The organism is Shewanella putrefaciens (assembly GCF_016406325.1).
GTDB lineage: Bacteria > Pseudomonadota > Gammaproteobacteria > Enterobacterales > Shewanellaceae > Shewanella > Shewanella putrefaciens.
The window spans coordinates 3,746,927-3,804,597 of the sequence record NZ_CP066370.1 but is presented as its reverse complement, the minus strand read 5'-3'; the positions used below and the strand labels follow the sequence as shown (position 1 = coordinate 3,804,597).

Genomic DNA, 57,671 nt, shown 5'->3' with positions numbered 1-57,671 from the left:
TAGCGCTGTAAACGCGGCTCATTTGGCCAGCGCCGACACCGATAGTCATGCCGTCTTTGGCATAAACGATGGCGTTAGATTTAACGAACTTCGCCACTTTCCAGCAGAACATTAAGTCTTTCAGTTCACTCTCTGTGGGTTGACGCTTAGTCACGACTTTAATGTCGTCTAAGCCAACCATGCCTTGGTCGCGATCTTGCACTAACAAGCCGCCGTTAACGCGTTTGTAGTCTAAGGTTTGGGTCTTAGTGTTCCACTGACCACATTCCAATAAACGCACGTTGGTCTTTTTCGCAATCACATCGCGCGCCGCTTGGCTGACGCTTGGGGCGATAATCACTTCAACGAATTGACGCTCAACGATAGCGCTGGCCGTCTCGGCATCTAATTCGCCGTTGAAGGCGATAATGCCGCCAAAAGCAGATGTTGGGTCAGTTTGATAGGCGCGGTTGTAGGCGTCCAGCAGGTCTTTACCGAGTGCGACACCACAAGGGTTAGCGTGTTTAACGATAACGCAGGCGGGCTCACTGAACTCTTTTACACACTCAAGGGCCGCATCAGTATCGGCAATGTTGTTGTAAGACAAGGCTTTGCCTTGCAACTGAATCGCGGTAGCCACAGAAGCTTCATCAATTTTAGTGTCAACATAGAAAGCCGCTTTTTGATGGCTGTTTTCGCCATAGCGTAAATCTTGTTTCTTCACTAATTGAGTGTTGAAGGTGCGTGGGAACTTTGAGCCATCAACGGATAGGGAGTCTTCGAAACATTCGTCCGTGCTGTGGGCTGGAACCCTATGCATTGGAACCATAGTGCCGAAGTAGTTGGCGATCATACCATCGTAACCCGCAGTGTGCTCAAAGGCGGCAATCGCTAAATCAAAACGCGTCGCATGGGTGGTGCTGCCATTGTTAGTCGTCATTTCAGCCAGAACGCGTGAGTAATCGGCCGCATTCACCACGATAGTCACATCTTTATGGTTTTTCGCCGCCGCGCGCACCATAGTTGGACCGCCAATATCGATATTTTCGATAGCGTCTTCTAAGGTACAACCAGCTTTAGCGACCGTTTCAGCGAAGGGATAAAGGTTAACCGCAACCAGATCGATGGCATTGATATTGTTGTCGGCCATCACGCTTTCATCAAGACCGCGGCGCGCTAAAATGCCGCCGTGCACTTTAGGGTGCAGCGTCTTAACGCGACCGTCCATGATCTCAGGGTGTCCTGTGTAATCAGATACTTCGATAACAGGCACGCCGTTATCCGCTAACAGGCGAGCGGTGCCGCCAGTCGATAACAATTCTACACCTTGGGCGTGAAGTGCTTTGGCGAACTCGAGAATTCCGGTTTTATCTGAAACGCTTAACAGCGCGCGACGAATGGGTCTGGCATTATTTGCAGCAGTCATTTGGGTACAGGGTCCAGTTATTTTAGTTTCAAGGATCTTTCGGAAAACAGAACAGCCTTAGTGCTGTACCGCTTTCCAAAAGCCCCTTGGTCCTATTTGCGTTATTCGCTAACTTTTTATCCCTTCATCACGGCGCGCGTATTCTACCGTAAAACGGCATTTACGGGTGTTTTTTCTGCGTGATTTCACAATATTCATATCAGAACAAAGTGGAGTGGTTTCTGAGTGCGGTATAAATTAAAAATACCCCTTGACCTTGGAGTAGGCTCCAAGGTTTATACTCCGCCTATTGAGTTGAGATTGTTAACTTAAGGTCAACTTTGCAAAGGATAAAGCTATGTATCGAATTGGTGAGCTGGCCGATTTATGTGAGGTTAAGGCCGATACGCTGAGGTTTTACGAGAAGCACGGCCTACTCGCGCCTTCGAGCCGCACTGAGTCTGGTTATCGCGTGTATACCGAGGCAGATGCTGCGCGGCTGCGTTTTATCCTGCGGGCGAAGGCTGTGGGTTTTACCTTGAGTGAAATTAGCGAGCTGTTGTCTATCGATCTTGACAAGTCCAACTGGGCTTGTGCCGATGTAAAAGGCATGGTCGACCTCAAGTTGGCGCAGGTGCAGGTTAAGATTGCCGAGTTACTGCATTTTCAAACCAGTTTGCAGAGCCTGTCGGATGCCTGCTGTGGCGGGCCGCGTAGCGCCGAACACTGTTCGATTTTAGAAGCGCTGGAGTCGAGTACCGAGCGAGTACGCGTTGAGCATGATCATGGTGCAGATTGCACCACAACCCTAGAAAAGTCAGGGAATTAATTATGTTACTGAAGAATTTTATCGATCTGTTTTTAGACTCTGCGCCTTGGTTGTTACTGGGCTTGATTTTGGCGGGGTTATTAAAAGTATTTGTGCCTATGGCGTGGATGCAAAAACAGCTCGGCGGACATGGTTTTAAAACCGTGGTAAAGGCAGCGTTATTGGGCGCGCCTTTACCTCTGTGTTCCTGCGGCGTTATCCCCGCGGCTGTCGGGCTGCGCCGCTCAGGGGCATCTAAGGCGGCAACGACTTCCTTTTTAGTCTCCACCCCTGAAACGGGCGTCGATTCGGTGACCGTTTCCTACGTGTTACTCGGCCCTTTTATGGCGATAGTGCGCCCAATTGCGGCGATCACTAGCGCCATTGTCGCGGGTTTATTGGTTGGCCGTGATGATGACGATAGCAAGTCAGTGGTTAAGGTAGAAACTCAATCAGATAAGCCATTAGAGGGTGTGGCGTCTTGCTGCGCCTCAAAATCAGTGGCTCAGCCAGAGATGGTACAAGCCGAAGCGGTTAAAAGCTGCTGCTCATCGACTACGCCTGCGATAACGCCCGTAAAGTCTTCCTGCTGTGGTAATGACGGTGTTGATGCACCTGCAGCCGAGCCAAAGCCGAAGATCAAAATGACGCCTATGGCGGCACCGAGCTTAATGGCGGGGTCTTCAAGTGTTATGGCTGTTGGCGGTCAAACCATGGGATCTGTTCAGACTATGGGTTCTGTGGTCAAGGTTAACGCTGCTAAAGCAAAAAGCGCGGGTTCATGCTGTGGCAGCCAAACCACAGAGTCTGAACAAATAGTCGTAGTGAAAAAAGGCGCCTGCTGCGGCAGTGCAAGCGCGCAAACGAATGACAAGCCTGATGGCGAAAGCTGCTGCGCATCAACCCAAGATATGGCGACTGAGTTGAAGTCTGAATCGGTATTAAGCCGTGTCGGTATTGGCCTTAAATATGCGGCAACGGATTTAGTGCGTGATACCACATTATGGTTATTAGTGGGCTTATTCTTTGCGGCCTTAGTACAAACCTATGTGCCCGCTGACTTTTTGGCGAAATGGGGCGATGGTATCCTGGCGATGCTGGTGATGGTGTTGGTTTCAGTGCCTATGTACATTTGTGCCACTGCATCGACACCGATTGCTGCTGGATTATTACTGGCTGGCGTGTCACCGGGCGCAGTTTTAGTGTTTATGATGGCGGGCCCCGCAACCAATATTGCGACTTTGGGGGTGGTTGGTAAAGAGCTTGGTAAACGTGCGCTGTGGGGATATCTTGGCGGCGTACTTGGCGTGGCTCTAGTTGCGGGTATGTTAGTCAATTATCTGGTTGATACTTTTGGCTTTGTGGTGATGCCGCAAATTGGTGAAGAACATCAGATGTTGCCTGAGTGGTTGGTTGCCATATCGGGAATAGTCCTTGCATTGTTAATGGCTAAAGTCGTATTTGAGAAAATTCCCCGTAGTTGGCTACGTCGCAGCGATTGCTGTTCTTAATCTGAATCATATTATCCTTTAACATCAGCGCTTAATTTTCCGCTGATAATAAAAAATCCCCAGTGTTATTGCTAACACAGGGGATTTTTTATGGGTTTGATTTGCCAACTTACTGGTATTAGTTGGCTTTCTTGGCGTCGATAAACGGCAGTGTACCGGTCGGCAGCATAGTGGTTGGCAACTTACCGTCCCACTTTTCCGCCTTGGTCAGTTCAACTAAGTTTTGATTCTGTGCCAGTGCTTCGGCGCGGCTCTTAATGGCAGAGGCTTCGGCATCACCTTTTATGCGGATACTTTCCGCTTCGGCTTTAGCGCGAGCTAATTGTGAGTCGGCTTCGGCCTGTGCTTGAGTCACAGCAATTTGCGCGCTCACGCGCTCTTTTTCAAGATTCTGTAGCTGAGTTTGTACTTCTACTTCAGCGCGCATCCTGTCTTCAACGGATTTTTCATAGGCATTTGAAAAATCGATATTCTCAATCTGTACTGAGGTGATTTCTACTGGGCCTTTGACCGAATTAGTGATGGCATTGGTGACATCAATACCAAACTTTATCCGTTCCTGTACCACGGAGATTGCGGTGTATTTACCAAAAATATTTTCCACTTGGGTAGGTACTTGGCGATCAAGCAAACGTGCAACCATGGCATCGATACTTTTGAAGTTAGCGTACACTTCTTCTACTTTGTCTGGTGGGACGCTAAAGGTCACGGATGCATTCAGTGTCGCAGGTTGTTGATCGCGACTATAGGCCTGTAGTGAGGTATAGCTAGTGGTATGGGTTTGAGTCGATATTTTGACCACAGTATCAATGAGTGGAATTTTAAATCCTAGTCCAGGCTCTGCGGTACCAATAATTTTACCGTTGCGAAGCACCACACCTCGTTCACCCTGATCGACTGTGTACCAACTCCCGAATAATGAGATAAATAGGATTAACAGAATAAGGATAGGAATTATTTTGGTGAGATTTATAGTACTAGGTAAGTTCAGTTCATTTTTAATCATTTAGCTTCCTTTGCTTGTAAGTGATGTATTTAGCTTAATATTCCAATGAATTTGTTCCAATGGGTATTTATTGGCGCAAACTAAGGTTTTTTTGATATTTTCGAATGATTATGCTTTTGCAAGAAAATGTAACTTAAAGGTGTATTTGTAGCAATAATCTCATTACAAAACGGTTTAATGTGATGGCAATTACAGAGTCATCTCTTAAAGTGTAAATGGTATTGCGAATTGTTATCAATAAAGTTAGTATCGCGCGGATTAAATAGATTTACCCATGAATTTCATCATGTTAGTACTTACTTATCTAAGCCAATGGCTGTCTATCTAGTCAATCACATTGGTTTATTTGACAGTGGTCTAATGTGGGTTGTCAGTCGCAAGTTTTTTAAGGAATTAATCGCGTGTTGCAGCTTATTTTAGTGTTGGCTAGTGTGCTTGCCTGTTTACTGTTTTATCTGAGTAATAAGCAACAAGCACTTCTAAATCAATCTCTCCCGAAGCGCCCTTGGCGTTATTTGGCCTATGCTGTATCGCTTAGCTGTCTTGTGGGGTGGTTGAGTTTGTTTACCTTAAGTTCTGCAATTTTCACTTGGTTGGCTCTGTTTATATTACTGATGGGTTTAGTGCCATTTTTATCATTGATTTTGAATAGGAAATAGGAAATGGCCCGCTTAAGTGACTCGGAAAAATTACAGCCTGATTGGTGGACTAAAACCCTAGCAGGATTGATCTTAGGATTTACCTTAGCGTTAGGTTTAGTCGGTCTGTTTGCATGGTTTGGCCCTGGTGGTATCGATGCCGCCGTGAAAGTGCAATTCAATATGTGGCTGATCTCTCCTATATGGTTATTGATTGTTAGTTTTAGCTTTTTATTTAGAACCGGTTGGCGGGCTGTTGGGTATTTAGGCCTATTTAACATTCTGGTTTATGTAACTTTGTATAGTTTTAGGTGATCAGGATGAAAGTACGTAGTGATGTGTTACGGATCTATCAATCCATCCATACTTGGACAGGGATTATTGCTGGAATAGTGTTGTTTATCGGTTTTTATGCTGGTGCTCTCACTATGTTTAAGGGGGCGATTGAGGCTTGGTCTACGCCTCCAGCATTGACTTTACCTCAGGTTCCCACTGAAAAACTGGATGATTTAGTCACTCAAGTGCTAGCCCGGGATGATAAGGCTAAGACAGGGTTCCGCCTGAGTTTACATGATGAACATCAATCGCCTATGACGTGGTATCAGCAAGGCTCTGAACGTGAGCTAAGTATGAGTAACCAAATTTGGCATGCCAGTTTAGATGAACAAGGGCAATTGTTGACCCAATTGAGTACCCCAAGCGAGTTAGCGGAACTTGTTGACCAATTGCACCGTACAGCAGGCATTGCGGGTGAGGTTGGTCATGACCAGGCGGGTGTCTATGTACTTGGTGTCGCCGCATTTTTGTATTTCTTGGCATTAGTTTCTGGTGTGATCTTTCTTTTACCTAGCCTGACTAAAACCTTTTTTGCGCTGCGTAAAAACAAGGGCGAAAACCGCTTTTGGCTTGATGTGCATAATCTTATCGGTATCACGAGCTTACCTTTTCACTTAGTGATCAGTTTAACTGTGATTGTGTTTGCTTTTCACGATCAGCTTTATGATGGTTTAAAACACCTCGTCTATGGAGATAAGCCCCTATTTGCGATACCTGCACCTGATCGTACTCTCTATTCTTTGACCGAGTTACCGCGTATTGAAACTGTGCTAACGAAAGTTAAGCAACTCGCACCCGAATACCAAGTCAATGAAATGACCTATATGAATCTGGATAATCCCCGTGCCACTTTACGCTTAGGTTTGTACAACCCTAACGGCTTTATGCGTGGACCAGTGACTGATTACCTCTATATGCATCCTTATACCCTGACAGTATCCAATAGTACTTTTGATCCGAGCGAAGAGGGGATTTGGTCGCGGACTGTGGCAGTCTTTTTTGGATTACATTTTGGTAGTTTTGGTGGTGATCTTGGGCGCTGGGTATATTTCTTTTTAGGCTTAAGTGGGGCATTTTTGTTTTATAGCGGTAATTTACTTTGGCTTGAAAAACGCCGTAAAAAACAAGCCGCTGAGCAGTCCCATGCGAGTCGGTTGATGGCAAGTGCTACCGTTGGGATTTGTTTAGGATCGGTCGCTGCGCTCGCGGTCAGCATGCTGCTGGGTAAATGGGTTTATTCCTATTTTAGTAATATCAATTATGTTTATTTATCAGCCTATTATTCGGTTTTTGTGCTTTTAGTGGCCTACGCTTTTTGGCGGGGTGCTGCACGGGCTGCGCTACTTATTTTGCCGCTCTGTGCTATTGCTACATTCGCGATGCCATTCACTTCGTTATTGGCATTTGTATTTCCACAACTGGGTCTATGGGCGCCTTATTCCATGGCAACGCTAGGTGTTGATTTAGTCGCTTTAGCCTTTAGTGCTGTGTTCTTTTATGGTTATCGATTAACTCGTCAACGTGCGCTGCATGGCCCTCAGGATAGTGTTTGGGCATTACCTGTTAAGCAATCTTTAGTTGAAAATGAGCTTAGTCAACAAGCACAGTAATTAAATCGGTATAGGAGAGGGGCTCGCTATGGTGCGAGCCCCAAGCAACATTATATTCGTAAGGAAGTTAAAAACATTATAGGGAGGAAAAACGGGGTTTAGTGTTTATGACCAATTGAGCAAAAAGGTAACTACTGGTTAGAACGCAACATATGCCCAAATAAATGAGTAAACCATACTCCATTTGTCCAAAGCCGCTGGCAGCTAATGGGCCTATCACAGAACCTATTGAATAACTCAGCAGCATCACTTGAGTCGCTGAAACGATCTGGCTTGCTGGCAAGTCATCACAAGCTAAACTGATCGCAATAGGGTAAAGGGCAAATGCACTGGCACCAAGCAGTAGAAACCCAATGATTAAACTCATATTTGAATACTGAGTCAGCAGAAATAATGCGGCGGTGCCCAGCAGACAAAAGCCCATTATCAAGCCACTTTTATTGACTCGAGGCGATAAATAACTCACTAAGGGTTGTACTAGCATCCCGCCTAGGATGATGAGGGCCATAAATAGCCCTGTTTGTCGATCAAGTGCCATATCTATTGCTACATAGATAGGTAGTAAACCATAGATAGGGCCGAGTAATAATCCGGAAACTAAACATCCCACAATGGCAGGTTGGCTTAAATTTCTTAGTCCAGACAGTGACATCGACTGTTGCTCACTTGCGATAGGTTGCCCTCGTTTGACCAGTAATGCGGGTAAACTGGCTGCCGCTAATAATCCCATGATGACTAAATAGGGGAGATTCCCTGCCGTACCTAAATAATCTATAGCTAATTGTCCTATGGCTGTGCCGCCATAGAGTGCCGTCATATAAAGTCCGAGCCGTTTAGCGCGTTGCTTTTGGGTATCAGCCATTAAGAGCCATGATTCAACAACGACAAACACCCCCGCTACGGCAAACCCAGCCACGAGTCGAGAGGCTAACCAGACGCCACTTTGAGGGATTAAGATCATAGCGACAACGCTGCAAAGCAGGATATTCAAAAAAAGGATAAAGGCTTTACTGTGGCCGATACGGGCGACAATGGGAGCAATGCAAGGTGCACCCAACAACAAACCCAAATAAAAAATACTGGCAAGTAATGGGGCAAGTGAAGTATTGAGCTCAAAAAAGGTGAGCGACAATGGGATCAAACTCATCAAATACCCAGATGCCAATGCAAACAAACTTAAACCTGCCACAGGGACAAATAAGCTGTTCTTTTGGGTTGATTGGTTTAAAACAATATTTTCCACTAAATGCACCAAAGACAACTGACAGTGTTTAAGGTCGCGACTTTAGGATTTATTCTTATCAGGGTAAAGTGAGTTAGATTAACTGTGTTGGTCAATAATATTTGTGTTTACTATTCATATAGATATTGAGGGTTTGATGTTATTTTTTTGAAATAATGCTGTATTGATAGTCCGTTTTTTCAACTGAGAAGCCGTTTTTAGTGCATGATCAGCAGTATTCCCATTCAATTTAACGCCAAACTTGGTTTAGTGGACAATAACTCCCCTACAACTTGTAAGTTGCCAGAAGGGATAATTAATTTCGTTGGTTATCACCTTGCTAAAAAATCAAAGTGTGATTAGTGTCACAGTTTAAAATATTTATTCAATTACAACACCCATAAGCATTTGCTCGATATTTATGCGTTTGAAAATTAAAAACACAACTTCAGATCAGTATTTGGTGATTTTTGTCGCGTAAATGGCTTTTTTGCGATTTTTATCGACAAAGTTTGTTGTTTTGATGTGATAAAGCTACAAAATAAAGCGCTTTGTCGTGTGTGATCTATGCCATAAATTTACACCCAAATGTAATGGTATTAAGGTTGTAACCATGTCTTTAACGCAATCAACTACAGTTCCACCAAATAAGACACCTGCAACAGCGGGGCTAGATAAGAAAAAAATGCTGATTTTAGCGATTGATATCATCCTATTATTTGCACTCTACTATGGTTTACCCTTCGAGCAAGGAGTCAATACTGGGCTAGCCATTCTGGTATTTGCGGCAGTTCTGTGGCTAACAGAAGCTATTCATATCAGCATTACAGCGATTTTAGTCCCTATACTTGCTGTGTTTTTTGGGGTATTTCAAACCCAAGAGGCCATGAGTAATTTTGCTAACCCTATTATTTATTTATTTTTTGGTGGTTTCGTGTTGGCCGCGGCTTTGCATCATCAAAAAATTGATACCTTAATCGCACAAAAGCTGTTGCTAGCCTCAAAGGGGAAACTCAGCATAGCTTGTTTGATGTTATTTGGTGTGACAGCATTATTATCTATGTGGATAAGTAACACTGCGACAGCAGCGATGATGTTACCGCTAGCCTTAGGGATTTTGCAGCAGTTAGATCGCGACAAATACCACAACACTTACGTATTTTTACTGCTTGGTATCGCTTACTCGGCCAACATCGGTGGAATTGGCACTTTGGTTGGTAGCCCTCCGAATGCGATTGCAGCCGCTCAGGCAGGGTTGAGTTTTAGTGATTGGTTAAAGTTTGGTATTCCAACCGTGATTCTGATGATGCCGATGATGTTGATTGCTTTGTACTGGTACTTTAAGCCAGATCTATCGGTGAAATGCGATCTTAATCTTGAAGATCAACAGCTCACTTTCCAAGGTAAATTTACCCTTCTTATCTTCCTTGCGACTGTATGTTGCTGGATTTTCAGTGTGCCTTTAGCCAAGGCGTTAGGGGGCATCTCTCAGTTTGATACCATAGTCGCCTTGGGAGCCGTTGTTTTACTCTCAGGCTTAGGATTGGTTGGTTGGAAGAAGATTGAATCGACAACCGATTGGGGTGTATTAATTCTCTTTGGTGGCGGTTTAACCTTAAGTGCCGTGCTTAAAACCACGGGAACGAGTGTCTTTTTAGCGCACTGGATGACGGATATTTTTGGCAGCACCCATATGTCATTATTCGTTTTTGCGGTAATCGCTTTCGTGGTGATGTTAACGGAATTTGCCAGTAATACGGCGAGTGCTGCACTGTTAGTGCCTGTTTTTGCCGCTATTGCAGAGGCGTTAGGTGTATCCCCTGTGATGTTATCTGTCTTGATTGGTATCGCTGCTTCCTGTGCTTTTATGCTGCCTGTTGCGACGCCACCCAATGCTATCGTGTATGGCTCTGGTCATATTAAGCAATCAGAAATGGTGCGGGTGGGTATGATAATTAACTTTATCAGTATGATTGTATTAGGGATTATCGCCCATACCTTCTGGGATGTATAACGTCGTTATCTAGTCTTATATGTACAATAAAATACCCAGCGCTTAGCTGGGTATTTTTATGGACGATATTTATGGATATTAGCGATAACTTGTTAACCATTGATCGAAAGCCGATTTTGGCAAAGCCCCAGCTTGTTGGGCGAGTATATGCCCCTGCTTGAAAATCATTAAGGTTGGAATAGAGCGAATATTAAACTGAGCCGCGAGGGATTGTTGCTGTTCAGTATTAATTTTTCCGAACCGAAATTGAGGTTCCCACGTTTTAGCTGCCTCAGAAAATATGGGAGCAAAACTTTTACAGGGCCCACACCAGCTTGCCCAAAAATCGACAACAAGGGGAAGTTCAGATTTAGTGACATGATTGGTAAAGTTTGCGCTAGTGAGTTCAATTGGTGCTGCTGTAAAGACACTGAGCTTACATTTACCGCAAGTCGGATGCTGGTTTAAGCGCTCACTGGGAACGCGGTTTAACGTATCGCAATGGGGGCAAGCAATAATCATGGCAAAGCTCCAAAATAAAACGTCTGTATGTTTCATATATTGGGCTAATGGGCGGATATTTAAAGGGGGTGTTGATGTAATCACCAACCGTGTCCTTGTGATGAAGGATGGCATGAGTGTGCATTTTCAGCCAAAATGCTGCAATAGCGCCGACAAGCGTGAGCGTCGATGATAAAATCCGGTGCCAAGTGACTATCGCGTAATCAGTGAAGTACGCAAAAGAAAAGAGAGCGAAAAAATGACGGAATTAGAAGTAATAGATCTAGTCGTTGGTGAGGGTAAAGAGGCAGTAAAAGGTGCACTGATCACCACCCAATACCGCGGCTTTTTAGAAGATGGCACTCAATTTGATTCGTCCTATGATCGTGGACAAGCATTTCAGTGTGTTATTGGTACTGGCCGTGTTATTAAAGGTTGGGATCAAGGTATTATGGGCATGAAAATTGGGGGAAAACGTAAGTTGTTAGTACCTGCCCACCTTGCCTATGGTGAGCGTCAAGTGGGGGCACATATCAAACCTCATTCAAATCTTATTTTTGAAATCGAATTGCTTGAGGTGCTAACGCGCGACTAAAAGACACTTGATTCGTTAGTGTGGCAACGCTGAGGGAAATTGCTACTTTTGTTGTACTCGCTTTCGATGTATTACTACAAAGAGTGTTTTACACTGAAATAGCATTTATCTCATCAGTGGATTTCCGCCTTCGCGGGAATGACGAATTAAGGAAAATATTCTCGTGGATTCGGATACCACAGCGTTAATTCAGCAACTTCAAGCAGAAATTGCTCAGCTAAAAAGCGAAAATGCCCATTTATCGGCATTGAATTATCGTGCAGAAGAAAAGCTATTTGCAGCGCTTGATGGTAATGGTTTGTGTCTCTGGGAGCAGCATATTCCAAGTGGAAATTTAACTATATTCAATATGCGCTGGGGGGAAATGCTCGGGTTTAGTCCAGAAGAGTTGGCTGCCCATGTTGATATCTGGAAAAGTAAATTACACCCAGAAGATAAAGCGTGGGTTATACAAGTCTTCGAAGATCACGTCAGCGGCAAGTCTGATTATTATCAGGCAGTGTACCGAATGTTGCATAAAGATGGCAGCGTCACTTGGGTCTCTGATCGTGGTCGAATTGTTGAGCGCTTAGCCGATGGAACACCACTGCGAATGATGGGCAGCCATATCGATATCACCCAAGAGAAACGTTATGAAATGGGGTTAGCGCAACTGGCCCACAGTGATCCATTAACCAATTTGTTGAATCGCCAAGCCATTACTAAAGCCTTTGATGAATTGTTATTGTCTGATGCTGGTGGAGCATTACTATTTATCGATCTTGATGGATTTAAAGCATTAAATGATCGCCATGGACATAAGTTTGGCGATAGCTTACTGATACATGTAGCGAATACCTTAGTGTTGCATGCAGGGGAGTATGCACAGATAGCAAGATTTGGTGGTGATGAGTTTGTGATCTTGCATCCTTCATCGGAGATTGCTTCTTTGACTCAACTTGCCCAATCATTGCTTGATGTTTATCGACAGCGTTTTTTGTTAGATGGGCTTGAAGTAGAGATCGGTCTGAGTATTGGTATCGATATTTTTGGAGATGGCGACAGTTTTACTGACAGTTGTGAGCGTGCAGATATGGCAATGTATGATGTTAAACGTCAAGGTAAGAATGGGTACTGTTTCTATAGGAAGATTATTTAGTAGAAATATTTTCTGGCTCGATTTTTTGTCAAGTTAAATTATTAGATGCACTTTTTATATAATATTCTGTAATGTTATTAATATTATATTTTCGTATTGTTAATCCATCACTAAATCACCTAATAAAATGTTGTGACAATACATTATGCTTGGTGTAATTCCATGAGATAAAAATATTTTTAATGAACAGTGCCGATCTCAGTGTGGTTTTTTTATGATTATGGTAAAATAAAATATTCACAGTATATGGCGATAAGTTTCACTTATTTACATTGTAAGGCAGTAATACCCTATTTTAGTATTCCTAAGGAATGTCGTTAACATGTCTGGTAAAAATTTAAAAGCACTGATTATAAGCGATGATGTTATTCGTAATGGAATTGGTGTTGAGTTTTATATTGATGATAAGCTTATAGTCGAAATTTTTCGTGATGATAACGAGCACACTAAGATGTTGAGTGTGTTTGAACAACCTGTGTCGCTTGAACTTATTGAAGAATGTGTCACTTTATTTAAGAAGTTGGTGCCAATATATTAGCGGTTAATATAGCGGGTAGTCATTTGTGACAATAATAGTTTAATAATATTTTATAAATGACTATGGTTTTTAACTCTTAGATGTTGTCTTTCTCTTTGTTTTTCAAATACTATTCTATCCATACACCTCTCGATATTATCTAATCTTTCTTCACTTTATAATGTTTCATACTTTATCCGATCTTTTATGTGATTCAACATGAGAAACATATAGTCAGTTGGTGGTGAATATTAGTTTAATCTTAATATCATTGTTTAAATATTAAGTTTTTATAATAAAAACCACCTATAAAAGGTGGTTTTCAGGGGTTGATCATTTCGTCGTGTTATTAACTTATGGTGTTACAAAGTTAAATGGTTGATGACAGCTGACACAATAGTTTTCAGATTTCTTGTGTATATGGTGGCATTTACTACAGTCAGTTTCGGTGTCAAAGTGGCGATTTTTATGGGGATTGGTGGGTTTCACGTCCGCCGTTTTTTCCGCTAACTTTTTAGTGTTGTGACATTGCACACATTTAAGCATTGATACTGCTTGTCGCTCTTCTGCACCATGGCAACTTGCACATTTCACTCCTTTCGCGATATGAGTTTGATCGAGTAAAACACTCTCTTTCTCTTTAGCTATTGCGCTGCCAGCAAAAATGCCCAAAACAAGAGCAAATATAATCGTTACGTTTTTCATTGTTTGATCCCATTATTCATTTACTGGATGCCAAAATATAAGGCATCCATTATTGATGACTTTGCGTTCTATAGTTTTGCTACATACTTGCCAGCTAAGTAACCAAAGGTATAGCAGCGACCCAAAGACAAACCGAATACGGTTAATGGGTAGTCAACACCACCATAGAAGCCGGCTCCGAGGTTGCCAACAATGAATAAACCAGGAATTTCTTTACCATCAGCATCAAGCACTTGATGGTTTTCGTTAACAAGAATTCCTGAGCACAAAGTGGAAATGCGCATACGGCGGTGAATACCGTAGAATGGCGGTTTGACGACTGGCACCATTTTGCTTGCAGGTTTACCGAAATCTTCATCCTTACCTTTTTTGCACAGTTCGTTATAGCGATTCACGTTAGCAACAAAGGTTTTTGGATCGCATTCCAGCTTCACGGCCAATTCTTCTAAGGTGTTAGCAGAATGGGTGTTGATCAAAGAGGGGAATACCCCTGTTTTTTCACCAGGAACGTCTGGCATGTAAATTTTAAGTTCTTCAGGAGAGTAGAGGCGACCAGGCCAATCCTTCGCTTGCGTCATATAGTCTGAATCAAATACCTGAGAGTAATGACCAGCGTTCTGCTCATCTTTCAGATAGTTATTCATTAGTGACATTTCAACTTTTTCATTAACGAATCGCTCACCTTTGCGGTTAACCGCTAAGAATGGCATGTCACACATGGAGGCTGGACCAGCATCGAAGTCATGCAACATTTTGGTGTGACCAACGGGTTCGATAACACCGCCCGCCCAATAGGCCATGGCAAAACCATCACCAGTACGATCCATTTGTTTACGTTCAAAATTTTTCAGTTCAGGAATAAAAAAGTCACACATAGCTTTGTTATTTTGATAGTCACCTGATGACAGAATAACGCCTTTCTTAGCCATGTATTTGTGATACTTACCATCACGAGTCTGAGCTATAACTCCAATGACTTTCCCTGATTCGTCTTGGATTAACTGTTGTGCTGGCGTATTAAAGAAGAATTTAACGCCTGCTTTTTCGGCTGTTTTGGCGAGTGCACGGATAGCATCACCCGTGGTATAGGGTTTAGGGCCACAGAAAGAAGTGACAAAGCTTAGACGATCGCCTTCATCAGCAATACCGCGAATACCGTGTTGTACTTTTGTTCCTTGGTCTACAACTTGGCCGCCACCTTGCTTCATTCGGTCCATCACCCAATTGATAGCTTCACCAGAGTTATACGCCCATTGTCTTAACAGGCCAGGATGAGAACGGTGGGCGTTATCAGCCATTAAACGGCTAACTAAGGCTTCGATTGCAGATTTATCACTGTTTTTGAGATCGATCCCTGATCCTGTGTTTCCTTGAGAAACTGGAATGGCTTGCTTTTGCAAACATGCTACAGTGGCGCCACTTTCTCTTGCTGAAAGTGCCGCGGGTACACCAGAAGCCCCTGCACCAACAACAACGACATCAAAGGTTTGTGTTGTTGCTATGTCTTTGTCTGCAATAGGTTTTGGTTTAGGTAGGAAGTTTAATGTTGCACCACCAATCTCACCATATTCAGTCCCCACTTGGAGTGGTGCAGCGCTAGCAGAACCAATACCAAGACCAGCAAAGGCTAAACTACCGCTTCCGACTGCTGCTCGAGTCAGAAAACTTCTTCGAGATATACCGTTTTGAAGGACGCTAGCAGTGTACTGATCAATTTCTTTCGATTCTTTACTCATTTAATACTCCTTTGGCCCTCATTGCTAAAGAGTTCCTCCCTAACAACGACACTGGATCTATTTATAACCACATATGTTTTCTTTCTTTAAAACCTAAAAGTGCTGTTGTGTGACAGTGATGAAATTCTCACTCGTTAACAACATACCTTTAAATGTATGACATATGACCATAAACCAAAAGTGTTATTCATTACATCTTTGCAGTGCTTCACAAAATGCTGGAGTTTTGAGCTGTGAATATAATTATTCTTTTTAAAACAATCTAATATAGGGTTTTCTATATTAAAGAATTGTATGTGATTTTTGCGAGATGACGCTTTCGATAAATTCAAAGACCTGAATAAAATGGATGCCATAAAATGCTTTTTGTTATTAATTTGTTTTGAAATAGGGTTTGAATTTCAACAGGTAACAGAGGGGTAAAGAGTGTTTATCGTGACAGTTTTATTCCCCATTGGGCGGTGTGTGTGTGGGGTAAGGGGTAACTTATATCTTGAGGAAAAATGCCATCTCGTGATTTTCGAGATGGCATTTTTGAGGTGATATTTTGGATCTTATTCAGGTGTTACACAGGTAAAGTTAGCGGCATCTTCAATATTACCTATGCCGTTATATTTTGCGAATTGGGGGTAGGGACATAGGACTCGAGTCCTGCTTTTCGACCAATCACTAGGCAATTCAGTATTTTCTGCACGTACTGCCGCGGTGATACTTTGCGGTTCTACGCCTTTTTCAACCCAATCGACCAATGCACGCACCATATTAAATTTATCGGTTGTAGGGCCTTTTCCGCAATGATTCATACCAGGGATTAGAAATAAGCGGGCGAAGGTCTGTGCGTGTCCAGCATTTGCATTTCCTAAGTCGTTATACCAGTTCACGGTATCATTTACTGAAAATACAGGATCTGATGTGCCATGGAAAATCATCATCTTAGCGCCACGATTTTTGAGTGTCGTCAGGTCTGTTGGGTGAGGTGGTGTCATAAAATCAACGCCAGATTCAGCGTAAATGGAATCGGTTGCATAAATTCTTTGTGCATCATCATCCATGCTAAATGACTTGATAAAATCCAAACTGGATTGTTCACTTTCACCATTAAAAGGGGTTGGCGGTGAGCTAAAAATAAACCCTACAGCACCAGAGTCTCTAGTTAGCGCCATAGAGTATTCCCAATTGGCCCAATCTTTAGCTCCTATCCCAGCATCATAGGGAAAATCAGCATAAATGGCTTCACCCGTTTTGCTATTGTGCGGGCCTGCCATTATATTGCCTAGAACCTGCTTTTGCTTGGCGGTTAAACAAGTGTTGTCCCTCAGATTTGAGCAGGTTGGAATATCCCTTTCGAGATCAAATGCTTTTTGGCAAGCATAGGTATTTGCAATCATTCCATCATTGAGCCCATCGAGGGCATCACACTGTTCTAAGACTTTTTGAGAAACGAGTGAAAATTCTTCAGGCGTAATTGCCTTTTGCAGTGTGGCTAAAATATCTGCGCCATCAAACTCAACCAGTTTTGAATATTCTTGGATCCCGTACAATTGAGCAACGGCGGACTGGGGTAAATTAAAGCCTGGATTTCCAACAAGGAAGCCATCATACATATCGGCATAACGGCTTGCGGCAACCATAGTGTGTCTACCGCCGTTAGAACAACCTGCGAAGTATGATCTATCAGGTTGTTTACCATAGGCTTTCTCAATTAGATTTTTCGCCATTGGTGTTAATTCGGCTACGGCATTATAGCCATAATCCTGCCTTGCTTGGGGATCTAGGCCAAAATGTGGTGTAGGGGCGGGGTGGCCCATATCTGAACTTATTACGGCAAAACCTTCATTCAGTGCCGCTGAATCTGGGCCTCCAGAGAAGAGCAATCTACCCACCGCTTTGGCGACTGAACCATCGAGGCCACCATTGGCTTGATAATAGAATCGGCCATTCCAGTTAGTGGGTAAACGCATTTCAAAGCCAATCGCATAGCGAGTATCACCCGCGATACCCGTTCCTATCCTTTCATTCATATAGCCTTTGACTAAACAATGTTCTGGAGCGCGATAACTTTCAGTCGCGTTATATTCAACATTGCCAGCCGCAATCATTTTTGAGTCAGTGATGACGGTATTTTTGAAATGATATTGTGCCGCTATCTCATTGCATATATTCAGTGTTCCTGTTTTCGCAGGGGTTAATTGTGGTATGGATATTTCGGCATTATCGTTATTTCCACACCCGCCAAATAAAAAACAAGAAATAGTTACGGCTGGAATCAGTAATAAATTCTTTTTTTCCATTTTTATCTCAATCCTTAAGTCAAAGTATTCACCGCAACTAATTATTGGGGAGGGGATATTTTGCGGTGTAAAAATCAGGTGTATCTAACTAGGCTGATACACCCGCATTAATTTTGGTGCAGGGGAGTTGAACTTGTGACTATTGACCTAAAACAAATTTGTAAGTGATATATAAACGCAGATCATCATAGTCTTCGCCTTGATCAACATCGATCATGGCATAGCGTGCTCTAAGACCTAGGCCTGATAATGCACCAGAAAATTTATAGGTAATTGAAAAGTTCGTTTCGTTAAAGTCTTTTGCCGTACCCGTTGGCACATCATATTGACCATAAAATGCATAGGCCTCTAATCCACTCATGCCCACTTTTTCAAAGTCATAGGCGACTTTTAAAGCATTAACTTCTTCATCGGCTCTTGCTGATTGGTTTACTTGCTGGATAACCACTTTTTCATCTCCCCAAGGGGTGAGTACTGTGTCATCGCCTGTTTTGGCATAGATATAGGTGATATCCGTTCCCGCAAATTTTGCCCCTAAATGGAAGCCATATTGATAGGTATCCAGTGAACCACCAGTTTTATCTCCTGTTGCTTCTTGCGTTAAATAGGAGGGTGTTAAATAAACGTTGGTTGCACCTAATTGACTGGATAACTTCACTTTGGCATAGGTTTGATTGAAAACATCTTCCATGCGGTAGTGCCAGAGATCGACTTCAGTTTTAATGGTTTCAAAGGGAAGTTGATACTTGGCGCCAAGGGCATACACTGGATTATCCGCGACATCGGCGATAACACCAGCCCTTGCTAATTCGTTTTGTACCGCGTCTTTTACAGAAATAAAGCTATTATCGGACCAACCCATAGAGTCGGTGATATAGAGTGCAGAAAGTGTCAGATTATCAACACTTTTATTTTCTGCTGAAAAACCACGGAAAGTACGTGGAATAGCGCGAATATCATGGGGATTCATCATTGGAGTGCGCAGTTCTTGGGCACCTAATTTAAGTTTTGTATTCCACCATTCACCTTGAACAAAATATTCTTGTAAGCGGTTTACGTTGTCATGATCTCCTTTGGCATCACGTGCAACTAGGCCGTAGACATCATCAGAATCATTCGTCCAAACTGGATTTGCAGATGCGAAGCTAGTGCCAAAACTAATACCATTTACTTTAGCTGTATTGTAATAAAACAGGCCACCAAATGACGTATCGTGTTTGGTATTCGTCGTATTATCAAAGTCACGAGTAAAATCAAATAAACGAAATTCCCCTTTTAACGTACCTTGGCTAAACATTTGGTCAATGCTGGTATCCGCAATAGCAGGAATGGCTAAGGCTGATAGTACCAGCACAGATAAATAAGATTTGTTCATCATCATTTTCCTTATTTTATTAAGTTAGCCCAGAGCTGAAATGTCTAGGCTAGGTAAAAGATCATTTTTAATATCTTTAGGTGAAATGTATGACGTATAACCTTTATCCACAACGAGGTAAGAATGAATATGGGAAACAAGTTACGAAATTCGTACAGATGTTACGTAGATCAACAAAAGTGTTTGTTTTTTAATCACTAATATAGGATGTACGCGGATACTTTTTCTGCGTGAATGAGTCGGTTTATGGTAAGATGGGCGCATTAAGCATATTCGGGATAATCAAGTGCATATATTCAAGCCAATTAAGCAGATAAAAGCATCGAGTGAAGTTGGACAACAACTCAAAAATGCTATTTTAGGCGGTGATTATAAAGCGGGTGATAAACTGCCTTCCGAGCGTGAATTGATCGAACTATTTCAAGTTAGCCGTACCGTAATAAGGGAGGCAATTAAAAGCCTCGAAGCGGGAGGTTTGGTAGAGATTCGTCAAGGTGCTACGGGCGGTGCGTTTGTTAAGCACTTAACTTTCGAGCGCTTAAGTGATGCTTGCCACGATTTGTTTATGATGGGGAAACTCTCATTACCCGAACTATGCCAAGCGCGTATGCTGATTGAGCCGCAAGTGGCGAGGATGGCAGCTAAAAATTGCACGCCAGAGCAAGCCTTAATCTTGTTGGAAGCCGATCGCCATGAAAATGATACCAGTGCTTACCCTGATACCGTTACATTGCGTTCACAAGTGCATTATTTATTAGCTGAAATGTCGGGTAATCGGTTTTTAGAGGCCATTGTTAAATCTTTACTGATTTTATTACGTAATCAGACGATGAAATATGAGCCACCAACAGATGAGATCCATCCTCTAGGGTTGCACAGTGTGATTGTTGAGGCGGTTGTCGCTAAAGATGAAGATAAAGCCGAAGCTGAAATGCTGGCTCATCTCGAGGATTTTAATGTTCGCCTTCGAGAAATTGAGCGTAAATATAAAAATAAGCAAGCCTAGCTTTACCCTTGTTTCACCACGATTAAAACCACGCTATACGTGAAAAAAAGATGGAATACCTGTCTGAACTGATGGGTATTTTCATTTGATTTTTAAAGCAAAGCGCCACAACTCCATAGCTCAACCATTGCTTCCTCCTTTGTTGGAGCGCCAATCCAGTGGCTCATGGCGTTGCACTGGCTTTCGATACAGATGTCATAGTCACCCGCTTCGGGGGTTCTTCCTAATCTTAATGTCGGCAAAATGGGTAATGTTGGATGATAATGCCAACTACCGTCCATAAGATAAGCCTCATCGGGAATTTCCATTCCGGCACCAGTGCCTTTTACTCTGGCTTCTACTAAGACCAAGCCTTTAGGGGTAACGCGATAATCTTCCTCCCAACGGATTTTTTCTATGCTGTGGTGCCATGCCAAGGTGAAATGATCTGTGGGCACTTGTGCCCACAGAGTGCCCGCTAGGCCCAAACATAGGCCTAGCATTTCTTTTCCCTCTTTGTGCCTTTAATTTTTAATGCTCCCAAAGGCTTATCCTTGTTCCATAAGGCGTTTTAGTTTTCTGGCGCGCCAACTGTGTTGCAGGATAAACAAGAGTGCGAGACCAAAGCCAATTTCATCACTCAGTGGGGTAGCAAGAATTAAACTTGCACCGGCTAGGAAGCCGATAAGACGTTCCCACCAATAGAGTTTTTGTAACAGGAAACCCGTAAATATCACGCCCCAAATACCAATCGCTACCGTTGCTTTAAGCACGACAAATCCCGTGGCTAACCAGCTATCGCTTTGTAACATTAAGGCGGGGTCGTATACCGCCATAAAAGGGATCACAAAGCCTGCAATCGCGATACGAATTGCCCATAGACTAATTTTAAGCCCCGATTCCTTAGCAATGGGAGCCGCTGCAAAGCAAGCTAACGCTACTGGAGGAGTTAGATCTGCCATAATGCCAAAATAGAATACAAACATATGGGACACAATCAGCGGTACGCCTAAATCCAGTAGGGCAGGCGCGGCAATTGAGCTGGTGATAATGTAGTTTGGGATAGTCGGAATACCCATGCCCAAAACAAGGCAAGTGAGCATAGTTAACACAAGTGATAGGAAGAGGTTATCTTGCCCTACGGCCAATATATAGCTGGCAAAAGTAGAAGCTATACCTGTGAGTGACACTATGCCGATAATGACACCTACGAGGGCACAGGCGATACCCACAGGCACCGCATGACGAGCACCCTCTACCAATGCATGCAAGCAGATAACGAGGGTTTCTTTGCCGCCTTTAATAAACCAACATACCGCAACTAATAGGGCGATAACCGCAAATACAACGGCAATGCCGAGTTGGAAAAAACCAGCGCAAAGTACACCTAAGGCTATCCAAAATGCAAAACGCATCGCCTTTGATGGCAACCTTAATACGATTGCTGAACCTAAAATCACGATTGAGGTAAGTGCTAAACCCACCATGCCTGAGAATAGCGGTGTTCTGCCTGAAAATAGCAAGTAAATTAAAATAAACAACGGGATAAGCAGATACCAACGCGCTTTTATTGCCGCCCAAGGATCGGGACACTGATCTTTAGGTAAGCCTGAAAGATTGGCGCGTTTGGCTTCTAAGTGCACCATCCAGAATACGGAGCAGAAATACAGTAATGCAGGAACCAGTGCGGCTTTAGCAATTTCAATAAAGGGCACGTTAATGGTTTCAGCCATAATAAACGCGACGGCGCCCATGATGGGCGGCATAATTTGGCTGCCCATACTGGAGGTTGCTTCAACGCCACCGGCAAATGCGGGACGATAGCCAAAGCGTTTCATTAGGGGGATCGTAAATTGTCCGGTAGTCACCACATTTGCAACGCCTGAGCCCGTAATAGTGCCCATCATGGCGGATGACACCACAGCAACTTTTGCAGGGCCGCCCAGTTTGTGGCCAAATAATCCCATAGCAAAATCGGTAAATAATCGGATCATTCCCGCCTGTTCTAAAAAAGCTCCAAACAGAATAAACAGGAAAATATACGTTGCAGATACATAGGTTGGCGTACCGTATAACCCTTCAGTCCCAAAGGCTAATTGATTGATTATTTGGTCAACTCCATAACCACGGTGCATTAATTCACCTGGAAGATATTGGCCAAATAAACCGTAAGCCAAAAAAATGCAACAAATGATCGGGAGTGCCCAACCCATTACCCGTCTAGCAGCTTCAAATACTAAGACAATCAGAATAATACCTATCACCATATCCGCATCAGTGAGTTCGCCTGAGCGTTGGATCAAATCAGCTTCAAAAACCCATTGATAGGCCGCAGTTGCCATGCCTGCAATGCCGAGTAACCAAGCTAAGGGCTGCCATGGCCGAGATTTCCCCACAGCGGGATAACTTAAAAAAACCACAAGTAGCAAAAAGCCCACATGGGTTGCCCGCAATACTTGGGTGGATACTGGATGAAACGCAGCAGTAATAATCTGAAAAATGGAGAAAATAAGAGCTGTATAAAACAGCGCCTTGGGCCAGTCGCCAGTATTGGCACCCAAACCTTGTTGTGGATCGCTCATATTATGCCTCACAGCATTAGACTACAGAGGGTGGTGCAGCATTGGGGATATTAATGTCGTTAATATCCCCAATGTGTATTAGTAAATAGGTCGCACAAAATATTTAGAGCGCGCCCACTTCTTTGTAATAACGCTCAGCACCAGGATGTAGTGGAATGGGTAGATTTTTCGTTGCATTTTCGAGGTTAATGGTTTTGGCTGCAGAGTGTGCATTGCCGAGACGTTCAAGATTCGTGAACATAATTTTAGTCATTTGATAGGCTAAATCATCTGAGACGCCATTATGGGTTACCAGTAAATTTTCTATCGCAACGGTAGACACATCCGTCGTTTGACCTTCGTAGGTTGAGGCGGGGATGACACCATGTTGATAGGCAGGATTATTTATGTTGAGTACGATATCCTCAGGAATTTCGACAAAGTTGATAGGCATAGTAGCGGCGAGATCGCGGATTGCCGCCATACCTAAACCTGATGATTGTAGCGTTGCATCTAATTGACGATTTTTGATCAATTCAACGGATTCTGCATAGGGTAAAAATTCAACTTTCCCCATATCTGCGTAACTTAATCCAGCAGCCTTAAAAATGGCTCTGGCATTGAGTTCTGTCCCCGATTTAGGGGCGCCAACGGAGATGCGCTTACCCTTTAAATCGGCTAAGGTTTTAATACCCGATTCTTTATTGGCAACAATTTGGATGTAATTAGGGTAAGCCGCGGCAATGACTCTAATTTTATCTAAAGGTTTATTAAAGCCTGCATCAACATCACCTTGGTAGGCGGCTGACACTGAGTCACCTAATGCAAAAGCTAATTCACCACGACCCGATTGCAGTAGATTAAGATTTTCTACAGAGGCTTTTGTTGCTTGAACAGAGGTTTTAGCACCTTCGATCCCACTACCATAGAGTTGAGACAAGGCCACACCTATAGGATAGTAAACACCACTAGTTCCACCTGTGAGTATGTTGATAAATGCAGGGGCTGCGGCCATAGTGGCAGCACTGAGAGAGAGTGTGATTGCGACACCGATGGCGACAAAATGTTTGTTGATTTTCATATTGAAATATCCTTGTTTTTTATTGTGTTATATAGGTTCTTTCGAGTAGGGAATAGCATAATCAGCTTAATATAACCGCATAAAACCTAAAAAAGGTCAATTAGGCTATAGTCGATAGCGGAGTTGTTACATGATAAAACGGAGGTTTGATTACTGTTTGGTTTGAGGCAATAAATAGGGCTAACCTAAGTTAACCCTATTTGTGTTATTTGAGGATGACTCCTTTAATAACAGGACACTATTTAGTGTTATCTAAGAAACCTTTTGAAGCATTTTTAGCGTGTTTTGCTGCTCTTTTTTCTTTTGCAGACATTAACGGCTGCTTCTTGGACTCTTTGCGATTTTTTTGCTCTTTACTCATAGCTAACTCCATGTACTTTTGTGGTTGTTCATCAGGCTAATCATGTAAGCCATACGCATTGAACCTATTCCATGATGTCCTGATTAAAGCGAAACGTTAAATCTCGAATTACAACATTTTTAAATCACAATCATTTAAAATCATTGATAATTTATTTGAATTTGTTTGCCTCTTTGAGCTGTACTCGCAAAATAATCTTATCACTGAAATCCGCAGTAGGATCCACTCCATGCTTAGAATAATTAGCGCTAATGGTAGTGTTAACTTGTCTATAAAATATGCGATCGGTGGCACTGTATTGCACAATAACCAAACTAACGGGAGGACTTCCCTAATATGCCACCGAGTATCCCGCGTAAAATTTGTTTTCCTAATTGGTTGCCAACGGTACGCGCCGCCTGTTTAGAAAGGGTCTGTGCTAAACCTTGTCGGCGTTTATTTCCAAAAATAAGCTCGCTAAACCAACCTTGTTCATCGGCCTGATGATGAGGTGTGGCTTCTATTATCGGTGCGCTAGTGGCCGCGGTGTTTTCTGTTCGTCTTTGGTGGAGTAATTCATAGGCCGATTCGCGGTTGACTAACGTATCGTATTTACCGCCAATTGGACTCTGCGCGCGGATTTGTTTTAGTTCTTCAGTCGTTGCTGGCCCCATGCGACAGCGGGGCGGAGCAATTAAGGCGCGCTCTACCATAGTGGGTACGCCCTTATCGGCAAGCATTGAGGCTAAGGCTTCACCCACTGCGAGTTGAGATATCACCTCGCTGACAACCAGTTTAGGGTTGGGGACAAAAGTTTCAGCGGCGGTTTTGACCGCCTTTTGATCCCTTGGCGTATAGGCCCGCAGCGCATGTTGAATACGATTACCTAATTGACCGAGGATTTCATTGGGGACATCATCAGGGAATTGTGAGCAGAAATAAACGCCAACACCTTTTGAGCGAATAAGGCGCATGATCTGCTCAATACGCTTTAATAAACTGGGCGGGCAACCCTCGAAGAGGAGATGTGCCTCATCAATAAAAAACACCAATTTAGGTTTATCAAGATCGCCAACCTCTGGCAGGTTTTCAAATAGCTCGGAGAGTAACCATAATAGAAAACTTGAATATAAACGTGGCGTTAAAATCAGTTTATTCGCAGCGAGTAAATTGATGATGCCGCGCCCTTGTAAATTAGTACGCATTAAATCTTCAAGCTGTAAGGCTGGTTCACCGAAAAAGTCTTTGCCACCATCACGTTCTAACCCTAAAACGGCACGTTGAATCGCCGCGAGGGATTGGGCACTGATCAGACCATATTTAACCGAGATTTCTTTGCGCTCATCAGCGACCAGTGTCAGCATAGCACGCAGATCATCTAAATCGAGCAGCAGTAATCCTTGGTCGTCAGCCAGTTGGAAGACGATATCCAAAATACTGCTTTGGGTGTCATTCAGTTCTAAAATTCGGCTGAGTAAGGTCGGGCCCATTTCACTGACAGTGGTGCGTAAAGGATGCCCTTGAACACCGGCTAAATCCCAAAATACTACAGGGTTGGCCTCATTTTGATAATCCTCAATGCCAATGCTAGCCGCCCTTTGTAACAGTTTTTCACTGGGTGTACCCATGATCGCTAGGCCAGAAATATCCCCTTTAACATCTGTGATAAACACTGGCACGCCTTGGCGCGAAAACCCTTCGGCGATACTCATTAATGATACTGTCTTTCCCGTACCCGTCGCGCCCGCAATGAGTCCGTGACGATTAGCGTATTTAAGATGTAAGTGAACCTGTTGCTCACCTTTGCCAAGGAGTAGAGTATTCAAGATGATTCCTTATCTTAACTGAAGGGCAGATACTGGCGTTGTTGCACTGCTCTTATCTAACCCACTGTTGTGTCATTATATGTTTGTATGAAAATTCACCATTGAGTGTTGGCCTTAGCGGTATTTATGTCAACATGAGGGATTAAGTTAAAGGTCAGTGAGAGGTCGTGAAAGGGCGAATCGCTTAAGTTACGTGGCAAATTGTGATAAAACCAATCACGTAAAAATGGTTAAAACAGGACAGCAGCGAAATAAGGATTAGCATCGAGATATTTAACGGTGAAATCGGTATTGATGCTATAAGCGGTTTAAGCAAAGAGTTAAGGAGTGCGAAGCGTTGGCGTGACACAGAAAGAAGCTTCAATTCGTACCGAACAGACATGCAAGGATAATTGAGTGGCCTTTAACGATACCTTTAGATTGAGCAGCCACGCGGTTATTACCAATGCGCTGGGACAAGTGCTGTTGCTTAAGGCCAATTACGGTAATTTTGCTTGGGGTTTACCCGGCGGCGCACTCGAACCAGGCGAAACGATTCACGAGGCCTTGGTGCGTGAATGCCAAGAGGAATTAGGCTTAAGTGTGCGGGTGAACTATTTGAGCGGTGTGTATTATCACAGCGCCTATCAGTCCCAAGCCTTTATTTTTCGATGCGAATTACTGTTGCCTGAAGTGGCAAAAGATGGGGTAGAAGACGAGCCATTGCCGATCCAATTGAGTCACGAACACTCAGCGTTCGCCTTCCACGATATCGACACCCTTAGCGCGGTTCAGCAGCAAAGAATTAAAGATTGCCTCAATTTCAACGGGGTTGTGGTGAGTGCCAAGTTCTAATGCTTTGCCAGTAAACCGCCGGCTGTTAATCGGCTTGGGTTTGCGCGAGTAAGGTTTCTAAGCAGTGTTCCTTGATACCGTAATAGGCTTTAATGTCAGCAATTTGCGCGAGTATTACGGCGCTGTCTTTCGGGTTATGCTGCGACTTTTTAACGGCCAAAATCATCTTATTTTTATTGGTATGTTCTAGGCTGATAAATTCAAACACCTTAGTCGCATAACCATTGGCTTCCAAAAATAGCGCACGTAATGAATCTGTCACCATTTCAGCCTGTTGGCCCATGTGCACCCCATATTGCAGCATAGGTTTAAACAATTCTGGGCTGTGCATCTGCGGGCGAATTTGTTTATGGCAGCAAGGTGAACACATGATGATGTCGGCATTGGCGCGGATACCATAATGAATCGCATAGTCAGTGGCGATATCGCAGGCGTGCAGCGCGATCATCACATCGGTTTGCTTAGGCGCATGGGTTCTCACATCGCCGCAGACAAATGACAATCCTTGATGATCCAGCGTAGCCGCCGTTTCATTACATAAATCGGCTAAGGCTTGACGTAATTCTACTCCAGTCACCTGCGCATCATTATGTAGGCTGTGGCGCAGGTAGTCATGGATTGCAAAGGTGAGATAGCCTTTGCCAGACCCAAAATCGACCACATTGATCGGTTGGTCATTCTTGTGGGGTGAGGCTTCGAGTGCTTGGCTGAAAACCTCAATAAATTTATTGATTTGCTTCCATTTACGCGACATCGCAGGGATCACATTATGCTGGCTGTCAGTCACACCTAGCTTGGTCAGGAAGGGACGTTCGATATCCACAAAACGTTTTTTCTCACGGTCATGTTCTAACGGCGCAGCTACGGTTTGTTTAACGTTATGTGTGCTGATTTGGACTTTGCCTTTTTTGCTGATCTCAAGCTGAACTTCTGCCTCTGCCGTGGCTAAGTGGGCACTCTTAAAATCGCTACCGAGTAACAGTTTTATGCTGGCTAACCCTTCGTCATAACTCAGGTTTTTAGTGATGTGATTCGTCTGGTGTTGATACACAAACGACAGCATAGGCTCATTTTGCAAACTGATCGGCCGAATCGTGATGCGCTGCAGGCTTTTATCTGTCCCTCGGTACTTACTCAACAATAGTTTGATCAGACTATTCTTCGCCAAGCTGTCAGCCAAAAGCTGGTAAAAATCATCAAAAGAATTAAGCGCTGAATGGGACATTATTGTTTCCGAAAAAGTAACCAAGAAAAACAGGGTGAGTATTCTAACCGCGATCAGGCGCTACCTAAAGTTATTCTCATTGAAAGGATGGTTTGGGGTAGAGCTCCGCTGCTGATTTATCTATTCAGGTGGTAGTGATTAAGCATAGTCATTCCAGTGACACGCTCAATTGAAGATGCAGCTTGGTAATGGGTGAATCTGATTCACTTAGACTGATCCATAAGTTGGAATTCGCCATTCTGCGTTGGATGTTTGCTAATGGAGTTTTACCTAGACTTTGTTTGATTTTTTTAATAAAAGTCAAAGTCGTGGGGCTTCACCCCACACCCGACCAAGGAGGACTGCTCGTCCTATCCTCCTTGGATGCTCCATGACGCCCCCAACGGAGTTGAAAGCCCCTTGTGCTCATTGCCAAATTTGCTATCGCTTCCGAAGGATGCGTCCTTGCACCTGCGAAAGCTAGCTCGCCATCCATGGCGAGACTCACGCAATTTGTCTATTCGCCCTGCGGCAACTCCGAGGGGATGCCGTATTCCTTTGATTTTTGAGTTGTCTGTTAGTCAGTTAAAGCATTAAAGCGTTGTGGATGCCCTGTTTCACTCTATTACGTAGCAAAATTTAACAATGGTTTATCTCGATAAACTGTGGATGTCCTGTTTCACCCTATTCGGTCTTTACGTTGCAAAATTTAACAATGGGTGTCACGATAAACTCTTTAGGAATGAAAAAAGCAAAAAAATCATAGATATCGAAAAACACTTCCACTAATTTATGGATAGGCCCTCTGGTGTGATGGGGTTTCTTTTGGTCGAAAGATCCGATCACTTGGAGGGCTATTAGTTCAACATTTCTTATCCCGAGCTCAGGTTAAATAGATTCTAGGAGGCTTCATTGAAAGGTTGTGCACTATTTCAGTTCTTTTACCCTGGAAATATTCGAGTTCTGCCCGGTGAAGCTTCATTCGATTATGAAGGGGAGCGTTTTGTTGTGGGTATTGGTAAGCCTATGAATTCCGTAAACACCTTATCAGTGAATGACAGGATAATCAAAGTTGAACATGATAACTCAGAGGGCTTCAAGTATGATTTTGAAGCATCACGACAGACTGGAGACAACCAGATTTGCAACGCTGTTCAGCGGGATGATGGTTCAATTGATGTTAGTTTATTAATGGATACTGAAAATGGGCACACACAGTTCAGTAGCTCCAGTATCACCACACTTGTGCGTGTTGCCGTTGAAGCCGATGGCCTTTCCGAAGATTTAGAAATTAAAGCTTTAGACGCCCTGAATCACTTTATCAGGGTCTATCGCTACGCCACACTAGACACGTCAATCAAGGAGGTAGCCTTTATGACTGGCTTTAAACCCTACATTGTTACTGGGTTTAAGCCGTACAACGAACAACACTTGGAGAAAGACCCCGATCAACGAGTCAGTGAACTGTTCGATGATTGGGAGCCTGATGCTCAAAGGTTCACTTCTTTGCAATCGATGAACCTAGCAGATCATGAATTGCCTAACTTCAACCGTGCTAGAAGCACTAGACACATTGCCCATTACCTTACGACAGGGGACTTTCCTAGCTGGCGTGTAACTCTGATGCGGGCATATGAAATGGCGAATGAACAAGATAATTACTGTGCGGCTGTGTTGGAGTCATTCATTGCGCTTGAGCTGTCTTTGTACAACCTACTAAACGTCTACAGAGCTAAAGGTAATAAGATCAAAAAGTATGGGCGCATTCATGATGTGATAACCGAAGCTTTGCCAAATTTGTTTAATAAAGAAGTGGATGGCTTGGTGAAGCAATTGCTTAGGTTCAAGGAGATAAGGAACGACGTCGTTCATGATGGCTATAAACCAACTGAAACAGAGTGTTCAGAATGTCTTTCAATAGCTGATGAAGCATTCCATTTTTGCGATTCTAAAGCCTGATCATTGAAGGCAAACCAACCAAAAAAATCTAAGGGAAGCACAATGCTTCTCTTTTTGGGTCGAGACTCAAATTAGTGTGCCATTAAAACTTATTATTAAATAAAGAGAAATTAACGATACATCCATCGTTAAATTTATACGGTGCATGCTTGTAAGAAGGGGGGGCAGATTACTGTAGAGGTTGGCAAGATTCAGCACTGTCATGGAAGTGACCGTTGACGGCATGGATGCCGTCGTCGAGCCCTCAGGGATGAGTTAATGGCGTGTCACTGGAATGACAGTGCTTAATCGCTGAAACAGAATGATGAACACCTTCTCTATGAGTCATTAATACAGCCTTGCATTTGTTCAATTCCTACCCTAAAAACAAAGATCTGTTACCGAAAAGCTGGATTCCCGCCCACAAGCATTGCGGGAATGACAGTGCTTAATCAATGTTGTCATTACAACACCAGTGCAAAGCAAGATGCGGCAACTTGTCATTCGTCCTATGGTTCTCGTCTAGTGGCTCTTGTCTTATGGATCAGGCACGCAGGCGGGTTTTCTTCTGTTATAATGCCCCCTCGATTTTTTGGAGGCGAGAATGGACGTATCTTCTTTACTAGACGGCCTGAATGACAAGCAGCGCGAGGCTGTCGCGGCACCGCAATCTAGCATGTTAGTGTTGGCGGGCGCGGGCAGTGGTAAAACTCGGGTGTTGACCCACCGTATTGCGTGGCTGATGCAGGTTGAACAGCAGAGTCCTTACTCGATTCTTGCGGTGACGTTTACCAATAAAGCTGCGGCTGAGATGCGCGAGCGAGTTGAAAAAGTCGCTGGCACCAATATGGGCCGCATGTGGATTGGCACGTTCCATGGCTTGGCACATCGCTTGTTGCGCACTCACTTCCAAGATGCGGGTTTACCGCAAAGCTTCCAAATCCTCGATTCTGACGATCAAGTGCGCTTGATCAAACGTATTCTTAAAAGCCTGAATTTGGATGAGAAACAATATCCTCCACGCCAAGCTCAGGGTTATATCAATGGTAAAAAAGACCAAGGATTACGCCCTAAACATATCGATGCGGGCGGTTTTCCGCTTGAGCAGAATCTGCTAAAGATTTATCAGGTTTATCAAGAGTCTTGTGACCGCGCAGGTTTAGTCGATTTTGCCGAAATCCTTTTACGTGCCCATGAGTTATGGCTTAATAAGCCGCATTTGTTGGCGCATTATCAAGAACGCTTTAAGCATATTTTGGTGGACGAGTTCCAAGATACCAACGCTATCCAATATGCGTGGATCCGTGTGCTTGCCGGTCAAACCGCCAATGTGATGATAGTCGGTGATGACGACCAATCGATTTACGGCTGGCGCGGCGCTCAGGTTGAAAACCTGCATCGCTTCCTTCAGGATTTTCCTACTGCAACCACCATTCGCCTCGAGCAAAACTATCGCTCTAAGGGGAATATTCTTAAAGCGTCCAACGCGTTAATCGCCAATAACCCCGAGCGTATGGGCAAAGAGTTATGGACGGATGAAGCCGATGGCGATCCGATTTCGCTCTATTGCGCCTTTAATGAAATGGACGAGGCGCGCTTTATCGTCGGTCGAATTAATGATTGGCACGAAAAGGGCGGCAATCTCAGTGATTGTGCGATTCTCTATCGTTCTAACGCTCAGTCGCGGGTATTGGAAGAAGCCTTGTTACACAAAGGTTTAGCCTATCGTATCTATGGCGGTTTACGCTTCTTCGAACGCCAAGAAATTAAAGATGCCATGGGTTACCTACGGCTGATCAATAACAAAGACGACGATGCGGCGTTTGAGCGTGTGGTGAACACGCCGCCCCGTGGCATTGGCGATCGCACTTTGGATATTTTGCGCTCCACTGCGCGCCAGCATGAGTTAACCCTGTGGCAGGCGAGTGTGCGTTTGCTCGACGAGAAAGTGCTCGCGGGCCGCGCAGCAAATTCTGTGCGTGGTTTCATGGACTTAATCATGACGATGCGTGAAGACACTCAAGATATGGTGCTGTATCGCATGGCCGATACCGTGATCCAAGCTTCGGGTCTTAAGGCCATGTATGAAGCCGAAAAGGGTGAAAAAGCCCACGCTAGAATCGAAAACTTAGAAGAACTCGTCACGGCGGCGCGTACTTTTGAGCTGCCAGAAGAGCTGGAGGACATGGGCGAACTTAACGGTTTCCTGTCCCACGCGGCGCTCGAAGCGGGTGAAGGCCAAGCCGATGCCTTTACCGATGCGGTGCAGCTAATGACACTGCATTCTGCCAAAGGGCTAGAGTTCACTATGGTGTTCATGGCGGGGGTGGAAGAAGGGATTTTCCCGAGTAAAATGGCGCTCGAAGAGGGCGATAGACTCGATGAAGAACGCCGTCTCTGCTATGTGGGCATGACCCGCGCCATGGAAAAACTCTACATTACCTATGCGGAATCGCGCCGTATCTATGGCCGCGAAGATTACGCGCGGCCGTCGCGTTTTATCAAAGAGATCCCGCCGCAATATGTGGATGAAATTCGCCTTAAGGCGCAGGTTTCCACTCCCATGGCAAATAATCGTTTTAGCACTCAAAAGTCGGCAGCGGCAAATGATACGGGCTTTAATGTTGGACAGAGAGTCAATCATCCTAAATTTGGTGAAGGCAAGGTCACCAACTTTGAAGGCAGCGGCGCACAGGCCAGAGTTCAGGTTAGTTTTACCGACTTTGGCAGTAAATGGTTAGTGGTGGCTTACGCTCGTTTAGAAGCGCTTTAAGCTTGAAATGATGGGTGAGTGTCATTCTTTTGTGACAATGTTTTTGGGTGGGAATTCGCGTTCAGGGTTAGCTTAGGTATATGATGCTAACCCATAGGGATGAAGGCGAAAATGGTAGATTATTAGGCGTGGGAGTACCTCGTTAATGAATTTAAAGCAGAAGTGGGACGTGTATTCCCGTCTGACTCGACTCGACCGTCCTATCGGTACGTTATTACTGATGTGGCCATGTTTGATGGCGCTGATGTTAGCGGCGGGTGGTATGCCCGATCTTAAGGTATTGATCATATTCATTATTGGTGTGGTGATCATGCGTGCCTGTGGCTGCATTATTAACGACTATGCCGATCGCGATCTTGACTCTTTTGTGGAGCGCACTAAATCTCGGCCGCTGGCCAGTGGCGAAATCAGCACTAAAGAAGCCTTGATACTGTTTGTCGTCTTAGGTTTATCTGCATTTGGTTTAGTCTTATTACTCAATGGATTAGTGGTTAAATTATCCGTTGTTGGCATTATCCTCACTATCATTTATCCCTTCACCAAACGCATTACTAATATGCCGCAGATGTTTTTAGGCGTGGTGTGGAGTTGGTCTATCCCTATGGCGTATGCCGCGCAGACGGGTGAAGTACCGATGGAGGCTTGGTGGTTATTTGCGGCGAATTGGTTTTGGACAGTTGCCTACGACACTATGTATGCCATGGTTGATAGGGACGATGATCTTAAGGTGGGTATAAAATCCACTGCCATTTTGTTCGGTAAATATGACCGCCAAATCATAGGCTTATTTCAGATTGCTGCACTAGTCTGTTTTATTGCTGCGGGTTGGAGTGCTGAGCGTGGTTTACTCTATGGCCTTGGTTTACTGACTTTTGTTGGCTTTAGTACTTACCAACAAATGCTGATTTTTGGTCGTGAACGCGCCCCTTGTTTTAAGGCTTTTCTTAACAATAACTGGGCGGGACTCGCATTATTTGTTGGCTTGGGGGCTGATTATCTAATCTAAACGTTTGTCGTTCACGATTTTTGTTTACGGCTAAGGCTAAGTTGTTCAGTTTTATCAGGAGCACTATCAAAGGAGGTGATGTATGCCGTGCCAGTTAACCCGACTATTTGGAATTGAGTTACCCATTATCCAAGCGCCGATGGCAGGTGTCCAAGGCAGTGCCTTAACGATTGCGGTATCACAGGCGGGCGCGTTGGGATCTTTGCCCTGTGCCATGTTATCCCTTGAGACATTAGATGCAGAACTTAGCCTGATCCGTAGCCACACAACTAAACCCATTAACGTAAACTTCTTTTGTCACCACGAACCTGAACCACAAGCGGCGAAACAAGCCGCATGGCTTAAACAACTCACCCCTTATTTTACTGAATTGGGTATCCATCCTGATACTCAAATTGCGGGAGCACAACGTGCGCCATACACGAGTGCTCAGGCAGAAGTGTTAGCTAAATTTAAGCCCGAAGTTGTGAGTTTTCATTTTGGTTTACCGAATGAAGACTTGTTGCTGGAGATTAAATCTTGGGGTTCCAAGGTTATTTCTACCGCAACCACTTTAGAAGAAGCCTTATGGTTAGAAGCGCGTGGGGTAGATGCCATTATTGCTCAGGGTTTAGAGGCTGGGGGGCACAGGGGGCATTTCCTATCGGACGATCTCACCGAGCAGCTTGGTACTTTTGCTTTATTGCCACAGATTATTGCCGCCGTTGATGTACCTGTTATCGCCGCGGGCGGGATAGTCGATGCTAAAACGGTGCGCGCTGCGATGGCAATGGGCGCGTCGGCGGTGCAAGTGGGTACGGCCTATTTACTCTGTCCTGAATGCACTACCACTAAAATTCACCGCGCAGCACTGCAAAGTGAGACTGCGCAACATACGGCGCTCACTAATTTATTTTCTGGCCGCCCTGCCCGCGGTATTGTAAACCGTTTTATGGCCGAACTTGGGCCTATCAATAGTGCGGTACCGGATTTTCCGCTTGCTTCGAATGCTATCGCTGGATTGCGAAGCGCTGCTGAACAACAGGGATTTGGCGATTTTAGTCCGCTCTGGTGCGGCCAAAATGCAACTGGCTGTCAGGCGATTCCCGCCGCAGAGCTTACAAAACAATTGGCGTTGGGGATTTGGTTGAGTGCAGAAGTGTCATAAAATCTGCTTTCTAGAAATAGAATATCAAACCTATGAGTTAATGCTTTGAAGTAAAGGATACAGTTTAGTTATGACGCCGATTTTCAGTAATGCCGCAATTGGTCGAACTCTGTTAATTTTACTCTTATGTGCCGGTGTATTCTTTTTTATCGACTTTTTAGTCCCCGCCTTAGCTGCCCTGATTGTGTGTTTTTCGAGTTGGCCGCTTTATCAAAAACTATTGGCAAAATGCCGTGGTCGTTCAGCGTTGGCGGCGACGATTGCTTTGGTGCTCATTGTATTAGGGTTGGTTATCCCGCTTGCGTTCGTTTTTTCCTATGCTTTACATGAAATTAGGGGCTGGGTTGAGTGGCTCGTCCACACGAATCAGCATGGTGCTGCTGTGCCTGTCTGGATCAAAGAATTACCTTTGATAGGAGAGTGGCTCACCCTGCAATGGCACGAGTTTATCGGTGAACCCCACGAGTTGGGTAAAATAATCAGTGCCATCAGTGGTCAAAATTTAAGTGGTATTTCCCGTTGGGTACTGCAATTGGGCTGGAACACCTTAGGGCTGTTACTGACCTTACTTTTTATGCTGATCACTTTGTTTTTCTTATATAAAGATGGCGAACATATTGCGAAACAGCTCGATATTGTGGGTGAACGTGTTTTGCCTGCCCGTTGGCACAGTTTTTCCCGCGTGGTGCCTGCAACGGTTAGTTCTACCGTGATAGGTATGACGCTTATTGCCATTGGTGAGGGCATAGTGCTCGGCATTGCCTATTGGATTGCGGGTGTACCTTCGGCTGTGGCTTTTGGGGTGTTAACCGCATTTATGGCGCTTATCCCCGGCGGTGCGCCCACTATGTTTACCTTGATTTCACTCTATCTTGTCGGCACTGGTGATATGACCGCCGGAGTCGGTTTATTCCTTTGGGGCAGTATAGAGCTGTTTATTGTCGATAAAACCCTAAGGCCAAATCTTGTTGGTGGGCCGATTAAATTACCTTTCTTACCGACTTTTTTCGGTCTGATCGGCGGGGTGAAAACCATGGGGTTTGTTGGTTTATTTGTCGGTCCAGTACTGATGGCCTTGCTGGTAGCCATTTGGCGGGAATGGCTAAGGGAAGAACCTGAAGTTATACAAATAGATACACAGGCTGGAAGCTAAAAGTTAAGGCTTAGTCTGTCCTAAGGTATTTTTGCGTTCATCGGTGTAAAACCACCAAGGCTTAGGATCATCACCCGCCATAAAACGGGTGATGGAGATAAACACATCGAGCATACAAGGATCCTGTTTTACCCCTGTTAATGTGTTGAGTGTGCGGTACATTTCGTAGGGATTTCTCCCAAGCAATTGCACTGGCGTCTCTATGCCGAGTAGACGCAGATCCGCAGCGCAGGCTTTACCAATATTGGGTAAATCCGTTAATTGCTTAACCTCGGCACGCACCACTTTCGCTGGATTCATACGAATTTCCCCGTGATAAATATCATTGAAAAGCCTGCGCTGCCGTAGAGTCGACTCGAAAGCGTTTAGGCTTTAACCAGTGTTGTTAAATCTGCTGGGCGATAGTAAACCGATTTTAGTACCTTGCCTTGGCGAACGACTTTACCTGCCATTTCCACATCTTTAGCGCATTTGGCGATGATAAAATCACCTTGCTGACTACCGACAATTTCAACACCTTGTTTGGCATAAAAGGCAATAGTCTCAGCCAGTTCTTGCTCGTTACGGCACACTTTACTCATATTGCTCGAATGCACTTCATCCCAGCAGGCGATAAAGTCGATTTCACGGTTATGAGCCACGCAAAGCAACAAGTCAATCAGGTAACTGATTTCGAGTCTGTCCGTCATTGCTTGCGCGCCCAAATGCACTAAACGTCCCATTAACACATATACAGAATCGACTATGGCATCGGCCTGTTCGATACGGCTATCGGCTTCGGCAAGCTCAGTTAACTCCTCAATAATCAGTGAAGTATGTAGGGTGTCAGCCTTGTCATCTAAGGAATGAACATCATTAACGGGTAAATCGAAGGTGCGACGAAACTCACTGATATCACGATATAAGTGGTCATAAATAGGTTGAGTTAAGCGGGTGAGTTTCATCTGATGTGCCTTGATATAAAAAAGTTTGGCGACAATTTTAAAGAAACGCACCGCAGAATACAAAGATGGGGCGAATATAAAAATACCCGCAGCCAAATGGGTAGCAGCGGGTTTCGGCAAATATTGGCGGATGACCGAATGGAGAAATATATTGTGAGCCTGTGTTACTTGGTGATTATTGGCCGTATTTTGCAATCAGTTGATCAAGATAAGGGCCAACATCTTTATCACTCCAATCTAAATAACCCCGTACAAAACCCACAAGATTACCTTTAGCATCAAAAATATAACTCGCTGGGACGACATTCGCTGGGATGATTTGCTCTACATTTTGCTTTGGGTCAAGCCAAGTGGCATAGCCGCTAAAGCCATATTGGTTAAGAAAAGGGCGTACATCTTTAGGTTCTTCATCGATAGAGATAGGGATGATGGCGATATTTTTCCCTTGATATTGTTGCTTCAGTTTTTGGAGTTCTGGAATTTCCCGTAAACAGGGGGTACACCAGGTTGCCCAAAGGTTGACCAAAACCAATTTTCCTTGGTGCTGTTTTAGGGTTTGAGTTTGCCCTGATTCATCAATAAAGTGGACTTCTGGTACGCCGCGTGCGTGCTGCATCTCTACAAAGCCCGTCATAACTCGAGGTTTAGGAAGGGGCTCGCCCGTGCTGTAGAGTTTATTGTCTAATGAGTGTGCTGGGCTGCTATTAGAAAATAGGCCAAAACACGCCAGTAGAACAAAGGGAAAATAGCGTAATTTCATTTGGTTATCCTTTATTTCAAATAGACGATTGTGTTTTTTTTCGGGTTATCAAACCAAAACAAAGCCCAACACCAAGCACTAATAACAGCAGTGGCCCAAGCCAAAGTGCGGACGTGGATGCCTTAAACTCAGGTTGATAACGGATTTTTTCACCATAGCGCTGCACCATAAAATCGATAATCTCATCTTGGCTTTGCCCCTGTTCTAGCATCGAGAATATTTGTGCTTTGAGTTCATGGGCGATAGGTGCCTGTGATTCAAATAGGCTTTGATTCGTCGCCATAGGGCAACGTAGCACTTTACTGATATCCATTGCCTGTTGTTGGTGGGAAAGGCCAGATATGGGCTGTGCTTGCGCCATGGATAAGGATGTGGTTCCTATCCCAAATAGGGTGATAGGGAGCAGTAAGACTAAAAAGCGCAATATTGGATTCATTAGGCAAGCGTCTCCTTTGGTTTGTGATGGGATAGGCTAAATAAGGTTGTTAAATCAGCTTGAGAGCTGAAACGACGAGTAGGCCAAGCGGCAATCGCCCCGCCGAGCATCATTAATAGGGCGCCAAGCCAGATCCAACTCGCGAGGGGTTTGTAGCTGATACGGATAAGGTATTCGTTATCACTTAATTGCAGCCCCATGGACACATAAATATCCCGCCATAAACCGTGGTCGATACCCGCGTGGGACATTTCCATCCCGTTGCTTTTAAAGGTTTGTCGTTGTGGTGTGATATAGCCTAAAACCCGTTCATCATTCGCTGCATCACGGATACTGATATTGGCTTGAATGGCGGTAAAGCTGTTGGTTTCAACATTCTCTGTGCTTTCATAAACTAAGACATAACCCGCTAAAGGCTTACCTTGACCTGGCCCCATTCGTAGCAGGGCTTCCTGCTCAAAAAAGGAGACGGATGTTGCTCCTATAATAGTGATCGCTACCCCAAAGTGGGCGAATAGCATGGCGACAAACCCTTGTTTTGATGACTTAACGGGTGAGTCGTTGGGGGCGGATTGACAGGCATATACTCGTCTACCCAATCCCGAGGCTACCAATATCGTGAGCAATAAACACACCAGCAACCAAAGTGCTGCGGCAGTGCCAAGGAGTAAAAATAAGCTACTGCCCGAGGCGGCTTGTAAGCTTACCCAGCCTGCGACGGCTAATATCATTAGGCTAGGAATGAGCAGGGAAGTAATACGAGTCTTTGAGGCATTTTGCCATTGCACTTTTTGCCATTGCACTAAGGGCGCAATGCCCATTAACAGGACAAGCAAGAAAGTGAGGGGGACAAATATAGCGTTGAAATATGGGGCGCCCACTGAAAGTGTGCCTAAATCCAGTAGCTCATAGATCAAAGGGTAAAATGTGCCGAGTAACACGGAAAACGCGGCAACGACTAAGATAACGATCCCGAGCAGTAACAGCGTTTCCTTACTAAAAAGCGCGAAAGTCACATCCTGTTTTAAATGATGCGCTTTGAGCGCAAAAATCAGTAACCCTGCACCAACAAAAATCACTAATAAGCAGAGGATTGACATGCCACGGGTAGGATCGGCGGCAAAGGCATGTACCGATTGCACTATGCCGGAGCGCACCAAAAAGCTGCCGAGTAAACTGAGTGAAAATGCCAATAAGCACAGCAGTAAAGTCGTCAGTTTAAAGCCATGAGTACGTTGAGTGAGAATGAGGGAATGCACTAATGCTGTTGCCACAAGCCAAGGAATAAAGGAGGCATTTTCGACAGGATCCCAAAACCACCAACCACCCCAACCCAGTTCGTTATAGGCCCACCAAGATCCAAAGGCATTGCCGCCTGTGAGAAACACCCACGCTAATAATACCCAAGGTCGTAAATAGTTAATTTGGCGAGTATTAAAGCCACCACCGAGCAGTGATGCTAACGCTGCGGCAAAGCAAACCGTAAGGCCTACATAGCCAAGAAAGAGCATGGGGGGGTGTAATATGAGGCCTATGTCTTGCAAAATGGGGTTAAGATCTCGCCCTTCAATTGGAATGTTAGGTAATAAACGGGCAAAGGGATTAGAGGTAAAGAGTAAAAATAGGTTAAAACCAAGGATCACTAACGCCAGAATAGCCAACAGTCTCGCAAAATACAGGGTGTCTTGGTAGCTATCGGTGGCCTTATCCTGAGTGCAATCCGCTATCTTCACGCGATAACTGATGATTGCGCCCCAAAGAGCAATCGCAAATATCCAGAAGAGCATTGACCCTTCATGGCTGCCCCAAACGGCGGCCACTTTATAGCCCAATGCCAATTGGCTATTCGAGTGGTTTGCAACATAAGCAACAGAAAAGTCATCAGTGACAAAACAATAAATTAAGCAAAGAAGTGACAGAAAGACTGAGGCAAATATGGTTCTAAAGAGTACCGGACTTAACCCAACCAGATAGGCATTATGCTGCTTAATCCCCATTAGTGGCAGTATTGCAGAAAATAATGCCAATACGCTACTGATGATCAATAATATATGCCCAATCTCTGGAACCATAGTTGTCATTTATTATTCCTTAGAATAATGATAACGCGGTAAAATAAAAGAGTGTTGATAGTTACTTTGTTCATGTGATTTTAAGTTTTTAACTTTATTGCCTTAATAAGTTTTATTTAATATTTAAATTTCATATCAGTCTTGGTTGAACACATTGTTAAAACATCATTTAACGACTGATTTGCATCACTGTCCATTTTGAGATTAGTCGAATTTTTCATTTGATAATGTGATCTTATTCGTTATTAATTCACTCCATCCCATCCTTAATTATTTTTGAAAAATAAAATCTATTTTTAGTTTTTTTTATAACTAAAACAGGCTTTTTTACTTCTAAAAAATAAGTGGTTGATTGTGTTTATGTGTTTGTATTTTATATGTTTTTGCCGCTTTCACTTCTCTTTATTTATCAGCGGGTATTTAATGTGCTCTAGCTCTGATTTTTCATGGTTTTTTGTCTCCATTATGCCATCACTGGTCAATTGTTTATGTCGTTCAGTGAGCAGTTAGGTTCAGTGGAAAATATAAAACTAATGATAATTAGGAGTGAATGATGAAACGATGGAAATCCAAGGTGGCACTCAGTGTGCTATTTGGTTTAGGTTCTGCCATAAGTACCATCTCAATCGCTGCCGATGCTAAATCGGATAATAAGGTGGTTCCTGGAGTGGGTAATAAACAGCAATCCCACTATACTCAAGATATTTTGGCTAACCCCAATTTAGCTGAAAATTTAATGGAACAATCTCGTGGTGTTAAAACACTACAGGATTATATTGTTCAAGAAAAAGAGTTGTTTGATTTTTTATTTGAAAATCACCCCGTTTTTAAATATGACGCAGAAGGGCGATTAAAGGGCACTTATAAAGTCAGTGATCGTGGTGAAGAATATTTACACGGTGGTGACAGTATTGCTTACAGCAAACACAGTAAAGAAGTGAATTCAACGGATGGCACTGCGGTGCGTTACAGTTCCTATAACGATGGTCAACGTCCCAAGGCCCTACAATACCGTTTAGGCGCAAAATCGATTTTAGATTTTCCCAACAAGTTTGTTGGCCCTGAAAAATGTGGTGAGTGTCATGGTCCACAGTATGAGAAATGGAGACGTTCACGCCATTCAAAAACGATTCGTTTCCCTGGGGAGCATCCAGAGGTTGAAAACAATCTAGATAAAACCATGTATGGCACTAAGGATACCTCTATCCTGCCAGACGGTATTACTCCAGATGTGATTTATGCCACTGTAGGTACGCCAAGAACAAAATATGGCTTTATCGACGGTTACTTAGTCCGCGGAACGTACCATGTGAAGGACGGTCTGCTTAAAGATGGCACTGGTACTATGGTCGCTGGTGGTAACCAATTCTCCCGTGGTTGGGCTGAATGGTTAACACCTGAAATGGCAAAGAAAATCCAGAAAGTTATTCCTGACTTTCCAACTAAAATGGAAGATTTTGGCGGAAGTGGTTCACACCAATGGGGTATGAGCTCCTATGGCGCTAAATATGAGAAGGAATTCTTATTCCAGCCTGCCAGTTCCTATTGTGAAATGTGCCACTCCTTTAAGTTTGACTTTAAAACGAAGGATGAGTTTTTTGCAGCTTTAGGTAATCCTAAAGAATTACAAAAACATACTATTTCTAAAGGTATTACCTGTGAAGAGTGTCATGGTGCAGGTGGTCATTTAGATGGTGGTATCGGTGGTGGTATGCCGTCTAACTGTGAGCGTTGTCACCAGCGTTTCAACTTTGTTGAAGAGTTAGCCGAAACGCCGCAGGGTAAAGATAAACTGGAATATGCCTTTAACGTGAAGATGAAATCTTCTTGCCCATCCTGTGGTACAGAAGGTTCGCAAATGTTTGCCTCATCTCACTACGATAAAGGCATGCGTTGTTCTACCTGTCACGACCCACACGAAGTGACGGATGGAGATTGGAAATCCGGTATTACCAAACCCAAAATCATCAAAGAATGTACCGATTGCCATACGGCACAGGCCGAAATTGCGAGTAATACCAAGACTCACAGCAAACAAACCTGCCAAAGCTGCCATATGCCAAACATGGGTAGTTGTGAAAACTTCACGGCGATCCAGTTCCCTGATGTCGCAGGCTTTGACAACGTCCGTAAATCACATATGTGGAAAATTGATGTTGATCCGCTACGTAAAACCCTTAATCCACCTGAAGGTAAGTCTCGCGACTCATCCACAAAAGGCTGGACTGTAGCGAAGGACGAAAATGGCCATAACTACCTCGATCTCATGTGGACTTGTGCTCGCACATCCGCTTCTGATCACGATGTGGTGGATAACAAAGGTTGCCATAGCCAATTCCAATCTAAGTTAGGTGAGGGTCTGCACTTTAAAGATCAACAGGAAATCTACGGCAGAGTTCAGAAGTGGCAAAAACCTGTGAAAGAAGCCTATGCCAAAGTAGAAAAAGCCCTTATTAGCATCGATAAGTCGCCCAATATGGCCAAGTTATCGGTAGAAGATAAGACGCAAGTGCTGTTGTTAACCGATAAAGCTCAAGATGTCCTCAAGCTGATTAAAGCCGATGGTTCATGGGGTGTTCATGGTGCGCGTTACTCACAAAAACGCTTAGATGCCGCCTTGACCTATGTGACCCAAGCCCAAGCCATTATTGATGGTAAGGCGCTGAGTGCGAAGAAAATATAATTTAACTTGAGTCCTAGTTATCCCCGACACCTTAGGGTGTCGGGAATATGAGAGCCTAATTATGCATAACGTGATTCGTCAAAGTGTAAGCCGAACATTGATGGTGTTGGCCTTAGGCGTGATAGCCCTGCCAGTGATAGCTGGTGGAGGTTCTGAAATGTCTGAAGTGCCCTATAACGAAATCCAATTAAATCCTATTTCGATGATGGAAGCGGAGACCTTGGTTGGCAAGCAAGGTGTTTATTTTTTCGACGTAAATACGCTGGAGATATGGGCAGAAGGTTTTATCCCCGGAGCGGTTTTTTTCAATGTTCAGAATTGGAGAGAGTTACTTCCAAAGAATAAAGATGCGGTCATGGTGTTTTACTGCGCTAACCGCCTTTGCACCACCAGCAATATGGCGGCGAGAGAAACCATGAAGCTAGGTTACACCGGTGTGCGTCATATGGCCGATGGTATTTATGGCTGGCGTATGTCTGGGCGAGTAACAGAAAAACCTTAGTAACACACAAGGCCGATGTTTTATCGGTTTGGTTTGCAGGGCCAAAAGGCGAAACCCACAGGGTTAACATTGTAGAGAACATAATATGAAAACACGTATACCAACTTCTTTTATCCCCAAAAGCATCACAGTGACGACCTGTGCCGCATTATTTGTTTCGGTAGCCAGTTTTGCAGGCACAGGTCTGAAAACCGATGCAGATAAAACCTCCTACAGCATTGGTGCTTCTATTGGTAATTACATTTCAGGCCAAGTCTACAACCAAGTTGAATTGGGCTCAGAGGTCAATGTCGACTTAGTCGTGCAAGGTTTTGTGGATGCGCTTAAAGATAAACAGCAATTAACCGACGAAGAAGTGCTGACCTACCTGAACCAAAGAGCAGAACAACTCAATGCAGCAAGAGCCGTCGTTGCTGAAAAACAAATGGCAGAAACCCAAAAGGCAAGTGCGGCATATCTTGCTGAAAATCAAAAAAAGTCAGGCGTTAAAGTTACAGCATCGGGGCTTCAGTACGAAGTCTTAACCCAAGGTAAAGGTCATAAACCCAATCCAGAAGATGTGGTCACAGTGGAATATGTTGGCACCCTTATCGATGGAACTGAGTTTGAAAATACGGTTGGACGTAAAGAGCCTACTCGCTTTGCATTAATGTCAGTGATCCCCGGTTGGGAAGAGGGGTTAAAGCTGATGCCTGTGGGATCTAAATACCGTTTTGTGGTACCCGCAAGCCTTGCCTATGGCGCTGAAGCTGTAGGTATTATCCCGCCTGAGTCTGCACTTATTTTTGAAATTGAACTGAAAAATATTGAGAAACCCAGCGAAATGAAAGAAATGAAAAATAAAAAGATGATGCCTGCACACGGTTAATCAGACTCCTAAAACGAGTTGTTTGGAGAGTGAAATGGAGACTGGAATGGTGAGCTTAGGACTAGGCATTGGCATCAGTTTACTGGTGTTTGTTGCTTACATTTACTGGCAGCACATGCGTCTAAACCTAGTAATCGGGATAGCACAGTTGCCAAATATGTCGAGCAAAGTACCCTTTGCGATGGGAGTCGTCCTAGTGCTGCTTACCCTTGCTATCTACAGTCAAACAGGCCGTTTTAGGGATTGGGATCAAGGTCGGATTGATGAAAATATTGACTATTTAGTGGCGGCCGAAATCACCAAAGCCAGTCGTTGGGCTCAGAGTGAGCCACAAAATACCTTGGCACTTATGGCATTAGCTCAGGCATACAGTGCGGGTGGTTTGTACTCAGATGCAGTGCTGACCTTGGATAAATTACTTGAAATAGGGGGAGAAGATGCCGAAGTGTTAGGGGCAAAAGCTAACGCGCTTTATTACCGCGAGCTTCGGCAAATGACACCTGAAACCCAAGAGGTGATTGCCAAAGCATTAGCACTCTCTCCCTTTGAGCCTCAAACCCATATGTTACTCGCGGCAGATGCTTACTTACATGCTCGTAACCAAGAGGCCATTGACCATTGGCAGCTTTTGCTCAAACACAATGGGGACAGTATTAACCGTGAAGCAATCAATAATGCGATTGCAAAAGCACAAAGCAAAATGAATGAAAGATGAAACCCGTTTCTATCAACCCTCGCCGTAACGATCTGTCCCTGCAAGGCATCTGGCGAGGTGTTGATATTTTAATAAAAGGATAAATAGGATGAAGAAATACTATGCATTGTTGCTGTTAGTGCCTTTGCTATTTGGCTGTAATAAAAGCGAGGCCACAGACCATGTTCATAAAGCCGAGATGATCCACGAGCATGACCGTTGTCATTTATGTGGCATGGTGATCACTAAATATCCTGGGCCTAAAGGGCAAGTGCACCTCAAGGCTGAGAAGACAGTACCTAAGTTTTGTTCGGTTCGCGATATGTTCAACTTTGCATTGCAGAGTGAGAACAAACGCCAAATTGACTACATGATGGTGCATGACGCGGGCAAGACCGATTGGGATCAGCCAGATGATGGCGCCTTTATCGATGCTAAAAATGCCTTCTATGTTTACGGTACGACTAAGAAAGCCGTGATGGGACCAGCTGTGGCACCTTTTAGCACTCGCGCTGCTGCCGAAGCCTTTGCCAAGGAATATGGTGGTCGCGTACTGAGTTTTGATGACATCACCTTAGAACTGCTCGCGGGTGATAAATAAGGCTGTGATGATGAAGCTGCGTCTATTGCTGATTGGGCTGCTGTGTTTTGCCTCTTTTGCTAGTTGGGCAGCACTTCTTCGGGTAACAGATACAGATTCACTCACCCTTGCCCTGAGCAACGCTCAAGCAGGTGACACCTTAGTGTTAGCCACTGGGGTGTATGAAGGCTCCTTTAAGGTGACGCAATCCATTTCGCTAAAGGGGGAAATGGGCGCGACATTAGATGCACTGCGCCAAGGGAGTGCGCTGATTATTGAGGCGCCTCAGGTGAGTATTGAGGGGCTAAATATCCGCCATTGGGGACGGGATCTGTATTACCGTGATGCCGCTATTTTACTAAAACAAGGGGCGGATAATGTGCTGATTAAGGGGAATCGCTTGGTGGGTGATGGTTTTGGCATTTATGGCGAACAGCTAAACTCGCCCACCATCACGGACAATAGCATTAGTGGCAACGGTGCTATTTATGTGCTTGATCGGGGAGATGGTATTTATCTTAAGCATGTTAATTCGCCACAAATTGACCGAAATCAGCTGATTTTTGTCCGTGATGGTGTGTATTTAGAGTCTGTTACCCAAAGTCGCATTTATGAAAATCAATTCACTAAGCTGCAATATGGCATTCACTACATGTATACCCAAGCCGACGAAGCGTGGCAAAACCAAGCGATTGCCGTCGATGGCGGTTATGCCCTAATGAATTCAACCCATATTTACCTGCACCACAACCGTGTTACCCAGGCGCGGGACTTTGGTATTTTGCTCAACATTACTGAGGCATCCCATGTACAAGCCAATATTGCCAGTCAAATCCATAACCCTAAGGGTACTGTGGAGCTTGGTAATGAAGGGAAAGGTATTTTTATTTACGCCGCTCAAAATAACCGTATTCAAGATAACGAGTTTAGCTACAGCGATACCGGGATCAGTATGGCCATGGGCGGAGAGGAAAATCGCCTTTGGCACAATCGTATTATAGCTAACCAAACCCAAGTCAAATATGTCGGTGAAAGCCAACTTGAATGGAGTTATCAAGGGCAGGGGAATTACTGGTCCGAATATCAGGGCTGGGATCTGAATGGCGATGGATTAGGGGATATTGCCCATAGGCCGAATGACAGTTTAGACAAACTGTTTTGGCTTTATCCTGAAGCCAAACTGTTGATGGAAAGCCCCGTTGTTTTACTACTGCGTTGGGTGGAACGTCAATTTCAGCCCCAAATGACGAGTGGTATAAGTGATAGTTTTCCCCTTATGCGGTCAAGTACTGTCTCACTGATTGATGGAGGTTCGCGATGAATTATCAGACTTTGACCTGCTCGTCGAATGCAAATGTTGTTAAAGCGATAAATGTCAGTAAAAGCTATGGCAAGTTTAAGGCGCTAGATGAGGTGAGTTTTGATGTGTTAGCGGGGCAAATGATTGCGCTTCTTGGCCACAATGGCGCGGGTAAATCTACGCTATTGAAATTGATTTTAGGGTTAGTGACCCCGTCAAAGGGGCAGATCCAAGTGCAAGGGCAAGATATGAGGTCGATGAATCTAAGGCAGCGTTTATCAATAGGTTATTTACCTGAAAATGTCAGCTTTTATGACAATATGACCGCCAATGAGCTACTGCGATATTTCGCTAAGCTTAAGGGCGTTGCCTTGCATAGAGTACATGAATTACTTGCTGAATTTGGTTTAGAGACCGCTAAAGATAAGCGTTTGAGTACTTTTTCCAAGGGGATGCGGCAACGTCTTGGGCTCGCACAGGCGATATTGGCTGAGCCTAAAGTATTGCTGTTAGATGAACCGACAGTGGGCTTAGATCCTCTGGCATCGGCGTTTCTTTATCAAAAAATAGCGCAATTAAAGTTGCAGGGCTGTGCGATTATTATCAGTACCCATGAGCTAGGTTTAGTACAGGAAAACATGGATCGCGCCTTGATCTTAGGTCAAGGACATATGCTCGCCTCGGGTCATTTAACCTCCCTACGCGAGGCGACAGCACTACCCGCATGTATGACCTTGCATGCCATCTCTAATGCACAAAGGCAGCAAGTGTTAGTCGATCCCGTATTAACCCCTTTCATATCGACTTCAACACCCCAAGGAATAAGGTTAAGCGTTCCTGTGGTACAAAAGTCTGTGGTATTAACGCATTTATTACAAACACTGAAGTTAGATACGCTTTCAGTCGAACCACCCAGTTTGCAGGATATTTTTCATTACTATATGGATAAGGTTGATGCTCCGTCATCCCACACTTTATCGGCAGATATTTCACTGAGAACCAATCCCACAAAAGCACTAATGCAGCGGACCAAACGGGAGTGCGTGGCATGAAACAAGCGTGTGTTTTGCAGGAGAATGTCCATTTAAGTGCCATGAGCCTTATTGTCACTATTGCCGCAAAAGAGTTTAAGGATAATCTGCGTAACCGCTGGTTATGGATGATGACGGGAATATTGTTACTGCTCTCCTTGAGTGTCGGTTTTATGGGGAGTTCGATATCCGGTAGCTTAGTGATCTTCGAGCCTGCCCAGATCCTGTCGGGACTTGTGACCTTATCGGTATTTATGCTTCCCTTGGGCGCGATTCTATTGAGCTACGACAGTTTTGTTGGGGAAAAGGAATCCGGTACTTTGCTGTTACTGCTCACTTATCCGCTAGCCCGTTGGCATATTGTGTGTGGCAAATTGTTAGGCCATGCCAGTGTATTAGCCGTTGCCTGTATTTTGGGGTTTGGGATTACAGGGTTTATCTTGGGGATGCTTAGCGAGGTACACATTAGATTATCGATACTTATTGGATTTATCCATTTGATAAGTAGTGGAATTTTGTTATCACTGGTGTTTGTATTACTCGGTTACTGGATAAGCTTAATGGTAAGGGAAAAGGCCAAAGCCCTAGGCATATTGCTAGTGTTATGGTTTGCGCTAGTGCTGATATATGACTTAGTGTTGTTGACAGCATTAGTGGGATTGGCTGATACACTCAATCGCACTTTATTCAATGTGTTAATCCTACTAAACCCGAGCGATTTATTCCGTGCTTTAAATTTACTTGCAGGTCAATCAGAGACCTTAGCCGCTAAAAGTAGTCTCGCATTAATCGCACAAACTGGAATAGGGTTACCGTTAATGTATGGCTCATTAATGTGTTGGATTGGCCTATTACTGCTTGGGTGTTTTTGGATATTTAACCATCAAGACATTTAATTTAGCGATATCTCTATTAGTTTACATTTGTACTTATTAAACAATGACTAAACTGAGTATAGAGTCACACTCTTATATGTTGTTAAAAGGTAAAATAAACCATCTTGATTTGGTGATTGCATATCATCGTTTTCTTGGAAAGAAACAATGTCACATGATGATTGCATGTTGCTAATGTAATCAAACTTTATCAGTATTGGCTGATCTTTCAGGCGTTTAACATGCATAAAATCACATCATATTTAATGTTAGATGAACAGGCTAAGGAATTAGTCGATCATGTGAATGGCGCAACCATCAGTCTGACGTTCTCTGAAACGGCGGTATTAGTTCTGCTGTTATCCTCCACGAAGGCCATTTTTACTAAGGAAGAATTGCTACAGGTAGGCTGGCCTGAAAGGGTGGTTGCTCCTACCTCTTTAACGCAATGTATTAGTACCTTACGTAAAAAACTTGAACCCTATACCGAAGTGCAACTTAAAACCGTGGCACGCCGTGGGTATCAGTTACATGTGTCTGAACAATCCCATGTAAAAATGTTGGCTATTAACGATGCCGATGCGATTCGCGATGCCATAGTCGGAGTATCCATTTGGACAAAAGTTGCAGGCATTTTGCTACTGTGCGTGATTTTAGGGGGGATCTGGTATGTGAGCGATCACCACGCTGTAGTGAAACGTATCGCGAAATGGCATGCCGATAAGTACATTAGTTTAAATATTGGCGGCACATTGGGCACAGCCCACATGCTTTATATCAGCGGTGAGGAACATTTACATCCTTCGTGGTGGCAAAAACATTTGGCGCCAGAAGGCAACCATATCAATAACCTTAACTATTTCAGTGCATTTGCTTCAACCGATGGTAAAAACTATTCGATGGCCATTTGCCCAGAGCTGGATGCCAAAGCCTGTAATGGCAATGGCATCATCAATATTACGGCGATAGATGCAAAACCCGCAGGATTGAATATGGCGGAGTTTATTCCGCTCAGTAAAAAGATGGAGCAACGCATTCGTTATAACCGCATTGTGCTTCCCATTGATGATAAGAGTTCTGGCGAATTACTTGAGCATAATTATCATGCCGATATCTATTTCCCTGTCGCGGGAGAGTTACTGGTTCGTACCGATCTCAGCATGTCGCTCGTCTATGACGGGGAGAAAAAAGGCAAATTTTACTCCACCTCCTGCATCACAGATCAAGACTGTTTAACCACGCCAATTAAATACACCATTCGGGGGGAGTTTGAGCAATATCAAACCACTATAGATGAGTTAAAGGTCGATGTGTTTCATGTTAAAGTGCTGCAAAAAGAACTGACAAAACCGGATGAAGTGAGCCCTTCTGCCATGCACTTTTACCGTGAGATCCGTAAACATGATATCCGCGATGAAGATTTATTTTACTACCGCGTTTATCAAAATGAGCACACCGCTGTATGGATAGTCCCTCAAATGGGACAAGTGTTGGCTTGGACTCAGTACACCCAAGTGAAACTGTAAACACTAGGATTAAGGGAATGACAAACGCTGACCTTCGCTATTTTTATGAACCCCAAAAGGGCCATGGATTACCCCATGATCCTTTAAATGCCATTATTGCTCCCCGTCCAATCGGTTGGATCTCATCACGCAGTGCAGCAGGACAGCGCAATCTCGCGCCTTACAGTTTTTTCAATTGTTTCAACTACAAACCGCCCATCATCGGTTTTGCCAGCACAGGCTGGAAAGACAGTGTCGCTAATATTATCGAGACAGGGGAGTTTGTGTGGAACCTCACCACACGAGATTTGGCCGAGCAGATGAATCAAACTTCTGCCATGTTGCCACGCGGTCAAGACGAATTTGCCTTTGCCGGACTCACTGCCAAAGCGGGCACTATTGTTAAGGCCGATTTAGTGGCTGAAAGCCCAGTGAATTTTGAATGTAAGTTGTCCCAATGTATCCAGTTAACTGCCGCTAATGGCGACAAGATTGATACTTGGTTAGTACTAGGTGAAGTGGTGGCCGTGCATATTGCCAAGCATTTACTCAATGCCGAGGGGATTTATCAAACTGCACTCGCCGAGCCCGTTTTACGTGCTGGTGGCCCATCTGCCTATTATGGGATCTCCGAAGCGTTACGTTTCGATTTGCATCGACCACAAGTGTAGGGGCTGCTCAGGTGCCGCAGGGCTTTGGGTTTTCAAACTTCGTTTGAGTTTGATCTTGGTGTAAAGGTTTGTGCATTAGAAATCAAAATCTAAATCAACGTCGTGGGGCTTCACCCCCTGATTTTTAATAAAGAGTCGACCAAGGAGGACTGCTCGTCCTATCCTCCTTGGATTCTCCCTTGCCGAACAACATCCATGTCTAACTGCCAGTTCGCCATCCCTGGCTCTCGTTCGAAACGCTGCTACGCAGCACTCACCCTAGCGAAGTTACATGCATTGATTAGTAGTCTCATACTCCAATAAAAATCGCCTAACGGCTCAGATGGGACATCCCTGTCCCCCCGAGCCTGCGCCATCATCCATGATGTCGCCACGGCATTTTTATCTGCGTATTTCGACAACTTCGCAGGGGAAGGTGTATACCTTGATATCTGGCGTTGTCTTCAAGTCAACGGAAGTTATTGGTTATTGTTAATAAATTTGAGCTTACTTATATACAGTCTTTATTTTTAAGTACACAAAGAACTGAGTGTAGTGCTATTGATTATGAATATATATATGATTAGAATCAGTAAATTTATTTAATTGTTAGATATATATGAGTACTAAGAAGTTAATTGCTTATGGACCGTTTAGAGTAGTTTTATTTATCGGTGTGTTTATTTTTTCTATCTCTTTTATTTCATTACTCATCACTGAAGTTTTAGAACATAATAGTACCCTATGCGTTTCAAAGGAGTGCTTTGTAAATTTTGTTAGTATTTTTAATTTTCCGATTGATGTGGTAAAGGGAACCGTTGCGCTTTTAGCACTTATAGCATTATTGCATAAAAGTGAGGAAACTCAACATCAAATAAAAATTTCAGAGGCTCAAAATGTGTTCAATAACTATTATCATCACCGGAGGATGGTGTTTGAGGAACTAAGTGACATAACTAAAAAAAATGAGTTTGTAAAGTTAGATAATTTAAATAAGTTGTATTCTTCAGCTTTTCCATTAAATTCCCCTGTTAATTTTATTCCAGTCTCTGACCTTGTTAACGTTAGGCAGACTATAAATTGTTTTTTTAAAGGGGTATTTTCAGAAGATTACTTTAAAAATATCCAATGTGTTGATGCTTATAATATTTCTTTATTTAGAGAATTTGAAAAGTTTACATTAATAGATAAAAGTAACTTTATAGAAAATTTTGAGTTAAATTTGAAAATCATGCTTGATAGTTTAGGATTGGGACTTTGTTGTGAAAACTACAAGTTTTCAGATGAAATTATAAATGACACTGAAAAAAGCTGGTTAGTAGTGCAAGAGATTTATATTTCAAAAAACAGTGAAATATTGAACATTGATTTTTTAAAAATATTAGATGAAATAGATTCATTGATGGCAACACTTAATCGAATTGCAAATTGTCATGATGAATTGAGTTTTACTTTGGTTGGATTAATGTTTTTCGAAAAAATTACAGATGTCAATGGGATACGCAGAGTTTTCTATGATCTAAATAGAAGTAGAAAGCAGTTTGCGTCCTTTATTTTTGATAGCAGCAATGTTACAGAAATCTCATAAGTTCTCAGTTGTGCATTGACTACAGATAACACCGATCCCCTGCGAAGTTGCCGCGGGGCGTTAGACTATTTGTTTTAAATAGTATTGCGTGAGTCCGGTTATGACCGGCTAGCTTCCGTAGGTACAGGGGCGTCATTAAAAATTTAATAAACCATCCATTATTAAATTTTCAGGAAGATAGCAGTAAGAAGAAGACTTTCTGGTTTCTGAGGAGGTTAGGGAGATTAAGTACTGGCATGTAAGTGACCGTTGACGGCATGGATGCCGTCGTCGAGCCCTCATGGATGAGTTTATGGCGTGTCACTGGAATGACAGTGCTTAATGGCTTAATTTTATGCTAAATCAGTTGGTTAGGTTAATCATTTATTTACTGTTAAATGATTAAGCAACAGCCAGTTAGCTCAAAGCTGGATTCCCGCTTAACAGCATTGCGGGAATGACGCTGAATGAGTGGCTGTATTAGACAAATTTAAATGAGCCATCCATTGTTAAATTTTCAGGAAGATAGCAGTGAAAAGAAGACTTTCAGGTTTCTGAGGAGTTTAGGGAGATTAAGCACTGGCATGTAAGTGACCGTTGGCGGCAGGGCCGCTCATTCACATCCATGTGATCGCGGCATTTGCACGTCCATATGCAGCAGATGCCGTCGTCGAGCCCTCATGGATGAGTTTATGGCGTGTCACTGGAATGACGGTGCTTAATGATTTAATTTGATACTAAATCAGTTGGTCAAATTAATCAGCTATTTGGTTAAATGATTAAGCAACAGCCAGTTAGCTCAAAGCTGGATTCCCGCTTAACAGCATTGCGGGAATGACGCTAAATGAGTGGCTGGCTGTATTAGACTGACGGCTAACTGTATAGACGAACGCTAACAAATCAGCGCGTTATTTGATAAACGCGAACGCATCACCGTAGAGATGCGCTTCTTCTACGCCCATCTCACGGAAGATTTCCCGTGCCGCACCGACCATATCGAAACGGCCGGCGATATAGATGTCGTAGCCATTTAAGCTGACAAAATCTAGTTTGATTTGCGCTAACAGATTGGCAGTTTTACCTTGCCAGTTGGTTGGGGCTTCTTCGATGACGGGGATAAAGTGCAACCAAGGGTGAGCGTCGTGCCACTGGCGGGCGATGGTTTCAAAATACATGGCATCTTGGGTGCGACAACCCCAATACAGCATCGTTTCAACCTGTTGGCCGAGGGCGATTTGGTGCTCGACGATACTCTTAATGTAAGAAAACCCAGTACCACCGGCGATTAATAGGCGAGGGCGTAGGCTTTCGTGGCGTAGGTGGGCTTCGCCACCTGGGGCTTCGATATCGATATGGCTACTGGTTTTTAAACGCTCAACCACTTGCATTGGATAGCTTTCGCTGACGGCGGCGCCAATATGTAATTCAATAAACTCGGCATTGGGCGCTGATGCGATAGAGAAGGGGCGTTTATCTTTTTCACCCATAACAACACATAAGTATTGTCCCGCTTGAAAATCGAAGGCGGTTTCTGGCTTTAACAATACTTGATAAACGGCATCGTTAAATGGGCTTACTTTCTCTATCTTACAACGTATGGTTTTCATCAAACTTCCTTTGCACCTTTCTCAATGTGTTGTGTTTAAGGTGTCGCATTAGGGCCGTTAGCGGCCTATTTTCTTGGCTTAAGTCGGTACTTGAGACTCTGCTTAAGCTGCATTATAGGGTTGGGCTGTCGTCTATGCCTAACTCATCCCAGATTGAGTCGATCTTTTGTTTTACTTTTGGATCCATCACTATGGGCGTGCCCCATTCGCGATTAGTTTCACCTTCCCACTTATTGGTGGCATCGAGTCCCATTTTTGAGCCTAAGCCCGCAACGGGTGAGGCAAAATCGAGGTAGTCGATGGGGGTGTTTTCGATCATCACGGTATCGCGTTTAGGGTCCATACGGGTGGTGATCGCCCAGATCACATCCTGCCAATCGCGGCAATTCACATCTTCATCCACGATGACAATAAACTTAGTGTACATAAATTGGCGCAGGAAAGACCAAGCGCCCATCATCACTCGTTTGGCATGTCCCGGATATTGTTTGCGAATGGAGATCACTGCCATGCGGTACGAACAACCCTCAGGCGGCAGATAAAAATCAACGATCTCAGGGTATTGCTTACGCAAAATCGGCACAAACACTTCGTTTAATGCAACCCCCAGCATAGCGGGCTCATCCGGTGGACGGCCAGTGTAAGTGCTGTGGTAGATGGCATCTTTACGCTGCGTGATGTGGGTAACGGTAAATACTGGAAACTTATCGGTTTCGTTGTAGTAGCCCGTGTGATCGCCGTAGGGGCCTTCTTCCGCCAATTCCTCTGGGTCGATATAACCTTCGAGGATGATTTCACTGGTGGCGGGCACTTCTAAGTCACAGCTTAATGCCTTACAGACTTCGGTACGTTCACCGCGCAGTAAACCGGCAAAAGCATATTCGCTCATGGAATCGGGGACTGGGGTGACGGCACCTAAAATGGTCACGGGATCGGCACCAAGTGCGACCACAACCGGATAGCGTTCACCGGGGAATTGCTCTTTAAAATCAGCAAAATCTAACGCGCCACCACGGTGGGATAACCAGCGCATAATCAGCTTGTTTTTACCCAGTAACTGTTGGCGATAAATGCCTAAATTCTGGCGACTCTTACGCGGGCCTTTGGTGATGGTTAAGCCCCATGTCACCAGTGGTGCGACATCGCCCGGCCAGCAATGCTGAATAGGCAATTTAGTTAAATCGACCTCATCGCCAGTTTTGATGATTTGTTGGCAAGGCGGATTACGCACTGTCTTTGGCGGCATATTCAAGGCTTGCTTGAACATAGGGATCTTAGCGATCGCATCCTTAAAACCGCGTGGCGGCTCGGGCTCTTTTAAAAAGGCTAACAGTTCGCCCACTTCACGAAGGGCTAAAGGATCGTCTTTGCCGAGCGCCATAGCTACACGTTTTGGCGTACCAAACAGGTTTGCCAGCACGGGCATGTGGTGATTTTTGGGATTTTCAAATAATAGCGCAGGGCCTTTGGCGCGTAGAACGCGATCGGCGATCTCTGTCATTTCTAAATGAGGATCAACTGGGTAGCTAATGCGTTTGAGTTCGCCATTGGCTTCTAGGTGATCAATAAAGCTGCGTAAATCCTTAAAACTCATGTGGAAATAGCCTCTGCAGTGAAAATCCATGTGGCGCGCACTATAACATTTTTCTGTTTTAGGGTTAACCTATTCAGTGATCTTCAAGCTTTAGAAGCGTAAAATAAGCTTCCGTAGGCAATAGTCTAGCTCGCTTACGCTTTATCTTTCGAGGTGCTTATGAATATTCCCTTAGCGTTTACTCAAAAAAAGTGTTGCCAAAGTCAGCTCCATGGCGCTTATCAATGGCTGCGAAAGTGGGGGACTTGGTCGCTTGTGGGTGGGACTGCACTTTTGAGTGGGTTGTGTGTATCCGCCAATGCAGTTGCTGGAAATCGGGACTATTCGGAGCACGTTGAGTCTTATGCTCAGTCTCGCGATAGCTATAGCCGTCATATCAATCATGCGGATCAACGCTATGATAAGCGTTACCGCCATAAACATAAATATCGCTATTACAATCCATGGGGCTTGGGCCTAGGGTTGGGATTAGCAACGGGATGGCATTCTGGCTGGAACCTTGGTTATGGTTGGAATACCCAGTGGAATAATGATTGGGGCTGGAATACTCGCTACCCATACTATCGTGAAGCTTATTTACGGGATAATTACGCCCGAGATTATCGCAATTCGCCTTATTCGAGCATTGGGTTTTCGATTCCAATGGCCTATGACGATCAAGTTGTTGCAGTTTCAACCCCTGTGCGGGTGACAACCAGTATGCAATATGCGCCAGCAGAAGGTCGGATGGTATCGAGTATGCCTGCGAGTGTTGGTAGCCAAACAAGCACTCCAGATAGTGCTTCAATTCAACAGCGCCGTGCCCGTACCGTGTCTACTTTGCCAACCAATGCCAGAATAGTGCAGCAGGATGGCCGTACTCTTTACGAGTGGCAAGGTATACTTTATGCCTTTGATTGGAATAGTAAAACCTACCAAGAACAATTGATGAAGTAGGTTTTTTATACTGAAATGGGAGCAAGCAATGCTCCCATTTTTACTTTGCCTTCAAGTATTAGCCGCGTTGTATGCTGATATCGGCGATATAGCCATGCGCTGTGGCAACTAAGGCTTGTTTGAGCATAGTTGCTGCTTCATCTGCCGACATAAAGCTTGAGGTATCCAAAGTTTTACCGCTACTGGGCCAAAAGCCTGTATCCATGCCTCCGGGATACACGGCAATCAACTTCATCGGGCTGTGCTTTAATTCCAAACGTACCGACTCGATAAATCCTCGCACCGCCCATTTTGCGGCGCAATAAGTCGACTCTCCGGCCTTAGCTGCAAGTGCTGCGGTAGACATGACGATGACGAGAGTGATGGCTTGATCTTTATAGCGTTTTATTAATTCCCGCACCAATAGAATGGTCGATGTAATATTGTTATTTAAAAGCGCTTGGATAGCGTTCACGTCTTGGGTTTCAATCGGGCCAAAGTAGCCACTACCTGCACAGTGGATAACGGTTTTGGGGATTGCAGTGAGACTATCAAATAGACTGTTAACGCTCTGTACATCCGCTAAATTTGCCGCCACCGCTGCAATGGGCCGGTTTGAGAATGGTGTCAGAGCATTGGCGACGGTATGCAGCCGCTCAGCATTACGCCCTGTGAGTGTCAGTGGTTCATTTTCTTTGGCGTAGAGTGCCGCGAGAGCTGCACCTAGTCCGCTGCTAGCGCCAGTAATTAATATCATTTTGACCTCGTTAATTCAGGCTATGGGTCACTCAAAATAGCCTAATGCTTGGCGTTAGCCCTTAAGTTGTTTAATGGCCGCCGACAGTGCAAACTCATAACCCTGAGCACCAAAACC

At 44.1% G+C, this 57,671-nt stretch carries 51 protein-coding genes (2 of these 51 running past the window's edge); 28 read left to right on the top strand and 23 right to left on the bottom strand.

Annotated features, from left to right (window positions below; translation table 11 throughout):
• Positions 1-1,405: the 5' portion of a bifunctional phosphoribosylaminoimidazolecarboxamide formyltransferase/IMP cyclohydrolase gene (purH, locus tag JEZ96_RS16925; RefSeq protein WP_198779823.1), read on the bottom strand. The gene continues 227 nt to the left of window position 1, outside the view; 1,405 of the gene's 1,632 nt are visible here — the first part of the coding sequence; the start codon lies at positions 1,403-1,405; its stop codon lies off the left edge, out of view.
• A gap of 337 nt (positions 1,406-1,742) precedes the next feature.
• Here purH and zntR point away from each other — a divergent pair, with 337 nt between their 5' ends.
• On the top strand, positions 1,743-2,213 hold the full coding sequence (zntR, locus tag JEZ96_RS16920; RefSeq protein WP_011787926.1) for a Zn(2+)-responsive transcriptional regulator: 471 nt from the start codon (positions 1,743-1,745) through the stop codon (positions 2,211-2,213).
• A gap of 2 nt (positions 2,214-2,215) precedes the next feature.
• Positions 2,216-3,703, top strand: coding sequence for a permease (locus JEZ96_RS16915; RefSeq protein WP_011787927.1), 1,488 nt, complete (start codon positions 2,216-2,218; stop codon positions 3,701-3,703).
• 118 nt (positions 3,704-3,821) lie between these two features.
• Here the strand turns inward: JEZ96_RS16915 and JEZ96_RS16910 are convergent, their stop codons facing one another.
• The gene (locus JEZ96_RS16910) at positions 3,822-4,709 is read right to left on the bottom strand and encodes a prohibitin family protein (RefSeq protein ID WP_011787928.1); all 888 of its coding nucleotides are present in this window, start codon (positions 4,707-4,709) and stop codon (positions 3,822-3,824) included.
• A gap of 401 nt (positions 4,710-5,110) precedes the next feature.
• Between JEZ96_RS16910 and JEZ96_RS16905 the strand changes: the two genes are divergently transcribed.
• From JEZ96_RS16905 to JEZ96_RS16895, 3 genes are read left to right on the top strand one after another with little or no spacing between them, the layout of a single operon-like run.
• Complete coding sequence (locus JEZ96_RS16905; protein WP_011787929.1) at positions 5,111-5,368, top strand: hypothetical protein; 258 nt, start codon at positions 5,111-5,113, stop codon at positions 5,366-5,368.
• 3 nt (positions 5,369-5,371) lie between these two features.
• Positions 5,372-5,662, top strand: coding sequence for a hypothetical protein (locus JEZ96_RS16900; RefSeq protein ID WP_011787930.1), 291 nt, complete (start codon positions 5,372-5,374; stop codon positions 5,660-5,662).
• A 5-nt stretch (positions 5,663-5,667) separates the two neighbouring features.
• A complete protein-coding gene (locus tag JEZ96_RS16895; RefSeq protein ID WP_011787931.1) occupies positions 5,668-7,293 on the top strand; it encodes a PepSY-associated TM helix domain-containing protein in 1,626 nt (541 codons plus the stop codon).
• 76 nt (positions 7,294-7,369) lie between these two features.
• Here JEZ96_RS16895 and JEZ96_RS16890 read toward each other — a convergent pair whose 3' ends face one another.
• Positions 7,370-8,536 carry an MFS transporter gene (locus JEZ96_RS16890; protein ID WP_011787932.1) on the bottom strand — a complete coding sequence of 389 codons (1,167 nt, stop codon included), beginning with the start codon at positions 8,534-8,536 and terminating at the stop codon, positions 7,370-7,372.
• Between the two features lie 592 nt (positions 8,537-9,128).
• On the opposite strand from JEZ96_RS16890, the gene JEZ96_RS16885 reads away from it, so the two are divergent.
• Positions 9,129-10,529 carry a DASS family sodium-coupled anion symporter gene (locus tag JEZ96_RS16885; RefSeq protein ID WP_011787933.1) on the top strand — a complete coding sequence of 467 codons (1,401 nt, stop codon included), beginning with the start codon at positions 9,129-9,131 and terminating at the stop codon, positions 10,527-10,529.
• Positions 10,530-10,607: 78 nt separating this feature from the next.
• Here JEZ96_RS16885 and trxC read toward each other — a convergent pair whose 3' ends face one another.
• Positions 10,608-11,030: a thioredoxin TrxC gene (gene trxC / locus JEZ96_RS16880; protein WP_082786007.1), complete on the bottom strand. Its 423-nt coding sequence runs from the start codon at positions 11,028-11,030 to the stop codon at positions 10,608-10,610.
• A gap of 238 nt (positions 11,031-11,268) precedes the next feature.
• Between trxC and JEZ96_RS16875 the strand changes: the two genes are divergently transcribed.
• From JEZ96_RS16875 to JEZ96_RS16865, 3 genes are all read left to right on the top strand, one after another.
• Entirely contained in the window at positions 11,269-11,604 is a 336-nt protein-coding gene (locus JEZ96_RS16875; protein WP_115016976.1) for an FKBP-type peptidyl-prolyl cis-trans isomerase, read from the top strand.
• A 163-nt stretch (positions 11,605-11,767) separates the two neighbouring features.
• Positions 11,768-12,742: a sensor domain-containing diguanylate cyclase gene (locus JEZ96_RS16870; protein WP_011787936.1), complete on the top strand. Its 975-nt coding sequence runs from the start codon at positions 11,768-11,770 to the stop codon at positions 12,740-12,742.
• Positions 12,743-13,064: 322 nt separating this feature from the next.
• Complete coding sequence (locus JEZ96_RS16865) at positions 13,065-13,280, top strand: hypothetical protein (protein WP_025008141.1); 216 nt, start codon at positions 13,065-13,067, stop codon at positions 13,278-13,280.
• A 333-nt stretch (positions 13,281-13,613) separates the two neighbouring features.
• On the opposite strand, the gene JEZ96_RS16860 is transcribed toward JEZ96_RS16865, so the two are convergent.
• The 4 genes from JEZ96_RS16860 to JEZ96_RS16845 all read right to left on the bottom strand — a co-directional run bounded on the left by JEZ96_RS16860 (position 13,614) and on the right by JEZ96_RS16845 (position 19,369).
• A complete protein-coding gene (locus JEZ96_RS16860) occupies positions 13,614-13,964 on the bottom strand; it encodes a cytochrome c3 family protein (protein ID WP_011920028.1) in 351 nt (116 codons plus the stop codon).
• A 68-nt stretch (positions 13,965-14,032) separates the two neighbouring features.
• Positions 14,033-15,700 (bottom strand): FAD-binding protein, encoded by a 1,668-nt coding sequence (locus JEZ96_RS16855; RefSeq protein WP_025008142.1) that lies wholly within the window; start codon positions 15,698-15,700, stop codon positions 14,033-14,035.
• A 554-nt stretch (positions 15,701-16,254) separates the two neighbouring features.
• The gene (locus JEZ96_RS16850) at positions 16,255-17,991 is read right to left on the bottom strand and encodes a DUF6351 family protein (RefSeq protein WP_025008143.1); all 1,737 of its coding nucleotides are present in this window, start codon (positions 17,989-17,991) and stop codon (positions 16,255-16,257) included.
• Between the two features lie 139 nt (positions 17,992-18,130).
• Positions 18,131-19,369, bottom strand: a complete 1,239-nt coding sequence (locus tag JEZ96_RS16845) for an OprD family outer membrane porin (protein ID WP_128090234.1) — start codon at positions 19,367-19,369, stop codon at positions 18,131-18,133.
• A 283-nt stretch (positions 19,370-19,652) separates the two neighbouring features.
• On the opposite strand from JEZ96_RS16845, the gene JEZ96_RS16840 reads away from it, so the two are divergent.
• On the top strand, positions 19,653-20,372 hold the full coding sequence (locus JEZ96_RS16840; RefSeq protein WP_011787942.1) for a FadR/GntR family transcriptional regulator: 720 nt from the start codon (positions 19,653-19,655) through the stop codon (positions 20,370-20,372).
• A gap of 92 nt (positions 20,373-20,464) precedes the next feature.
• Here the strand turns inward: JEZ96_RS16840 and JEZ96_RS16835 are convergent, their stop codons facing one another.
• The 5 genes from JEZ96_RS16835 to JEZ96_RS16820 all read right to left on the bottom strand — a co-directional run bounded on the left by JEZ96_RS16835 (position 20,465) and on the right by JEZ96_RS16820 (position 26,159).
• Positions 20,465-20,854, bottom strand: coding sequence for a DUF1850 domain-containing protein (locus JEZ96_RS16835; RefSeq protein WP_025008144.1), 390 nt, complete (start codon positions 20,852-20,854; stop codon positions 20,465-20,467).
• 45 nt (positions 20,855-20,899) lie between these two features.
• Positions 20,900-22,933 (bottom strand): TRAP transporter permease, encoded by a 2,034-nt coding sequence (locus JEZ96_RS16830; protein WP_025008145.1) that lies wholly within the window; start codon positions 22,931-22,933, stop codon positions 20,900-20,902.
• Between the two features lie 103 nt (positions 22,934-23,036).
• Entirely contained in the window at positions 23,037-23,993 is a 957-nt protein-coding gene (locus JEZ96_RS16825; RefSeq protein WP_128090235.1) for a TAXI family TRAP transporter solute-binding subunit, read from the bottom strand.
• Positions 23,994-24,231: 238 nt separating this feature from the next.
• The gene (locus tag JEZ96_RS19605; RefSeq protein WP_011787946.1) at positions 24,232-24,354 is read right to left on the bottom strand and encodes a hypothetical protein; all 123 of its coding nucleotides are present in this window, start codon (positions 24,352-24,354) and stop codon (positions 24,232-24,234) included.
• A gap of 314 nt (positions 24,355-24,668) precedes the next feature.
• Positions 24,669-26,159 carry a helicase HerA-like domain-containing protein gene (locus JEZ96_RS16820; RefSeq protein WP_061783482.1) on the bottom strand — a complete coding sequence of 497 codons (1,491 nt, stop codon included), beginning with the start codon at positions 26,157-26,159 and terminating at the stop codon, positions 24,669-24,671.
• Between the two features lie 396 nt (positions 26,160-26,555).
• On the opposite strand from JEZ96_RS16820, the gene JEZ96_RS16815 reads away from it, so the two are divergent.
• Positions 26,556-26,993: an NUDIX hydrolase gene (locus JEZ96_RS16815; protein ID WP_025008148.1), complete on the top strand. Its 438-nt coding sequence runs from the start codon at positions 26,556-26,558 to the stop codon at positions 26,991-26,993.
• Positions 26,994-27,018: 25 nt separating this feature from the next.
• On the opposite strand, the gene JEZ96_RS16810 is transcribed toward JEZ96_RS16815, so the two are convergent.
• A complete protein-coding gene (locus JEZ96_RS16810) occupies positions 27,019-28,218 on the bottom strand; it encodes a class I SAM-dependent methyltransferase (protein ID WP_061783480.1) in 1,200 nt (399 codons plus the stop codon).
• A gap of 891 nt (positions 28,219-29,109) precedes the next feature.
• On the opposite strand from JEZ96_RS16810, the gene JEZ96_RS16805 reads away from it, so the two are divergent.
• From JEZ96_RS16805 to JEZ96_RS16785, 5 genes are all read left to right on the top strand, one after another.
• Entirely contained in the window at positions 29,110-30,156 is a 1,047-nt protein-coding gene (locus tag JEZ96_RS16805) for a hypothetical protein (protein ID WP_025008149.1), read from the top strand.
• A 583-nt stretch (positions 30,157-30,739) separates the two neighbouring features.
• Positions 30,740-32,908: a DNA helicase II gene (uvrD, locus tag JEZ96_RS16800; protein ID WP_128090237.1), complete on the top strand. Its 2,169-nt coding sequence runs from the start codon at positions 30,740-30,742 to the stop codon at positions 32,906-32,908.
• Between the two features lie 145 nt (positions 32,909-33,053).
• Positions 33,054-33,914 carry a 4-hydroxybenzoate octaprenyltransferase gene (gene ubiA, locus JEZ96_RS16795; RefSeq protein WP_011787952.1) on the top strand — a complete coding sequence of 287 codons (861 nt, stop codon included), beginning with the start codon at positions 33,054-33,056 and terminating at the stop codon, positions 33,912-33,914.
• A gap of 82 nt (positions 33,915-33,996) precedes the next feature.
• Entirely contained in the window at positions 33,997-35,061 is a 1,065-nt protein-coding gene (locus tag JEZ96_RS16790; RefSeq protein WP_014611408.1) for an NAD(P)H-dependent flavin oxidoreductase, read from the top strand.
• 70 nt (positions 35,062-35,131) lie between these two features.
• Positions 35,132-36,214 (top strand): AI-2E family transporter, encoded by a 1,083-nt coding sequence (locus JEZ96_RS16785; protein WP_025008150.1) that lies wholly within the window; start codon positions 35,132-35,134, stop codon positions 36,212-36,214.
• A 3-nt stretch (positions 36,215-36,217) separates the two neighbouring features.
• Here JEZ96_RS16785 and JEZ96_RS16780 read toward each other — a convergent pair whose 3' ends face one another.
• From JEZ96_RS16780 to JEZ96_RS16760, 5 genes are all read right to left on the bottom strand, one after another.
• Entirely contained in the window at positions 36,218-36,514 is a 297-nt protein-coding gene (locus tag JEZ96_RS16780) for a helix-hairpin-helix domain-containing protein (RefSeq protein WP_025008151.1), read from the bottom strand.
• A gap of 65 nt (positions 36,515-36,579) precedes the next feature.
• Positions 36,580-37,158, bottom strand: a complete 579-nt coding sequence (locus JEZ96_RS16775) for a nucleoside triphosphate pyrophosphohydrolase family protein (RefSeq protein ID WP_025008152.1) — start codon at positions 37,156-37,158, stop codon at positions 36,580-36,582.
• 175 nt (positions 37,159-37,333) lie between these two features.
• Positions 37,334-37,918, bottom strand: a complete 585-nt coding sequence (locus JEZ96_RS16770) for a TlpA family protein disulfide reductase (RefSeq protein ID WP_025008153.1) — start codon at positions 37,916-37,918, stop codon at positions 37,334-37,336.
• Between the two features lie 16 nt (positions 37,919-37,934).
• Positions 37,935-38,354, bottom strand: a complete 420-nt coding sequence (locus JEZ96_RS16765; RefSeq protein WP_061783484.1) for a cytochrome c-type biogenesis protein — start codon at positions 38,352-38,354, stop codon at positions 37,935-37,937.
• Complete coding sequence (locus tag JEZ96_RS16760; RefSeq protein WP_198779822.1) at positions 38,354-40,435, bottom strand: heme lyase CcmF/NrfE family subunit; 2,082 nt, start codon at positions 40,433-40,435, stop codon at positions 38,354-38,356. The genes JEZ96_RS16765 and JEZ96_RS16760 overlap by 1 nt, the downstream gene beginning before the upstream one ends.
• 544 nt (positions 40,436-40,979) lie before the next feature.
• On the opposite strand from JEZ96_RS16760, the gene sirA reads away from it, so the two are divergent.
• The 11 genes from sirA to JEZ96_RS16705 all read left to right on the top strand — a co-directional run bounded on the left by sirA (position 40,980) and on the right by JEZ96_RS16705 (position 52,702).
• On the top strand, positions 40,980-43,109 hold the full coding sequence (gene sirA / locus JEZ96_RS16755; protein WP_198779886.1) for a dissimilatory sulfite reductase SirA: 2,130 nt from the start codon (positions 40,980-40,982) through the stop codon (positions 43,107-43,109).
• Positions 43,110-43,170: 61 nt separating this feature from the next.
• The gene (locus JEZ96_RS16750) at positions 43,171-43,611 is read left to right on the top strand and encodes a rhodanese-like domain-containing protein (protein WP_011787961.1); all 441 of its coding nucleotides are present in this window, start codon (positions 43,171-43,173) and stop codon (positions 43,609-43,611) included.
• An 85-nt stretch (positions 43,612-43,696) separates the two neighbouring features.
• Positions 43,697-44,479 (top strand): FKBP-type peptidyl-prolyl cis-trans isomerase, encoded by a 783-nt coding sequence (locus JEZ96_RS16745; protein ID WP_025008155.1) that lies wholly within the window; start codon positions 43,697-43,699, stop codon positions 44,477-44,479.
• 34 nt (positions 44,480-44,513) lie between these two features.
• A complete protein-coding gene (locus JEZ96_RS16740) occupies positions 44,514-45,194 on the top strand; it encodes a tetratricopeptide repeat protein (protein ID WP_082785952.1) in 681 nt (226 codons plus the stop codon).
• A gap of 88 nt (positions 45,195-45,282) precedes the next feature.
• Positions 45,283-45,774, top strand: a complete 492-nt coding sequence (locus tag JEZ96_RS16735; RefSeq protein WP_011787964.1) for a nitrous oxide reductase accessory protein NosL — start codon at positions 45,283-45,285, stop codon at positions 45,772-45,774.
• A gap of 10 nt (positions 45,775-45,784) precedes the next feature.
• Positions 45,785-47,074 carry a nitrous oxide reductase family maturation protein NosD gene (gene nosD, locus JEZ96_RS16730; protein WP_025008157.1) on the top strand — a complete coding sequence of 430 codons (1,290 nt, stop codon included), beginning with the start codon at positions 45,785-45,787 and terminating at the stop codon, positions 47,072-47,074.
• Positions 47,071-48,105: an ABC transporter ATP-binding protein gene (locus JEZ96_RS16725; RefSeq protein WP_061783069.1), complete on the top strand. Its 1,035-nt coding sequence runs from the start codon at positions 47,071-47,073 to the stop codon at positions 48,103-48,105. Before nosD ends, JEZ96_RS16725 begins: the two co-directional genes overlap by 4 nt.
• Positions 48,102-48,980, top strand: coding sequence for an ABC transporter permease (locus tag JEZ96_RS16720; RefSeq protein WP_014611396.1), 879 nt, complete (start codon positions 48,102-48,104; stop codon positions 48,978-48,980). The genes JEZ96_RS16725 and JEZ96_RS16720 overlap by 4 nt, the downstream gene beginning before the upstream one ends.
• A gap of 221 nt (positions 48,981-49,201) precedes the next feature.
• On the top strand, positions 49,202-50,485 hold the full coding sequence (locus JEZ96_RS16715) for a winged helix-turn-helix domain-containing protein (RefSeq protein WP_061783070.1): 1,284 nt from the start codon (positions 49,202-49,204) through the stop codon (positions 50,483-50,485).
• Between the two features lie 17 nt (positions 50,486-50,502).
• Positions 50,503-51,135: a flavin reductase family protein gene (locus JEZ96_RS16710; RefSeq protein WP_025008159.1), complete on the top strand. Its 633-nt coding sequence runs from the start codon at positions 50,503-50,505 to the stop codon at positions 51,133-51,135.
• Positions 51,136-51,733: 598 nt separating this feature from the next.
• Positions 51,734-52,702: a hypothetical protein gene (locus JEZ96_RS16705; RefSeq protein ID WP_025008160.1), complete on the top strand. Its 969-nt coding sequence runs from the start codon at positions 51,734-51,736 to the stop codon at positions 52,700-52,702.
• Between the two features lie 887 nt (positions 52,703-53,589).
• Here JEZ96_RS16705 and fre read toward each other — a convergent pair.
• Together fre and ubiD are read right to left on the bottom strand one after the other, a co-directional pair.
• Positions 53,590-54,288: an NAD(P)H-flavin reductase gene (gene fre, locus JEZ96_RS16700; RefSeq protein WP_025008161.1), complete on the bottom strand. Its 699-nt coding sequence runs from the start codon at positions 54,286-54,288 to the stop codon at positions 53,590-53,592.
• A gap of 112 nt (positions 54,289-54,400) precedes the next feature.
• Complete coding sequence (gene ubiD, locus JEZ96_RS16695) at positions 54,401-55,882, bottom strand: 4-hydroxy-3-polyprenylbenzoate decarboxylase (protein WP_061783071.1); 1,482 nt, start codon at positions 55,880-55,882, stop codon at positions 54,401-54,403.
• Between the two features lie 159 nt (positions 55,883-56,041).
• On the opposite strand from ubiD, the gene JEZ96_RS16690 reads away from it, so the two are divergent.
• Positions 56,042-56,818 (top strand): hypothetical protein, encoded by a 777-nt coding sequence (locus tag JEZ96_RS16690; protein ID WP_025008162.1) that lies wholly within the window; start codon positions 56,042-56,044, stop codon positions 56,816-56,818.
• 58 nt (positions 56,819-56,876) lie between these two features.
• On the opposite strand, the gene JEZ96_RS16685 is transcribed toward JEZ96_RS16690, so the two are convergent.
• Positions 56,877-57,554, bottom strand: a complete 678-nt coding sequence (locus JEZ96_RS16685) for an SDR family NAD(P)-dependent oxidoreductase (RefSeq protein WP_011787975.1) — start codon at positions 57,552-57,554, stop codon at positions 56,877-56,879.
• Positions 57,555-57,608: 54 nt separating this feature from the next.
• On the bottom strand, positions 57,609-57,671 hold the final stretch of the coding sequence (gene aroQ / locus JEZ96_RS16680) for a type II 3-dehydroquinate dehydratase (protein ID WP_061783072.1). 372 nt of this gene lie beyond the right edge of the window; only the last 63 of its 435 coding nucleotides appear in the window; its start codon lies beyond the right edge, outside the window; the stop codon is at positions 57,609-57,611.

Coding starts and splice junctions, on each gene's coding strand:
- fre (WP_025008161.1), bottom strand. CDS start 54,288: ATGAAAACCATACGTTGTAAGATAGAGAAAGTAAGCCCATTTAACGAT.
- JEZ96_RS16770 (WP_025008153.1), bottom strand. CDS start 37,918: ATGAAATTACGCTATTTTCCCTTTGTTCTACTGGCGTGTTTTGGCCTA.
- sirA (WP_198779886.1), top strand. CDS start 40,980: ATGAAACGATGGAAATCCAAGGTGGCACTCAGTGTGCTATTTGGTTTA.
- ubiD (WP_061783071.1), bottom strand. CDS start 55,882: ATGAGTTTTAAGGATTTACGCAGCTTTATTGATCACCTAGAAGCCAAT.
- JEZ96_RS16765 (WP_061783484.1), bottom strand. CDS start 38,354: ATGAATCCAATATTGCGCTTTTTAGTCTTACTGCTCCCTATCACCCTA.
- JEZ96_RS16780 (WP_025008151.1), bottom strand. CDS start 36,514: ATGAATCCAGCGAAAGTGGTGCGTGCCGAGGTTAAGCAATTAACGGAT.
- JEZ96_RS16735 (WP_011787964.1), top strand. CDS start 45,283: ATGAAGAAATACTATGCATTGTTGCTGTTAGTGCCTTTGCTATTTGGC.
- JEZ96_RS16715 (WP_061783070.1), top strand. CDS start 49,202: ATGCATAAAATCACATCATATTTAATGTTAGATGAACAGGCTAAGGAA.
- JEZ96_RS16790 (WP_014611408.1), top strand. CDS start 33,997: ATGCCGTGCCAGTTAACCCGACTATTTGGAATTGAGTTACCCATTATC.
- JEZ96_RS16760 (WP_198779822.1), bottom strand. CDS start 40,435: ATGACAACTATGGTTCCAGAGATTGGGCATATATTATTGATCATCAGT.
- JEZ96_RS16830 (WP_025008145.1), bottom strand. CDS start 22,933: ATGAGCGATCCACAACAAGGTTTGGGTGCCAATACTGGCGACTGGCCC.
- JEZ96_RS16910 (WP_011787928.1), bottom strand. CDS start 4,709: ATGATTAAAAATGAACTGAACTTACCTAGTACTATAAATCTCACCAAA.
- JEZ96_RS16825 (WP_128090235.1), bottom strand. CDS start 23,993: ATGAAAATCAACAAACATTTTGTCGCCATCGGTGTCGCAATCACACTC.
- JEZ96_RS16900 (WP_011787930.1), top strand. CDS start 5,372: ATGGCCCGCTTAAGTGACTCGGAAAAATTACAGCCTGATTGGTGGACT.
- JEZ96_RS16855 (WP_025008142.1), bottom strand. CDS start 15,700: ATGAGTAAAGAATCGAAAGAAATTGATCAGTACACTGCTAGCGTCCTT.
- JEZ96_RS16740 (WP_082785952.1), top strand. CDS start 44,514: ATGGAGACTGGAATGGTGAGCTTAGGACTAGGCATTGGCATCAGTTTA.
- JEZ96_RS16810 (WP_061783480.1), bottom strand. CDS start 28,218: ATGTCCCATTCAGCGCTTAATTCTTTTGATGATTTTTACCAGCTTTTG.
- uvrD (WP_128090237.1), top strand. CDS start 30,740: ATGGACGTATCTTCTTTACTAGACGGCCTGAATGACAAGCAGCGCGAG.
- JEZ96_RS16750 (WP_011787961.1), top strand. CDS start 43,171: ATGCATAACGTGATTCGTCAAAGTGTAAGCCGAACATTGATGGTGTTG.
- JEZ96_RS16705 (WP_025008160.1), top strand. CDS start 51,734: ATGAGTACTAAGAAGTTAATTGCTTATGGACCGTTTAGAGTAGTTTTA.
- JEZ96_RS16835 (WP_025008144.1), bottom strand. CDS start 20,854: ATGCTAGGCCTATGTTTGGGCCTAGCGGGCACTCTGTGGGCACAAGTG.
- ubiA (WP_011787952.1), top strand. CDS start 33,054: ATGAATTTAAAGCAGAAGTGGGACGTGTATTCCCGTCTGACTCGACTC.
- JEZ96_RS16690 (WP_025008162.1), top strand. CDS start 56,042: ATGAATATTCCCTTAGCGTTTACTCAAAAAAAGTGTTGCCAAAGTCAG.
- JEZ96_RS16785 (WP_025008150.1), top strand. CDS start 35,132: ATGACGCCGATTTTCAGTAATGCCGCAATTGGTCGAACTCTGTTAATT.
- JEZ96_RS16915 (WP_011787927.1), top strand. CDS start 2,216: ATGTTACTGAAGAATTTTATCGATCTGTTTTTAGACTCTGCGCCTTGG.
- JEZ96_RS16725 (WP_061783069.1), top strand. CDS start 47,071: ATGAATTATCAGACTTTGACCTGCTCGTCGAATGCAAATGTTGTTAAA.
- trxC (WP_082786007.1), bottom strand. CDS start 11,030: ATGATTATTGCTTGCCCCCATTGCGATACGTTAAACCGCGTTCCCAGT.
- JEZ96_RS16865 (WP_025008141.1), top strand. CDS start 13,065: ATGTCTGGTAAAAATTTAAAAGCACTGATTATAAGCGATGATGTTATT.
- JEZ96_RS16850 (WP_025008143.1), bottom strand. CDS start 17,991: ATGGAAAAAAAGAATTTATTACTGATTCCAGCCGTAACTATTTCTTGT.
- JEZ96_RS16885 (WP_011787933.1), top strand. CDS start 9,129: ATGTCTTTAACGCAATCAACTACAGTTCCACCAAATAAGACACCTGCA.
- JEZ96_RS16860 (WP_011920028.1), bottom strand. CDS start 13,964: ATGAAAAACGTAACGATTATATTTGCTCTTGTTTTGGGCATTTTTGCT.
- nosD (WP_025008157.1), top strand. CDS start 45,785: ATGAAGCTGCGTCTATTGCTGATTGGGCTGCTGTGTTTTGCCTCTTTT.
- JEZ96_RS16685 (WP_011787975.1), bottom strand. CDS start 57,554: ATGATATTAATTACTGGCGCTAGCAGCGGACTAGGTGCAGCTCTCGCG.
- JEZ96_RS16875 (WP_115016976.1), top strand. CDS start 11,269: ATGACGGAATTAGAAGTAATAGATCTAGTCGTTGGTGAGGGTAAAGAG.
- JEZ96_RS19605 (WP_011787946.1), bottom strand. CDS start 24,354: ATGAGTAAAGAGCAAAAAAATCGCAAAGAGTCCAAGAAGCAGCCGTTA.
- JEZ96_RS16720 (WP_014611396.1), top strand. CDS start 48,102: ATGAAACAAGCGTGTGTTTTGCAGGAGAATGTCCATTTAAGTGCCATG.
- JEZ96_RS16745 (WP_025008155.1), top strand. CDS start 43,697: ATGAAAACACGTATACCAACTTCTTTTATCCCCAAAAGCATCACAGTG.
- JEZ96_RS16775 (WP_025008152.1), bottom strand. CDS start 37,158: ATGAAACTCACCCGCTTAACTCAACCTATTTATGACCACTTATATCGT.
- JEZ96_RS16710 (WP_025008159.1), top strand. CDS start 50,503: ATGACAAACGCTGACCTTCGCTATTTTTATGAACCCCAAAAGGGCCAT.
- JEZ96_RS16845 (WP_128090234.1), bottom strand. CDS start 19,369: ATGATGAACAAATCTTATTTATCTGTGCTGGTACTATCAGCCTTAGCC.
- zntR (WP_011787926.1), top strand. CDS start 1,743: ATGTATCGAATTGGTGAGCTGGCCGATTTATGTGAGGTTAAGGCCGAT.
- JEZ96_RS16895 (WP_011787931.1), top strand. CDS start 5,668: ATGAAAGTACGTAGTGATGTGTTACGGATCTATCAATCCATCCATACT.